This is a genomic window from Acidocella sp. C78 (assembly GCF_907164655.1).
Genome location: NZ_CAJQZK010000001.1, coordinates 228,779 through 286,449, shown reverse-complemented (window position 1 = coordinate 286,449; position 57,671 = coordinate 228,779). Strand labels below are relative to the sequence as shown.

At 63.9% G+C, this 57,671-nt stretch carries 47 protein-coding genes and 2 pseudogenes (1 of these 49 cut by a window edge); 17 read left to right on the top strand and 32 right to left on the bottom strand.

Annotation, left to right across the window (positions count from 1 at the left end; all coding sequences use genetic code 11):
• Positions 1–7: 7 nt before the first annotated feature.
• A complete protein-coding gene (istA, locus tag ACIDOCELLA78_RS98235) occupies positions 8–1,534 on the bottom strand; it encodes an IS21 family transposase (RefSeq protein WP_201727680.1) in 1,527 nt (508 codons plus the stop codon).
• A 227-nt stretch (positions 1,535–1,761) separates the two neighbouring features.
• Between istA and ACIDOCELLA78_RS98230 the strand changes: the two are divergent.
• A pseudogene (locus tag ACIDOCELLA78_RS98230) lies at positions 1,762–1,887 on the top strand (ATP-binding protein); the annotation flags it as partial.
• Between the two features lie 72 nt (positions 1,888–1,959).
• Here ACIDOCELLA78_RS98230 and ACIDOCELLA78_RS98225 read toward each other — a convergent pair.
• The 6 genes and pseudogenes from ACIDOCELLA78_RS98225 to ACIDOCELLA78_RS98200 all read right to left on the bottom strand — a co-directional run.
• A pseudogene (locus ACIDOCELLA78_RS98225) lies at positions 1,960–2,070 on the bottom strand (transposase); the annotation flags it as partial.
• A 285-nt stretch (positions 2,071–2,355) separates the two neighbouring features.
• Positions 2,356–3,318, bottom strand: coding sequence for a glycosyltransferase (locus ACIDOCELLA78_RS98220; RefSeq protein WP_201727587.1), 963 nt, complete (start codon positions 3,316–3,318; stop codon positions 2,356–2,358).
• Positions 3,319–3,425: 107 nt separating this feature from the next.
• Positions 3,426–4,889 (bottom strand): oligosaccharide flippase family protein, encoded by a 1,464-nt coding sequence (locus ACIDOCELLA78_RS98215; protein ID WP_201727586.1) that lies wholly within the window; start codon positions 4,887–4,889, stop codon positions 3,426–3,428.
• A gap of 29 nt (positions 4,890–4,918) precedes the next feature.
• Complete coding sequence (locus tag ACIDOCELLA78_RS98210) at positions 4,919–5,452, bottom strand: DapH/DapD/GlmU-related protein (RefSeq protein WP_201727585.1); 534 nt, start codon at positions 5,450–5,452, stop codon at positions 4,919–4,921.
• A 31-nt stretch (positions 5,453–5,483) separates the two neighbouring features.
• Positions 5,484–7,952, bottom strand: coding sequence for a polysaccharide biosynthesis tyrosine autokinase (locus ACIDOCELLA78_RS98205; protein ID WP_214006263.1), 2,469 nt, complete (start codon positions 7,950–7,952; stop codon positions 5,484–5,486).
• 2 nt (positions 7,953–7,954) lie between these two features.
• On the bottom strand, positions 7,955–9,109 hold the full coding sequence (locus ACIDOCELLA78_RS98200) for a polysaccharide biosynthesis/export family protein (protein ID WP_201727583.1): 1,155 nt from the start codon (positions 9,107–9,109) through the stop codon (positions 7,955–7,957).
• A gap of 257 nt (positions 9,110–9,366) precedes the next feature.
• Between ACIDOCELLA78_RS98200 and ACIDOCELLA78_RS98195 the strand changes: the two genes are divergently transcribed.
• The 5 genes from ACIDOCELLA78_RS98195 (at position 9,367) to ACIDOCELLA78_RS98175 (ending at position 14,064) form a co-directional block, all read left to right on the top strand.
• Entirely contained in the window at positions 9,367–10,518 is a 1,152-nt protein-coding gene (locus ACIDOCELLA78_RS98195; protein WP_201727582.1) for a hypothetical protein, read from the top strand.
• Between the two features lie 41 nt (positions 10,519–10,559).
• Positions 10,560–10,790 (top strand): hypothetical protein, encoded by a 231-nt coding sequence (locus tag ACIDOCELLA78_RS98190; RefSeq protein ID WP_201727581.1) that lies wholly within the window; start codon positions 10,560–10,562, stop codon positions 10,788–10,790.
• An 86-nt stretch (positions 10,791–10,876) separates the two neighbouring features.
• Entirely contained in the window at positions 10,877–11,848 is a 972-nt protein-coding gene (locus ACIDOCELLA78_RS98185) for a glycosyltransferase family 1 protein (protein ID WP_249674932.1), read from the top strand.
• Entirely contained in the window at positions 11,845–13,011 is a 1,167-nt protein-coding gene (locus ACIDOCELLA78_RS98180) for a glycosyltransferase (protein WP_201727579.1), read from the top strand. The genes ACIDOCELLA78_RS98185 and ACIDOCELLA78_RS98180 overlap by 4 nt, the downstream gene beginning before the upstream one ends.
• Before the next feature lie 6 nt (positions 13,012–13,017).
• Entirely contained in the window at positions 13,018–14,064 is a 1,047-nt protein-coding gene (locus ACIDOCELLA78_RS98175) for a glycosyltransferase family 4 protein (RefSeq protein ID WP_201727578.1), read from the top strand.
• 169 nt (positions 14,065–14,233) lie between these two features.
• On the opposite strand, the gene tldD is transcribed toward ACIDOCELLA78_RS98175, so the two are convergent.
• The 3 genes from tldD to ACIDOCELLA78_RS98160 are packed head-to-tail and all read right to left on the bottom strand — an operon-like array spanning position 14,234 to position 17,855.
• Positions 14,234–15,682: a metalloprotease TldD gene (tldD, locus tag ACIDOCELLA78_RS98170; protein ID WP_201727577.1), complete on the bottom strand. Its 1,449-nt coding sequence runs from the start codon at positions 15,680–15,682 to the stop codon at positions 14,234–14,236.
• Positions 15,679–16,755, bottom strand: a complete 1,077-nt coding sequence (locus ACIDOCELLA78_RS98165) for a COX15/CtaA family protein (protein ID WP_201727576.1) — start codon at positions 16,753–16,755, stop codon at positions 15,679–15,681. Before ACIDOCELLA78_RS98165 ends, tldD begins: the two co-directional genes overlap by 4 nt.
• Positions 16,752–17,855 carry a COX15/CtaA family protein gene (locus tag ACIDOCELLA78_RS98160; protein WP_201727575.1) on the bottom strand — a complete coding sequence of 368 codons (1,104 nt, stop codon included), beginning with the start codon at positions 17,853–17,855 and terminating at the stop codon, positions 16,752–16,754. The genes ACIDOCELLA78_RS98165 and ACIDOCELLA78_RS98160 overlap by 4 nt, the downstream gene beginning before the upstream one ends.
• A 247-nt stretch (positions 17,856–18,102) precedes the next feature.
• On the opposite strand from ACIDOCELLA78_RS98160, the gene rho reads away from it, so the two are divergent.
• The 4 genes from rho (at position 18,103) to ACIDOCELLA78_RS98140 (ending at position 21,794) form a co-directional block, all read left to right on the top strand.
• A complete protein-coding gene (gene rho / locus ACIDOCELLA78_RS98155; protein ID WP_201727574.1) occupies positions 18,103–19,377 on the top strand; it encodes a transcription termination factor Rho in 1,275 nt (424 codons plus the stop codon).
• A gap of 2 nt (positions 19,378–19,379) precedes the next feature.
• Positions 19,380–20,003 (top strand): LysE family translocator, encoded by a 624-nt coding sequence (locus ACIDOCELLA78_RS98150; protein ID WP_201727573.1) that lies wholly within the window; start codon positions 19,380–19,382, stop codon positions 20,001–20,003.
• 74 nt (positions 20,004–20,077) lie between these two features.
• The gene (gene ahcY, locus ACIDOCELLA78_RS98145) at positions 20,078–21,385 is read left to right on the top strand and encodes an adenosylhomocysteinase (RefSeq protein ID WP_201727572.1); all 1,308 of its coding nucleotides are present in this window, start codon (positions 20,078–20,080) and stop codon (positions 21,383–21,385) included.
• 10 nt (positions 21,386–21,395) lie between these two features.
• On the top strand, positions 21,396–21,794 hold the full coding sequence (locus ACIDOCELLA78_RS98140; protein ID WP_201727571.1) for a DUF4149 domain-containing protein: 399 nt from the start codon (positions 21,396–21,398) through the stop codon (positions 21,792–21,794).
• A gap of 57 nt (positions 21,795–21,851) precedes the next feature.
• Here the strand turns inward: ACIDOCELLA78_RS98140 and glp are convergent, their stop codons facing one another.
• Genes glp through ACIDOCELLA78_RS98110 form a run of 6 tightly spaced genes read right to left on the bottom strand, consistent with a single transcriptional unit; the run spans position 21,852 to position 29,390 of the window.
• A complete protein-coding gene (gene glp / locus ACIDOCELLA78_RS98135) occupies positions 21,852–23,057 on the bottom strand; it encodes a gephyrin-like molybdotransferase Glp (RefSeq protein WP_201727570.1) in 1,206 nt (401 codons plus the stop codon).
• Between the two features lie 3 nt (positions 23,058–23,060).
• The gene (gene moaC / locus ACIDOCELLA78_RS98130; protein ID WP_201727569.1) at positions 23,061–23,534 is read right to left on the bottom strand and encodes a cyclic pyranopterin monophosphate synthase MoaC; all 474 of its coding nucleotides are present in this window, start codon (positions 23,532–23,534) and stop codon (positions 23,061–23,063) included.
• Entirely contained in the window at positions 23,531–24,343 is an 813-nt protein-coding gene (gene trpC / locus ACIDOCELLA78_RS98125; RefSeq protein WP_201727568.1) for an indole-3-glycerol phosphate synthase TrpC, read from the bottom strand. The genes moaC and trpC overlap by 4 nt, the downstream gene beginning before the upstream one ends.
• Positions 24,344–24,347: 4 nt before the next feature.
• Positions 24,348–25,982 carry a bifunctional anthranilate synthase component II/anthranilate phosphoribosyltransferase gene (locus ACIDOCELLA78_RS98120; protein ID WP_201727567.1) on the bottom strand — a complete coding sequence of 545 codons (1,635 nt, stop codon included), beginning with the start codon at positions 25,980–25,982 and terminating at the stop codon, positions 24,348–24,350.
• Complete coding sequence (trpE, locus tag ACIDOCELLA78_RS98115) at positions 25,979–27,493, bottom strand: anthranilate synthase component I (protein WP_201727566.1); 1,515 nt, start codon at positions 27,491–27,493, stop codon at positions 25,979–25,981. The genes ACIDOCELLA78_RS98120 and trpE overlap by 4 nt, the downstream gene beginning before the upstream one ends.
• A 10-nt stretch (positions 27,494–27,503) precedes the next feature.
• Positions 27,504–29,390 (bottom strand): peptidylprolyl isomerase, encoded by a 1,887-nt coding sequence (locus tag ACIDOCELLA78_RS98110; protein ID WP_201727565.1) that lies wholly within the window; start codon positions 29,388–29,390, stop codon positions 27,504–27,506.
• Between the two features lie 111 nt (positions 29,391–29,501).
• Between ACIDOCELLA78_RS98110 and tpiA the strand changes: the two genes are divergently transcribed.
• The 4 genes from tpiA (at position 29,502) to kdsA (ending at position 33,326) form a co-directional block, all read left to right on the top strand.
• A complete protein-coding gene (gene tpiA / locus ACIDOCELLA78_RS98105) occupies positions 29,502–30,263 on the top strand; it encodes a triose-phosphate isomerase (RefSeq protein ID WP_201727564.1) in 762 nt (253 codons plus the stop codon).
• A gap of 105 nt (positions 30,264–30,368) precedes the next feature.
• On the top strand, positions 30,369–30,803 hold the full coding sequence (gene secG, locus ACIDOCELLA78_RS98100) for a preprotein translocase subunit SecG (RefSeq protein WP_201727563.1): 435 nt from the start codon (positions 30,369–30,371) through the stop codon (positions 30,801–30,803).
• A gap of 67 nt (positions 30,804–30,870) precedes the next feature.
• Complete coding sequence (locus ACIDOCELLA78_RS98095) at positions 30,871–32,502, top strand: CTP synthase (RefSeq protein WP_201727562.1); 1,632 nt, start codon at positions 30,871–30,873, stop codon at positions 32,500–32,502.
• Entirely contained in the window at positions 32,499–33,326 is an 828-nt protein-coding gene (gene kdsA, locus ACIDOCELLA78_RS98090; RefSeq protein WP_201727561.1) for a 3-deoxy-8-phosphooctulonate synthase, read from the top strand. The genes ACIDOCELLA78_RS98095 and kdsA overlap by 4 nt, the downstream gene beginning before the upstream one ends.
• Before the next feature lie 40 nt (positions 33,327–33,366).
• On the opposite strand, the gene ACIDOCELLA78_RS98085 is transcribed toward kdsA, so the two are convergent.
• Entirely contained in the window at positions 33,367–34,140 is a 774-nt protein-coding gene (locus tag ACIDOCELLA78_RS98085; RefSeq protein ID WP_201727560.1) for a ferredoxin--NADP reductase, read from the bottom strand.
• A gap of 196 nt (positions 34,141–34,336) precedes the next feature.
• Here ACIDOCELLA78_RS98085 and ACIDOCELLA78_RS98080 point away from each other — a divergent pair, with 196 nt between their 5' ends.
• Positions 34,337–36,505, top strand: coding sequence for a malate synthase G (locus tag ACIDOCELLA78_RS98080; RefSeq protein WP_201727559.1), 2,169 nt, complete (start codon positions 34,337–34,339; stop codon positions 36,503–36,505).
• A gap of 110 nt (positions 36,506–36,615) precedes the next feature.
• On the opposite strand, the gene ACIDOCELLA78_RS98075 is transcribed toward ACIDOCELLA78_RS98080, so the two are convergent.
• Together ACIDOCELLA78_RS98075 and ACIDOCELLA78_RS98070 are read right to left on the bottom strand one after the other, a co-directional pair.
• Positions 36,616–36,819 (bottom strand): DUF6726 family protein, encoded by a 204-nt coding sequence (locus ACIDOCELLA78_RS98075; protein WP_201727558.1) that lies wholly within the window; start codon positions 36,817–36,819, stop codon positions 36,616–36,618.
• A gap of 157 nt (positions 36,820–36,976) precedes the next feature.
• Positions 36,977–37,731, bottom strand: a protein-coding gene (locus ACIDOCELLA78_RS98070; RefSeq protein WP_374223207.1) for an IS5 family transposase whose coding sequence is annotated in 2 segments (ribosomal slippage) — positions 36,977–37,408 and positions 37,411–37,731 — 753 coding nt in all. Because the reading frame shifts where the segments join, the coding sequence is not laid out codon by codon here.
• A gap of 190 nt (positions 37,732–37,921) precedes the next feature.
• Here ACIDOCELLA78_RS98070 and ACIDOCELLA78_RS98065 point away from each other — a divergent pair.
• Positions 37,922–38,113, top strand: a complete 192-nt coding sequence (locus ACIDOCELLA78_RS98065; RefSeq protein WP_201727556.1) for a hypothetical protein — start codon at positions 37,922–37,924, stop codon at positions 38,111–38,113.
• Between the two features lie 476 nt (positions 38,114–38,589).
• Positions 38,590–39,903, top strand: coding sequence for a site-specific integrase (locus ACIDOCELLA78_RS98060; RefSeq protein ID WP_201727555.1), 1,314 nt, complete (start codon positions 38,590–38,592; stop codon positions 39,901–39,903).
• Between the two features lie 26 nt (positions 39,904–39,929).
• Here ACIDOCELLA78_RS98060 and brxL read toward each other — a convergent pair whose 3' ends face one another.
• The 13 genes from brxL to brxC all read right to left on the bottom strand — a co-directional run.
• Positions 39,930–42,008, bottom strand: coding sequence for a BREX system Lon protease-like protein BrxL (gene brxL / locus ACIDOCELLA78_RS98055; RefSeq protein ID WP_201727554.1), 2,079 nt, complete (start codon positions 42,006–42,008; stop codon positions 39,930–39,932).
• Between the two features lie 7 nt (positions 42,009–42,015).
• The gene (locus tag ACIDOCELLA78_RS98050; protein ID WP_201727553.1) at positions 42,016–44,544 is read right to left on the bottom strand and encodes a PglZ domain-containing protein; all 2,529 of its coding nucleotides are present in this window, start codon (positions 44,542–44,544) and stop codon (positions 42,016–42,018) included.
• Positions 44,541–45,569: an HNH endonuclease family protein gene (locus ACIDOCELLA78_RS98045; protein ID WP_201727552.1), complete on the bottom strand. Its 1,029-nt coding sequence runs from the start codon at positions 45,567–45,569 to the stop codon at positions 44,541–44,543. The genes ACIDOCELLA78_RS98050 and ACIDOCELLA78_RS98045 overlap by 4 nt, the downstream gene beginning before the upstream one ends.
• 104 nt (positions 45,570–45,673) lie before the next feature.
• A complete protein-coding gene (locus tag ACIDOCELLA78_RS98040) occupies positions 45,674–46,708 on the bottom strand; it encodes an IS630 family transposase (protein WP_201727480.1) in 1,035 nt (344 codons plus the stop codon).
• 32 nt (positions 46,709–46,740) lie between these two features.
• A complete protein-coding gene (locus tag ACIDOCELLA78_RS98035; protein ID WP_201727551.1) occupies positions 46,741–47,454 on the bottom strand; it encodes a DUF262 domain-containing protein in 714 nt (237 codons plus the stop codon).
• Positions 47,451–48,599, bottom strand: a complete 1,149-nt coding sequence (locus tag ACIDOCELLA78_RS98030) for a hypothetical protein (RefSeq protein WP_201727550.1) — start codon at positions 48,597–48,599, stop codon at positions 47,451–47,453. Before ACIDOCELLA78_RS98030 ends, ACIDOCELLA78_RS98035 begins: the two co-directional genes overlap by 4 nt.
• Positions 48,600–49,384: 785 nt before the next feature.
• On the bottom strand, positions 49,385–51,286 hold the full coding sequence (locus ACIDOCELLA78_RS98025) for an Eco57I restriction-modification methylase domain-containing protein (protein ID WP_201727549.1): 1,902 nt from the start codon (positions 51,284–51,286) through the stop codon (positions 49,385–49,387).
• A 4-nt stretch (positions 51,287–51,290) separates the two neighbouring features.
• Positions 51,291–52,778, bottom strand: coding sequence for a hypothetical protein (locus ACIDOCELLA78_RS98020; protein ID WP_201727548.1), 1,488 nt, complete (start codon positions 52,776–52,778; stop codon positions 51,291–51,293).
• Between the two features lie 288 nt (positions 52,779–53,066).
• Positions 53,067–53,330 (bottom strand): hypothetical protein, encoded by a 264-nt coding sequence (locus ACIDOCELLA78_RS98015; RefSeq protein WP_249674923.1) that lies wholly within the window; start codon positions 53,328–53,330, stop codon positions 53,067–53,069.
• Complete coding sequence (tnpC, locus tag ACIDOCELLA78_RS98010; RefSeq protein WP_201727518.1) at positions 53,291–54,898, bottom strand: IS66 family transposase; 1,608 nt, start codon at positions 54,896–54,898, stop codon at positions 53,291–53,293. The genes ACIDOCELLA78_RS98015 and tnpC overlap by 40 nt, the downstream gene beginning before the upstream one ends.
• A gap of 81 nt (positions 54,899–54,979) precedes the next feature.
• On the bottom strand, positions 54,980–55,327 hold the full coding sequence (gene tnpB, locus ACIDOCELLA78_RS98005; protein ID WP_201727519.1) for an IS66 family insertion sequence element accessory protein TnpB: 348 nt from the start codon (positions 55,325–55,327) through the stop codon (positions 54,980–54,982).
• Positions 55,324–55,749, bottom strand: a complete 426-nt coding sequence (gene tnpA, locus ACIDOCELLA78_RS98000; protein WP_201727520.1) for an IS66-like element accessory protein TnpA — start codon at positions 55,747–55,749, stop codon at positions 55,324–55,326. Before tnpA ends, tnpB begins: the two co-directional genes overlap by 4 nt.
• 24 nt (positions 55,750–55,773) lie before the next feature.
• Positions 55,774–57,671, bottom strand: the 3' portion of a protein-coding gene (gene brxC / locus ACIDOCELLA78_RS97995; protein ID WP_201727547.1) for a BREX system P-loop protein BrxC. 55 nt of this gene lie beyond the right edge of the window; only the last 1,898 of its 1,953 coding nucleotides appear in the window; its start codon lies beyond the right edge, outside the window; it ends in the stop codon at positions 55,774–55,776.

Here is a 57,671-nt window from a genome sequence, read left to right as displayed (position 1 = left end):
CTTGTCATCAGTGGAAATATCCGCCGCCCCGGATGTTGGGGTGGCGGATCGGGGTGGGATCGGGACTGGCGGTGCCGGCGGCTCGCTCCAGCCGGTTATCGAGGATGGATTTGACCGAGCCGTAGGTCAGGGTGCCGATGGTGAGCGCGCGCTCGGCCGCGGCATCGAGCCGGTCGGCGCCAACACTGCGGGCCAGGCGAAGGATGCCGATGCAGGCGCGGAACCCCTGCTCCGGATGAGGCCGGCGTTCGAGGATCAGGGTGCAGAGTGTCGCGACCGAGGGACCAAGCCGTGCGGCTTCCTGATGGATCCGTGCGATGGTCCAGTCGCCATAACGCCGGTGGCTCGAGGGCATGTGCTCGGCGATCGTCGTGTGTTTGCCGTTACCCGGCCTGCGTGCGTGCACGGCGATCCGTTCGCCACGGAGAAAGATCTCGACCGTGCGCACGGTGAACCGGGCCTCGACCTCGGCGCGGGCGTGCCGGTAGGGGACGGAGTAAAAATGCTTCTCGATCTCGACGTGATAATCGATGCCGACCCGCCGGCGCCGCCATTGCGCCAGCACATAGGGTTCGGCCGGCAGTTCCTTCAGCGCGGGACGATCGAGTGTTTCCAGCAGATGCCGTCTTGTCGCCCCCAGGCGACGGACGACCCGCTCCTCGTTCAGCCAGCGGCAGAATTCAGCGATCGCGGCATTCAGTTCGGCGAGGCCGTAAAATGCCCGGTTGCGCAGCTTGCCCAGCAGCCACCGCTCCGCCAGCAAAACCGCCACCTCGACCTTCGCCTTGTCACGCGGCCGCCGCGGCCGCGCCGGGAGAATGGCCGTGCCGTAATGGCGCGCCATATCGGTGTAGGTCCGGTTGACCTGTGGATCGTAGAGGCAGGCGCGGATGATCGCGACCCTGGCGTTGTCGGGCACCAGCAGCGCCGGCACGCCGCCAATTGCTGCCAGAGTGCGATTATGCGCCTCGATCCAGTCCGGCAGGGTCTGGGTCCAGGTCGCCTCAGCATAGGTGAAGCTCGATGCGCCGAGAACGGCGACGAAGATCTGGGCCGCACGCGTCTCGCCGGTGAGCCGGTCGATCACCACCGGCACCGTGTCGCCGGCATAATCGACGAACAGCTTCTCGCCCGATGCGTGGGTCTGGCGCATCGTCACCGGTAGCCGGGCTTCCCAGCTCCGGTAGAGCTCGCAGAACCGGCTGTAGCGATACCCATCCGGGTGCTCGGCAATATACTCGTCCCACAGGATCGACAGCGTCACGTGCTTGCGCTGCAACTCGCGGCGGATACGCCCCCAGTCCGGCTCATCCACACGTCGATGCCCCGGCCGCTTGCCCACCGCGCCGTCGAACAAGCGCCTTTCCAATGCCGCTTCGGACAGCGCCAGAGCCCCTGGCCCATCGAGCCCGGCCGCCTCCAGTCGCCGCAGCGTCAAGCGCACCGTCGATGCCGCAACCCCGACCCGGATCCCCACCTGGCGGGTCGAAAGCCCCGCCATCCTCAATCTGACAATCTCGCGCACATCGCGCATCGCAATCCGCTCCACTGGCATTCATCCGCTCCCTCGATCAGCCAAAGGGAGGGAACCTGAACCAGCCAGCAGAGACCTCAAGCCAACCCGGCCAACCCCGCCCGCCTGGGCGAATAAAAGTCGGAACAGGTGGGCGAATTAATCTCGGAATAGGTGGGCGAATAATTCCCGGAATCCCGGGCGAGTTAATCTCGGAATCCCGGGCGAATTGAGCCCGGAATCAGCACCTCGATCGCCTCACCCACCACTGCCATATCCTCGAGACCGGAAATGACAGCTTCAGGTTCAAAAATAGCTCCGTGCAGAAATCCCAAAAACGAAAGGAGAAAAATCCAGCCTTGACCCCATCATGAAACTCAAATCATAAACTATGGGCGGGTCAAATCTCGATGGAATTCCCGGGTCAGATCTCAGCGGAAATCAACAGGCAAGGGCATGAACGGTTCGATCAAGGCCCATTCGGCGTCGGTGAGGTCGCTTGCGTAGCGCAATCCGGCGCGGCAATATCGTTACCGGGCGATTTCAGTCCAGGCCATCGTGTCTCCGTTCGTCTTCGCAAACGAACTGAATCACAACCCGCTGAAATCGCTCAACTATCTTTTGCGGTCAGGCTCTTAGGTTCTGGACTCAACTGATCCATGAGGTGACGGCGAGGACGAGGCAGATACCTGCGAGGCGACACCATCACCCCCACCGAAGCCAAAAACCACTTCAGCGCCGCTGGATATGATCCAGCCTGATCGGAAAATGCTCTAGCTTGTCGTTATTGGTCTGCTGATAAGATTACGCGCCCGATGGAACGTCCGGGCAGTTCCGTGGTGTCAGCCGGCTGACACCACATCACGCCCGACGCGATTCTCATAATTCAGGATCTCGTGATGGCGAGATCCTTTTCCCCAAGCTGAGACCTCGTGAATACGCTTGTAATGCTGTTGCAGGATATAGCGGCAACGCCTGTAGAAGGGCATCCGAGTCAGAAACTGCTCCAGGTCGGGATACCGCGAAACGGCCTCCACATAAGGGAGGTATTCCGTCCCACCCCAGGGCAGGAACGCGCCATGCCAGGGTTTCGGGCTGCCCATATAATGAACAACGCGTGGATCGATCGCCTGCTCAAGCCTCGCATTGCGCAGGAAAATCGGGAAATTCCAGCTCAGCGACATCGGTATGCGTCGATCCATGGCAACAAGGTTGAGGGCATCCTGGTCCGGGTATCTCGTCTTGCCTTTCAGGTTCTGAAACAGTTTCCATGACTCCCAACCGATCCGGTCCCACCCGTCTCGGTTGATCCGCAACACCCCGCTGTTGAAATAGTTGCGCTGCCGGTTGTTCTCCAAACCGATGGAGGCGAAGTAGCTTACCAGGCTCCGATCGTGGCCTCTTCCCCCATCGAGGGAAAACGTCATTGGATCATTGGCGGCGCAAAATTGTCCTGAAGGAACCTCGGTGCGCACGAGCGGTTCCAACGACCCCATGATCTGCGTGTCGCCATCGATATAGAGCAGATGTCCGTAGTGCGCCGGCGCGATACGATCCAGAAACAGGCGGGCCAGCATGGCACCGACACGCTCGATCGCTGTTTCCGGAACGGAAAAGAAGAGAATTCCCTCAGATTCGCAAGCGCGGCGAAATACCCGGTCACACTCGGCGACGCCTTTCACACTGAAAATGGCGACATCCGCAAGATCTGCCGGCGTATGCCGCCGTGCCTGCATGGCGCTCACGAAGCTTGGAAACAGGTAACCAGGATCGGTTGTATACGAAATACAGCAATCTGCCGTCATGACCACACTCTCTGGCCACGAGGATCATGTCCGCAGACATCCGGACCCGGTGCCGGAGAGGCCAGGCAACCAGCGGTTTCGCGGATATTGGAATGCCTCGCCATCAGTCACACCGGCTGCTGATTTGAAACGCTCCGGCGACGCCGGCCAACAACATCACTGAGGAGGCGCAGCGCCGACTGCTCGATGCCACAAGGGCGTCCGAGAAGATGCCAGATAACCATGAGGCTGCCCGCATAAACCGCCACTCCACACATGACCAGCAACGCAAGACGGGTGAGTTGTCCCGTCAGGTTGGCTGGCAGATGCAGCAGCGAATCAAGAGCCAGAACCGCGGCCAGCATCAGCAGACTGGCGGCAATGCTGCGCAGGCTGACCAGGATCTGTTTGCGGATGGAAATGCCGGCAAGTTGGCGGATGCTGGCCATGCAGAAGATTGCCGTGACGGTTTCCGAGATCAGCCGGGCGGCGATCACCCCGGCGAAACCCCAATAAAGTGCACCGCCAACCAGAAGAGGCAGTTTGACAAGGACCTGAACGGTGTTCCGGGATGCGATTTCACGCGTGCGGCCGAGCGACATGCCGAGAGGCGAGAGCAGCATGCCGAACATATAGGGGATCAGGCTGATAGAGAGCCAGCGCGTCATCAAAATGGCACTAACCCATTTCGGCCCCAGAAGTACCTGAACCAATGGCCCGGCTACCGCGGCCTGGCCAACCAGAAGCGGCAGCCCGACCGCAATCACCGCACTCGCCGCAAGCTGATAACTCTCACGCAACCGCGCCAGATCGTCGCGAACAACGGTGAAAGCCGACAGCAATGGTCGGATGATCGGCGAAAACAGAGCGGCCATCGGGATGATGCTGAGATTATTCGCCGTGCTAAACAGACCAAGACGCGCTGCCGGCATGATTTTGCCGAGTAGAAGCTGTTCTGACTGTATATTGATCGACATCAGTATCTGCGAAACGCTGACCCAGCCCAGAAAGCCGCTGAACAAGCGCCAGTCGCGCAGCGAAAGCCGCGGCCGGTATGGGAGAACGACGTAGCCGAGCAGGGTATTCACCACTGGTCCCGCAATCGTGCAGAGGCCGATCGACCAGAACGAATGGGTTGTGAAGGCGAGGATCGCGGCGGTTGCGAAGGCGGCGGCTTTCCCGGCCAGTTCGAACCAGAACTCGTAAACGAAATTCAGCACCTTGGCATATTCGGCAAGCTGCGGTGTCTGCATGCCACGGGCAGCGGGGGCAAGGCTGAGGGCCTGGATCAGCGGTATCAGTTCAGGGTGCCCGTACCAATGCGCGAACGGGATCGCGATACCGCTCACCAGGAGACACAGTGACGCTCCGCGGATCAGGCTGAGGGTGAATGCCGTATGAAGATGATGCGGCATGATGTCTGGCAACTGGACCAACGCCTGGCTCAGCGGCATTTCCAGGGCGGCTTCCAGAATGGTCACCAAGGTCATGGCAATCGCCACCAGGCCGAAATCGGCCGGCGAAAGCAGGCGGGCCAGGATCAACATGGTGAACAGGTCGATCACCCGGCTGACCAACCGGCCAAACACCATGAGCGACCCGCTCAGCACTGTCTTGTGACCTAGCATGTGAGCAGAGGATCGTCCGCAGTCCCGGCGGAGGCATCGCTGGCGAGCGCCCGCACAAGGCGCGCTGGAATTCCGGCATACAAGCCATTCGGCTCGGTCGACCTGGTAACCAGCGACCCGGCCGCGATGACGCACCCCTCGGCAATCGTTACCCCGGGCAAAATCGTGACACCGCTACCGATCCAGCAGCCGCGACCGATGACCACCGGACCGCCCACCGCTTCCACGACACAGCGCTGCGTTGGCGGTCCGATCTCATGCGAACCGGTAATGATTCGGACAAACTGGCCGATCCGCACATTGGGCCCGATTTCCAGCGGCATGAAGCCGTCATAGAAAAACCCCACATTGATAAAGACTTCAGAGCCGATCTTCACAGTCCGGGAGCGGAAGCTGGCCCGCGCCCAGATGCAGGAAGACCGGTCGACATCGTAGCCAAGCCTGCGCATCAGCGGCATCCGTATCGATACCGGCAGGAACTCGCTGGCGAGCGCGGCATCGACGATCCGATGGATGTAATTTCCCATTTCCTGGCCCCCTCTCCTCCCAGAGCCCGCCTTAAATCCTGAACCAGCCCGTGAATTTCGGCTTGCGCCGCGTTCCCCCGAGGAAATAGGCATCCTCGCCGCCATACGTCATGGCATCTGTGCCGTTGATGATGAGCCCGTGCGGCTTGTCCAATGTCTCGATCAGTTCGTTGTGCAGATCGAACGCCCGACGCATCGTGTTGGACACGCCCACAACAGACAGGATCAGGTCGGAAACGCTGCCGAGCACCAAGCCATCGGAGACGATCGGCAGAGGGGGACTGTCGAGGATGATGTAGTCGAATTCCTCGCCCAGGGTTCTGACGATCCCGCGCAAAGCAACCTCATCAAGGCGGGCGCCGCGTTCAGCCGCAGCACTGCCCGAGGGCAGAACCCAGAAATTTCCGTTCGGCCATCGCTGCAACTTGGGCCGCGAGCCAGTCCGCAGCCAGTCGGTCAGCCCGGGCAAGCCTTCGAAATCGACCAGCAGGTTGAGCCGGCTCAGATAAAAATCGCAATCGAGCAGCACCACTCGTTTGCCGTCTTCCGCCAAGGTCCGGCACAGGTTGGCCGCGATCGTTGTCTTGCCGTCCTGCTTGCTCGCGGAAATCAACAAAATCGCCGAAGCGCGCGCTTCATCGGTATTTCGGTAAATATTACGCTTTATAAGCTGGAATGCCTCGGAAAACGGGTTGAAACTGTCGGGGCCGAATGTGTTGGCGCCGATGAGTCGTTGCCCTTGCTGAGGCACGGCACCGTAGACCGGCAATCGCACGGCGCGGCGGATCTGCTCTTCACTCTCATATCGGCCGGAGAAGGCCCGCCGGCCGAACACCAGCGCCATGCCCGCAAAGAAACCAACCATCGCTCCGGCGATGACCGTGATGACCGCGCGCGGAGAAGTGGCCCGCAACGGCAGACGCGACGAGGTGACGACGCGCGTGTCGATGATGGTCGCCGCCTTCGATATCTGCGCCTGTTCGGCCTTCTGGGTCAGCACTTCATAAAGCTGAGCCAGTTGCTTGGATTTCCGGGTCAACGCCCTGACCTTGAGCGACTCGGCAGGCTGGTCCCTGAGTTTCGACTTGTCGCTCGAGATCAGCCTGTCGATACTTGCCAGACTCTGGGATGCGGATTGCAGGTCGTTGTCGATGAGCTCGCGGATCGAGGCGCGAAGCTGATCGACCTGCGCCTGCTGGATCTGCACGTTCTGGGCACGATCGGTGAACTCGGCGTGCAGCTGGCTCAACTTCACCTCGGCCTCGGAGAGCGAGGTGGTCAGCGAAGTGAGCACAGGGTCGCTGGTTTCGCTGATGAGATAAGGGTTCACGCGCGACCTGCGGCCCATCATCGCGCGGTGCAACTGCCGCAGGGCCTGAAGTTGCAGCAACTGCTGACCGCGGCGCTGCTCCAGCTGGCTCATCTGCTCAACCGCAGCCTGTGCGGCCTGCTGTGGATCGATGATGCCGGTCTTGGCCTGATAGGCGGATAATTGCTGGTCGGCGCGCGCCAGCCTGCGCGCAACATTCACAAGCTGGCCGGTGACAAAAGATTCCGTCACCGCGGCGGCCTCCGCCTTCCATTGGAGCTGGGTCGCGATGTAATCGCGCATCAGGTGGTTGACGAAAATCTGCGCGAGAAAGGGATTCGACCAGCGCAACGAGATCCTGGCCAACTTGGTCGGCCTTGTTGGCGACCCTCCGGCGGTCACGCGCAGCGGGCCACCGGCAAGGCCATTGGCCAGCGCATCGGGCGCAACGACGCTCAGGTCGAAAATCCGGCCAGGCGCGATATTTGTGCGTACAGCGCTGTGCGCCGCAGACTCTGCCGGGGTTGCGGTGGACCTGTCAGCCTCTCCGGCGCGGACGAAACGCACCAGCAGGGCGCCCGCCGCGGTGTGCGCCACTGTGCCGATCGTGCCTCTGAGAACAGGCTTCTCACGACCGAAAATGCCTCCGGCCTTGTACAGCTTGTAGGTATTTCCGGCACCGGTAACGAGGCGAAATTTCCCGACCAGCGTCGCGTCCACCACCCTCAACGCCTCCGCTGCCGGCAGGAAAGCCTTGGTCGAACCCCCGTCGAGCCATTTCCACCGCCAATATCTGAGGGTCGGAGCGCCAGCAGGATGGATCGTCGCGTTCAGACCGGTTTCCAGCACGGCGCGCTGGATCAGGGTGCCGGTTGTCAGCAGCTCGATCTGTGTTTCCACGTCGCTCTGCTGGGCATAGGCAGAAAGATTGACCGTATTGCTGGACCCGCCGCCGCCGCCCGCGCCCTGCTGTGTTTCACCGAGATAAAGCGCGCCGGATGCCGTAAATTGCGGCACCGCCAGCAGAACATGCAGCAGGGCCGCCGCCGCCGCGATGCAGGTGAACAGCAGAATCGTCCAGGCTTGCTGGCGCAGCGTGCGCAGAAACAGTCCGAAATCGACGATGTCATGCGGCTCATGCGGCGCATGGAAACCGATTGCCGGAAGTTGTGTCGCCACTTTTTGCTTCATTGTCACTTGGAGAGATATTTGATGGAGACAAACGGGTTGAGCACGCCGGAAATCGTATTCAGCGATGGGAGCAACTTGTTCAGAACATCGTTCCATGTCGCGATGCCTGTCGGCGGCACGAAAACGATATCGCCCGGCTGCAAGGCAAAGGGCATTGCATGTCCGTCCATGATCTTTCGGGCGTTCACGACGATGAAGTCGGCCGAAGCGCCATGGGAACGGATGATCCGTATCTGCGAGAGCTGGGCATCGGTGTAGTTGGACAGGGTCATCCCGGCCTCGCTCATGGCTTGCAGCAGAGACAGCGAACCGCCCTGAAAGCCAATGGCACCCGGCTTGCCCACGGCGCCGAACACGAAGGCTTTTTCTTCAGATGCCGGCGGAATCACGATCGTGGCGCCCGGCGGCAATACGATGTTCTGCGACAGATTGCCGTCGAGCAGGAGTTCGCGAAGATCGACCGGTTCTTTTCGCGCCCCGACCGCAACATAGGCCTGATAGAGGTCGGCATTGGCAACATTGAGGCTGCCGCCCAGGGACAGAGCCTCCAGAAGCGTCAGCTCACGCCCCGGATATTTTATGCCCGGGCTCGAAAAATCGCCGAGCAGATAATACCGCAGACTATGCGGCGTCACCAGTTGCACCGAGATATTCGCATTGTTGACATAGGCGGAATACGCCGCCTGAAGCTTGGCCTGGGCCTGGCTGACCGTCAGTCCGGCCAGCTTGACGGTGCCGATCAACGGCAGCCCCACGGTGCCATCACTGGTGATCAGGGCCCCGGCGGGCCCCGATGTCACGCCATATTGGGGCGTGGACAGCTCGGGATGCAGATAGACCGAAACCGCGATGACGTCATTGGGCCCCAACCGGTATGGGGTCAGCGGCAACCTCGCATCCGGCGGCAGGCTTTGCCGCTTCATGGACACGACCGGCGAGGGCATCGTGGCGGCAACGGCGCCGGCCGGCACAATGTGCGACATCGGCGGCTTTGCGGCACAGCCCGCAAGTCCACCCATGCCCAGCAGCACGGCCATGACCATTGGCAGCGAGGTCGCCCGGTTCGATCCTGGCATGGACTTGCCGCGAAAGATCGTCTTATTTTTTATACGACCCAATGATGCTGAAAGGTGCAACCCTGAAATTTGCGCCGTCACGCCTTGCCCCCAGAATTCTGAAAACCGTCTGACCCCGAACGAACGGGAAGGATGGAAAAAAATTTAACCGCTCGTAACATGTTGACGTTTTACCGTCAAAAATTAGATAATTAAAGATAAATCCGCATAAATATGTCCATTAAGATTTGATGATGTAAATATCTTGTAAATTCGCGTGATTTGCATTATCGCGACGGCGTCTGAGTAGGGACGATGACACAGGCTGCCGCCCGCCAATTCTGGGAGAGATTGAATCGATGATCACCGCGATCGGCGCCGTGCTGTTGCCGTTCTGCCTGTGGTTCTGGCGTCGTCCAGCAAATATTCTTGTTCTTGTCATTGTTTTTTCAGTATTTTCTGCCAGTGCGATCATTGTCATCGGCGGTCTGGGGGTCACACCTGCCTTGCTGCCAACAGCAATGTTTGTATCATTATTTGCAATTAATCTCTTTAATAACGTCCATTATCCTGCTGAGCGGCAAACATTCACAATTCTGTTACCTTTTATCCTCGTCACGATCGGCGCGGTCGCGAGTTCAGTCATCATGCCGCGTCTGTTCATGGGGCAGGTCATGGTGTGGCCGCAGAAAATCAGCGCGTTTTTCGTTCGATCGCCGTTGGCGCCAAATGCAGGCAACTTCACCCAGGATATGTATCTCATCGCCAACGCGCTGCTCGCCGTCACAGCCGCCGCCTATCTGACCCGTCCCGGCAGGATATTACCGCGGCTGCTCGATGCCTATTTCGCGAGTGGCCTGCTGGTGATCCTGATCGCTCTGTGGCAGTTCGCCAGCACGATTCTGCATATCCCCTTTCCGGCAAGCTTTTTCCTCTCAAATCCCGGATGGTCGCAACTTGACAACCAGACGATCGGCACCCTGACCCGTCTCAATGGGCCTTTCAGCGAGCCATCGTCGCTGTCCGCCTATATGTGCGCATCGCTGAGCGCGGCCGGATGGTCAGTACTGAATGGCGACCGCCGTTGGCTGCCGCGCGCAACGTTTGTGGGCGGCATTGTCGTTGTGCTGCTCAGCACGGCAACCACCGGCTATGTCACAATGGCGGCGATGGCCACTCTGCTGCTGGCCCGCATTGCGATACGGGCAACGCCGCAAATGCGGCGGCGTGTCGCACTCACCCTTGCAGGCCTTGGACTGGCAGGCGGAATTTCAGCCGTGGCGCTCCCGCTCGCAACGCCCGAGGCCGGGCGGGAAGCGACGATCATCCTGAATTCGGTGCTGGACAAGACGCAATCCGCATCCTACCGGGCCAGATCGGAAGCCGACTACGACAGCGTGCAGGAGATGATAAAAACCTACGGGCTGGGCGTCGGCTGGGGCAGCAATCGTTCGTCGAGCCTGCTGCCCGGCCTGCTGGCGGCAGTCGGCATCTGGGGGTGGCTGGCCTGATCTGGTTCGGATGCGCCCTCGCAATGCGGGCGCGACAGGCCATGCGCATCACCCGCGCCCCCGATCTGCGCTACGTCATCCGCGGCACATCCGCTTCACTTCTCTCGTCGTTGATCTCCGCGCTGCTATCCGGCCCGACCATCTCCTCGCCAGATTTTTACCTGTTGCTCGCCATGCTGGTCGCGGCGACCGCCCGCGCGCAGTTCGAGGCCAAGGCGGTCTGGCAGCCGGCGCCCATCAATCACCCCCTCTCCGAACCGGTGCCGGTATGACCCCTGCCCTGCTGATCAACGGCCGGTTCGTTACCCAGTCGCTCTCTGGCGTTCAAAGATTTGCAATCGAAACCACTCGAGCCCTGATGGCACGGAACGCCCGCGTCGCGTTGCTGACGCCGCCGGGCGGCAGCCTCGCCTGGCCCGGCGCCAGCGAGATCGGAAAACGCCAGGGGCAGATCTGGGAACAGCTCGAACTGCCCCTGCATGCGCAGGACCGGCTACTGATCAACCTTGGCAATACCGGGCCGCTTCTGGCGGGGCGGCAGATCGTGGTGATCCACGATGCCGGGGTGTTCAGCACGCCCGACGCCTATTCACGGACGTTCCGGCTCTGGTACAAATTCGTCCAGAAAGCGCTGATCCGCCGGCAGGCGACGATCGTGACAGTCTCCTCGTTTTCACGCAGCGAGATCGCGCGCCATCTCTCCCTGCCCGAACCCCTGATCCGCGTCATGCCCGAAGGCGCCGACCATATGCGGCGTATTGCCAGCGAGCCGGGCGTTCTTGGGGCGAACGGGCTGTTGCCCGGAAGGTTTGTACTGGGTGTCGGCACTTTGTCTGCACACAAGAATCTCGCGGCGCTGGGCAAGCTTGCCGGGCAATTGCACGCGCGCGGCACGCCGCTGGTGATCGCCGGCGGCATGGGGGGAGCCGCCTTCAACACGGCCGATGAGAGCAGACTGCCGCAGCCCGCCCGCTATATCGGCCGCGTGAGCGATGCTGAACTGAAAGCGCTCTACGAAGCGGCAGGATGTTTTGTCTTTCCGTCCCGATATGAGGGATTTGGACTACCCCCCGTCGAGGCCCTCGCCTGCGGCTGCCCGGTCGCCTGCGCGGATATCCCCGCCTTGCGGGAATCCTGCGCCGAGGCCGCGCTCTATTTCGATCCGAATGATCCGGCGCAGATCGCCGAGAGCGTCTCGTCCATCCTGGATACGCCGTCGCAACAGGATCGCCTTCGCGCCGCCGGCAGGGCGCGGGCCGCCCAACTCACCTGGGCCAGTGCCGCGGCAATCCTCGAATCCATCGCCATGGAGGTTCTGGAACGCCGATGAAGATCGCGATCGTTCATGAGTGGCTTGAACACTACGCAGGCTCCGAGCGCGTGCTTGAGGAATTGCTGAACTGCTATCCGCAGGCCGATATATTTGCGGTCGTCGATTTCCTTGCGGACGACGACCGCAATTTCCTGGGCGGGCGCCCGGTTACGACGAGCTTCATCCAGAAACTGCCCCTGGCCCGGAAACATTTCCGCAATTACCTGCAATTGATGCCACTTGCGATCGAACAGTTCGATCTGACCGGCTATGACCTGGTGATATCGAGTAACCACGCTGTGGCGAAAGGGGCGCTGACCGGTCCGAAACAGGTTCATGTCTGTTACATGCATTCGCCCATACGCTATGCGTGGGATCTGCAATCCCAATATCTGCGTGAGAGCGGGCTGACGCGGGGCGTCAAGAGCCTTTACATACGCTGGCTTCTGCACAGGATCAGACTCTGGGATGCGATGGCCGCCAACGGCGTCGATCATTTTCTGGCCAATTCGAGCTATATCGCCCGGCGCATACAGAAGACGTATCGCCGGGACGCCGAAGTTGTTCCGCCACCAGTTGCCGTCGAACGCTTTGTTCCGGGGCATGGAGCACGGAGCGGCTATCTGGTGGCCTCCCGCTTCGTGCCCTACAAACGGATCGAACTGATCGCCGAGGCGTTCCGCGAATTGCCCGAATGCCCTCTCACCATCGTCGGCACGGGAACCAATGAACCGCAGGTGCGCAGAGCCGCAGCCGGGGCACCGAACATAACCTTGCGGCCCCCGGTTCCGCATGCCGAGCTGGTGTCGCTGATGCAGTCGGCCAAGGCGATGGTGTTTGCCGCGGAAGAGGATTTCGGCATCACGATGGTGGAAGCCCAGGCCTGCGGCACACCGGTGATCGCCTTCGCCGAGGGAGGGGCAAGAGACATTTTTCCCGCCCACTCCGTGGCGCCGACAGGCGTTCTGTTCGAGACCCAGACCAAGGATGCCATCGTCTCCGCCGTGCGCAGCTTTGAAGCCCGGAGCGCCACGATGGTGCCCGCGCTCTGCCGTGAGAACGCGCTGCGCTTTTCCGCCTCCCTGTTCCGCACCCGTATCCATGCCGCCGTGGAAACCGCCATGGCGCAGTTCCGGCCTCGCGGCACCGTCTCGGCACGCGCCGTTCACGAAAACGGATAAGCCCCCATGCGCATCATGCACTTGCTCAATCACTGCGGAAAGGCGAACGGGCACGTCAATGTCTCGGTTGATCTCGCGATCACGCAGCGTTCGATGGGGTATGACGTCGGCTATACCTGCGCCTCCGGCGACTTCATCCCGCTTCTGGAATCGGCCGGCGTCAAGGTTTACCGCGTGGAGCAGCCGCATCGCGGGATCGGCAAGTTTTTCCGCGCCAATGTGCAACTGAACCGGGCAATACGCGACTTCGCGCCGGATGTCCTGCATGTGCACATGGCCGCTCAGAGCGTTCTTGTTCAACCGTACCGGCTTCTCGGCTACAAGGTCGTGACAACATTGCATAATGAATTCGATCGCTCGGCGTGGTTGATGGGGCGCGCATCGAGGGTCGTTACGGTCGGCCAGACCGGATTTGAAATCATGCGGAAATCCCGTGTTCCGACCCGCAAGCTGCGGCAGGTACAGAACGGGTCCGTCGGCTCGCCGCGGCTGCCCGCGGCGTTCACCCCGGCCGATCTCGCCCATCCCGCCATCCTCACCGTATGCGGCATGCATCCGCGGAAGGGCGTTGGTGACCTGCTCAACGCCTTTGCCCTGTTACGGAGCACCAATCCGGATGCCCATCTGTATCTTGCGGGCGAAGGGCCGACGCTTCAGGACTACAAGGCTCAGGCCGAAAAGCTCGGAATTGCCGAACATACCCATTTCCTTGGTTTCTGTAACGACCCGCGCCGTTATCTTTTCGCGGCCGACATCTTCGTGCTTGCCTCGCACGCTGACCCCGGACCGCTCGTGATCGCCGAGGCCCGGCATGCCGGGATTGCCATCGTCGCCAGCGATGTTGATGGTATTCCCGCGATGCTCGATCACGGCAATGCCGGACTCCTTATCCCGCCAAAGCAACCAGAGCTCCTGGCGTCGACGCTGCGCGATCTGCTCGACGATCCGCCGAAGCTCGCGGAATATCGCGCGCGGTCGAAACGCGGCGCGGAACGGTTCACGATCGAACGCGTCTGTCTCGATATGGAAAAAATCTATCGGGAATTGATCTGAGCAATGCAACAGGCCCGACAGTCAGGATAAAAAGCGGCCTTGGAGCCCCGGAGCACTTTCCGATCCATCCGGATCGGATGTTGTGCTCTACCGTGAAAATGCCCCGAACTATCCCAGACAGCCGGCATTCCCTGCGTGATCGGTATCCGACGAATCGGAGGCCGCTCTATCACGCAGTGCCGCCCACCGTCAGCCCGCCCATCAGGATGCTCGGCTGCCCCACGCCCACCGGCACGCCCTGCCCGTTCTTGCCGCAGGTGCCGATGCCGGGATCGAGTTCGAGGTCATTGCCGATCATCTCCACCCGGGTCAGCGCGTCCGGCCCGTTGCCGATCAGCGTCGCCCCCTTCACCGGCGCGCCAACCTTGCCATCCTCGATCAGATAGGCTTCCGAGGCGGTGAACACGAACTTGCCCGAGGTGATGTCCACCTGCCCGCCACCGAAATTCGCCGCATAGATGCCGCGCTTGACCGAGCGGATCATGTCCTCCCGGCTCGCCTCGCCCTCCAGCATGATGGTGTTGGTCATCCGCGGCATCGGCAGATGCGCGTAGGACTGCCGCCGCCCGTTGCCGGTGGGCGCCATGCCCATCAGCCGCGCGTTCTGCCGGTCCTGCATATAGCCGGTCAGGATGCCGTCCTCGATCAGCACGGTGCGCCCGCTCGGCGTTCCCTCGTCATCCACGCTGAGCGAGCCGCGCCGGTCGGGGATGGTGCCGTCATCGACCACGGTCACCCCCTTCGAGCCGACTCGCTTGCCCATCAGCCCGGCGAAGGCCGAGGTCTTCTTGCGGTTGAAATCACCCTCCAGCCCATGCCCGATCGCCTCGTGGAGCAGAATGCCCGGCCAGCCCGCGCCCAGCACCACCGGCATCTCGCCCGCCGGCGCCGGCACGCTCTCGAGATTCAGCGCCGCCTTGCGGATCGATTCGTCCACCGCCGCCCGCCAGAAGGCCGGCGCCGTCACGCCCTCATAGGTCGCGCGCCCGCCGGCCCCATGGCCGCCCGATTCGCGCCGCCCGTCCTGCTCCATCACCACGGAGACATGCAGCACCACCAGCGGCCGCACATCGGCGACCCGCACCCCGTCCGCCCGCACGATCTCGACCACCTGCCACTCGCCGGCCAGGCTCGCCATCACCTGCACCACGCGCGGGTCGGCGCCGCGGGCATAGGCGTCGATCTCGCCGAGCAGCGCCGCCCGCGCCGCGAAGGGCATCTCCGCCAGCGGATTGTGGCCGGTATAGAGCCGGCGCGTCGCCGCCGCTGGGGCCACCGCCACCGTCCCGGCATCGCCCTGCCGCGCCGCGCGCAGCGTCTCCACCGCGCGCGCCAGGGCGGCGTCGGAAATCTCCCCGGCATGGGCATAGACCGCCGCCTCGCCGGTCACCGCGCGCAGGCCGAAGCCACGCCGGCTGTCGAAATTCGCGTTGCGGATCCGCCCGTCATCCAGGCTGACCACCTCGGATTCGCGATATTCCAGGAACAGCTCGCCATCATCGGCGGCCTCCAGCACGGGGGCGATGGCCCGCCGCGCCTCGATCACGTCGAGCCCGTCATTGCCATGGAACAGCCGGTCGGCGGTGGCGAGCATGTCTTGCATCGTGTCGGACATCATTCAGCGGCCTTCATTTCATAGGCGGGAAGCGGCACCGCCGCCGTCGCACCGCGCAGCGCGTGGCGGCAGGCGATGCAGGCGGCGAGCAGCAGCACGGCGTTCAGCTCGTGCACATAGCCGAGTTCGGCCATGCCCGAGACCAGCGTGCTCATGCCGAGAATATATTGGAGCGAAACCAGCCCGGCCAAGAGCAGGAACAGGTCGCGCGCCTTCGCCCCTACCGGCGCGCGCAGCCCCATCGCCGCGGCAATCACGACGACGATCGCCGTCACCGTCGCCATCACCCGGTGATCGAACTGCACCGTCGCCTTGTTGGCGAGGAAATTGAGCCACAGCGGATGCAGCGCCAGCGCGTGCGGCGGCAGCGCGTGCCCGTCCATCAGCGGGAACGTGTTATACACCTTGAGCGCCCCGCTCGCCGCCACCAGCGCGCCGAGCCCGATCGTGGCGATGATCAGCCCGATCGAGACGCTCAGCAGCCCGCGCAACCGCGCGAGGCCCGGCAACGGCGCCGGCTCGGGGTTGCGCAGCGTCAGCGCGGTCCACAGCATGGCGGTAAAGATCAGCATCGCCAGCACGAAATGCGGCCCGAGATAGAGCGGCGAAGGCTGGAGAACACTGCCCGTCACGCCCTGATAGGTCATGTACCAGCCCATCGTCGCCTCGCCGGCGCCGAGCCCGAACAGCACCAGCAGCCAGGCTGTCAGCCGGTTCGAGATCCGCCCCCCCAGCCGGAAGACCGCCAGCGGCACCAGAAACACCACCGCCATCAGCCGCCCCCAGTCGCGGTCGAAAAACATCGGCAGATAGAGCGACTGGAACTGAACCAGCGTCATTTTCGGCTGCATCGCCCGATACTGCGCCGTCGCCTTGTAGAGGCCGAAGGCGCGCTCCCAGGCGGCATGGGTCAGCGGCGGGATGATGCCGGTGAAGGGCTGCCAGGTCTGGATCACGAACCCCGCGCCGATCGTCCGCGCATGGCCGCCGCCCACCACCATGCCGAAGATCATGAAGCAGATGACGAGCAGCCAGGTGCCGACCAGCCGGTCCCCCCGCGCCGCCGCCCCGCTCATGCCGGCCGCCCGCGCAGCTCGAACCAGGCCCACACCGCGGCCGCCAGCAGCAGCACCGCGTTGAGCTGGTGCACGATGCCGATATCCAGAATCTTGGAAACGAGCGTGGTCACGCCGAGAATATACTGCACGATCAGCAGCGCGCCCATCACCAGGAACGCATCGCGCGCCCGCGCTGGCAGATCGGCGCGAATCGCCGCCACCACCGCCGCCAGCACGCCCACCGCCGCCACCGTGCCGAGCAGCCGGTGGTTGAACTGCGTCGCCGCCTTGTTAAGGAAGAAATTCGTCCAGAACGGGTGCAGCGCCGCGTAATCCGGCGGCACCCAGCGCCCCTGCATCAGCGGGAAGGTGTTGTCGATCGTGTAGGCATGGGTGCCCGAAAGGAACGTCCCCGCCACGATGGCGATCGAGATCAGCACGATCGAGCCCATCGCCATCCGCCGCGCCCCCGCATACCGCGCCGCCTCCGCCGGCGGCAGCCGCGCCTCGGCGGGCTTCAGCACGGTCAGCGCCGTGGCGAACACGGCGATCGCGAGCAGGGTCGCGAAACAGTAATGCACCGAGAGGCGGAACACCGAAACCTCGGTCAGCCCCGGCTGGAAGCCGGAGGCGACCATCCACCAGCCGATCAGCCCCTGCACCCCGCCGAGGACGAACAGCGTCACCAGCCAGGGCCGCAGCCGCCGCTCGATCCGCCCGGTCCAGAGGAACCAGGCCAGCGGCACGCCGAAGTCGAAACCCAGCAGCCGCCCCCACATCCGGTGGATCCATTCCGGCCAGAAGATCGCCTTGAACCCGGCGAGGTCCATGCCGCGATTGAGGTCCTTGTATTGCGGGATCGTCTTGTAAAGGGCGAACATCCGCTCCCATGCCGCATGGGTCAGCGGCGGGATCACGCCGGAGACCGGCTGCCACGTCATGATCGACAGGCCGGCATTCATGTTCTGCACATAGGCGCCGATCCCGAACATCTCGACGATCAGCGCGAAGCTGACGAACAGCCAGATCGCCACCATCCGCCGGCTTTCCGGGCTTGCCGCCCGCGCCGCGCGTATGACCGACCGACCGGCAAAACCCGCCACCGATTGCGATGCCATCAGACCATTTCCCGCATCTGTCCGTTACCAGACGCGGATTTGCACCTGAAAACCGGCTTGTAAACCCGCATCTCGCGGTGATCTGCCCTTTCGTTCAATCTTGACCTCGCGCCGCGGTTGCGCCATGTCTGCCCTGTAGCGGGACAGACACGCCCGCCGCCTCAGGCTCGTCACCGAGCATTTTCCATCATACTCCGAATCGGCCCGTCCCTTTTTCGCCACGGGCTCCTCACCTCGCGGAATTTCCATGAAGCTCGCCGAACTCAAGGCCAAATCCCCGACCGACCTGCTCAGCCTCGCCGAAGAGCTGCAGGTCGAGAACGCGTCGTCGCTGCGCAAGCAGGACATGATGTTCGCCATTCTCAAGGCCTATGCCGAGAACGACCAGGCGATTCATGGCGACGGCACGCTGGAAACCCTGCCCGACGGGTTCGGCTTCCTGCGCAGCCCGCAGAGCAACTACCTCCCCGGCCCGGATGACATCTACGTCTCTCCCGCGCAGATCCGCCGCTTTGGCCTGCGCACCGGCGACACCGTCGCCGGCGAAATCCGCGCGCCCAAGGAAGGCGAGCGCTATTTCTCGCTGCAGAAGGTCGACACGATCAATTTCGAGGCGCCGGACGCGGTGCGCCATCGCATCAATTTCGACAACCTCACCCCGCTCTACCCCAACAAGCGGCTGCAAATGGAGATCGAGGACGCGCCACCGCCGCCCAAGGGCCAACAGAAGGACTACACCGCCCGGGTGATGGATCTCATTGCCCCGATCGGCAAGGGCCAGCGCGCCCTCATCGTCGCCCCGCCGCGCACCGGCAAGACGGTGATGCTGCAGAGCATCGCCACCTCGATCTCGGCCAACCACCCCGAGGCCTTCCTCATCGTGCTGCTGATCGACGAGCGCCCCGAGGAAGTGACCGACATGGCCCGTACCGTGAAGGGCGAGGTCGTCGCCTCCACCTTCGACGAACCGGCCACCCGCCACGTCCAGGTCACCGAGATGGTGCTGGAAAAGGCCAAACGCCTCGTCGAGCACAAGCGCGACGTCATCATTCTTCTCGACTCGATCACTCGCCTCGCCCGCGCCTACAACGCCGTCGTTCCCTCCTCGGGCAAGGTGCTGACCGGCGGTGTCGACGCCAACGCGCTGCAGAAGCCGAAGCGCTTCTTCGGCGCCGCGCGCAATATCGAGGAAGGCGGCTCACTGACCATCATCGCCACCGCGCTGATCGACACCGGCAGCCGCATGGACGAGGTGATCTTCGAGGAGTTCAAGGGCACCGGCAATTCCGAACTCATCCTCGACCGCAAGCTTTCCGACAAGCGCACTTTCCCGGCCATCGACATCACCAAGTCGGGCACCCGCAAGGAGGAATTGCTGGTCGAGCGCGCCACCCTGTCGAAAATGTGGGTCCTGCGCCGCATCCTCAACCCGATGGGTCCGGGCGAGGCGATGGACTTCCTGCTCGACAAGCTCAAATACAGCAAGACCAACAACGACTTCTTCGAGGCGATGAACACCTGACCATGTCGTCCTACGCGCTGCCGCTGGCCGAACTCGCACTCGCCAATTTCATCGGCATCATCAGCCCCGGCCCGGCCTTCCTGCTGGTCAGCCGGGCGGCGGCGGGGCGCGGCAGGGCGGTCGGTTTCGGTCTCAGCCTTGGCGTCGCCATCGCCGCCACCACCTGGGCCGCCGCCGCCTGCTTCGGCGTTTCCATCATCATGGCCCGCTTCGCCACGCTCTACGAGGCGATCCAGATCGCGGGCGGCGTCTATCTGGTCTGGATCGGTGTCAGCGCCTGGCGCGCCAGGCCGCATGAAATCGACGTCGCCGGACCCGCTGGCAGCGTCGGCTTCCTGCGCGCCGTAGCCTCCGGCGCCGCGCTCAATCTCGGCAACCCGAAGATCGTGATCTTCTTCACCAGCATCTTCGTGGCCCTGCTCCCCGCCCATATCCCGCTCTGGCTGACCTTCGCCGCCATCGCGGTCGTCGGCCTGCAGGAAGCCGCCTGGTATTGCCTCGTCACCCTGCTGTTTTCGCGTGCGCGCATCCAGCGCGCCTATCGCCGCGCCGGCCTCTGGATCGAGCGGACCGTCGGCACGCTGCTGATCGCGATCGGCGCCCGCATCCTCGGCGCGGCGGTGTAATCCGCGCGCCGAAACGTTTTGCAATCAGCCGACCGCCCCTATATCCCGACCAATATCCAGACGGAGACATTCATATGCCCGACGCCAGCCAGCCCACGGATTACAAGGTCCGCGACATCACCCTCGCCGACTGGGGCCGCAAGGAAATCTCGATGGCCGAAACCGAGATGCCGGGCCTGATGGCGCTGCGCGCGGAATTCGGCGCCTCCAAGCCGCTGAAGGGTGCGCGCATCGCCGGCTGCCTGCACATGACGATCCAGACCGCGGTGCTGATCGAGACGCTGATCGAGCTCGGCGCCACAATCCGCTGGTCGTCCTGCAACATCTTCTCGACCCAGGACCACGCCGCCGCCGGTGTCGCTGCGGCCGGCGTGCCGGTCTTCGCCTGGAAGGGCATGAACGAGGACGAGTTCTGGTGGTGCATCGAGCAGACGGTGCGCGGCCCGGACGGCTGGACGCCGAACATGATCCTCGATGACGGCGGCGACCTCACCAAGCTGATGCACGACAAATACCCCGAAATGCTCGCCGACATCCGCGGCATTTCCGAGGAAACCACCACCGGCGTGCACCGCCTGCGCGAAATGGCGCGCGACGGCTCGCTGCTCTGCCCCGCCATCAACGTGAACGACAGCGTCACCAAGTCGAAATTCGACAATCTCTATGGCTGCCGCGAAAGCTTGGTCGACGGCATCCGCCGCGGGACCGACGTGATGATGGCCGGCAAGGTCGCCGTCGTCGCCGGCTTCGGCGATGTGGGCAAGGGCTCGGCCGCCAGCCTGCGCAACGCCGGCTGCCGCGTGATGGTCACCGAAATCGACCCGATCTGCGCGCTCCAGGCGGCGATGGAAGGCTACGAGGTCGTCACCATGGACGACGCCGCCCCGAAGGGCGACATCTTCGTCACCGCCACCGGCAATATCGACGTCATCACCGCCGACCACATGCGGGCGATGAAGCATCGCGCCATCATCTGCAACATCGGCCATTTCGACTCCGAAATCCAGATCGAGAGCCTGCGCAACTACAAGTGGGAAAACGTGAAACCGCAGGTCGACGAGGTCGTCTTTCCCGACGGCAAGCGCCTGATCGTCCTCTCCGAGGGCCGCCTGGTCAATCTCGGCAACGCCACGGGTCACCCCTCCTTCGTCATGTCGGCGAGCTTCACCAACCAGGTCCTCGCCCAGATCGAGCTGTGGAACGCGCCTTCCGGCCGCTACGAGCGGAAGGTCTATGTCCTGCCCAAGCATCTCGACGAGAAGGTCGCCGCCCTGCATCTCGCCAAGGTCGGCGCCAGGCTGACGAAGCTGAGCAAGGCCCAGGCGGAGTATATCGGCGTCGAGACCGCCGGTCCCTTCAAGCACGACGACTACCGCTACTGAGGAGGCGACGATGGGCAGCTTCCTCGCGGTCATGGCGCTCGCCGCCCTGTTCGGCGGCATGCTGTTCTTCGGCGCGGTGATGACGCCGCTGGTCTTCTCGAAACTGCCGCCGGACGTGGCCGGCCCGTTCATCCGGGCCGCCTTTCCGCGCTACTACCTGTTCATGACGGTCACCTCGGCGCTCGCCGCCATGGGCCTGCTGATCCGCGGCAATCCGTGGTACGCGCTGCTCGCGGTGATCGTCACCGGCGTCACCCTCTGGCTTTGGCTCGAATGGATGCCGCATCTCAACGCCGTGCGCGACGCCGGCAACCAGGTGGATTTCCAGCGCGGCCACCGGCTCTCGGTCTGGGTCAACGCTGTCCAGTTCTTGATCGTCTTCGTTTTGCTGGCCAGCCTTGCTGTCTGATTTTATTAAATAGCAAAGACTTGTGAGCGGTTTCTGATCACCCGTATCAGCAACCGCTCACATCCCGCATGAGTCGAGCCTGATCACCCGCACCATCGCGCCTTCCGGCTCGGCCGGCGCATCCGGCGCGCGCAGCAGCAGCGCATCGGCCTTTGCCAGCCGGCCCAGCATCGCCGAATCCTGCACCGGGAACGGCGTCACGCTCCAGCCCCCCGCCGCATCCCGCGCCAGCGTCGCCCGCAGATGATCGGCCCGGTGATCATTCGCCGCCAGCGCCACGGTGCAGCGCGCGGCTTCGGTCGGTGGCGCCTCGTCCGCCCGCCCGGTCAGCCGCGCGATCGCCGGGCCGAGGAACAGCACCGCGCAGACCAGTGCCGAGACCGGATTGCCCGGCAGCCCCACCACCGGCACGCTGCCCAGCATCCCCGCCATCAGCGGCTTGCCCGGCCGCATCGCGATCTTCCAGAAATCGACGTCGAGCCCAAGCTCGGCCAGCCCCGCCTGCACCAGGTCATGCGCGCCGACGCTCGCCCCCCCGGTCGTCACCAGCAGGTCGGCCCGCGCCGCCGCCGCCGCCGCCGCGCCGATCGCGGCGCGGTCGTCCGGCGCCACCGGCAAAATCACCGCCTCGCCGCCCACCGCGCGGATATAGGCCGCGAGCGCGTGCGAATTGGAACTGACGAACCCGCCCGGCGGAATCGGCTCCCCCGGCATGGCGATCTCGTCGCCGGTCGCCAGCACCGCGACCACCGGCCGCCGCCGCACCGCGAGCCAGGGATGGTTCGCCGCCGCCGCCAGCCCGATATCCCGCGCGCCCAGCACCCGCCCCGCCGCCAGCAGCATCTCGCCGGCGGCGAAATCCTGCCCTGCCCGGCGAATATGCCGCCCCGGCCGCGCCGCCTCGTGCAGCGTCACCGAGGCGTCGTCATGCGCGGTATCTTCCTGGATGACGATCGCGTCCGCTCCCGCCGGCACCACGCTGCCGGTGAACAGCCGCACCGCCTCGCCCGGCCCCACCGTGCCCGCGAACGGGTGCCCCGCCGGCGCCGCGCCAATCACCCGCAGCCGCGCCCCGGCCTGGCCGTCGGCGGCGCGCAGCGCGAACCCGTCCATCGCCGAAACGTCATGCGGCGGCTGGGTCAGCCGTGCGACCACCGGCTCGGCCAGCACCCGCCCCGCGGCCGCCGCCAGCGGCACGATTTCCGCGCCGGTCGGCGCCATCAGCGCCAGTATCCGCGCCCGTGCAGCCTCGACGCTGATCATCGCTCACTCCTGCCAGAAAACGCCCGATTTCCCGCCGGACTTGCGGATCACCCGCAACCCTTCGACCCGCATCTCCCGCTCCGCCGCCTTCAGCATGTCATACACCGTCAGCGCCGCGACCGAGGCGGCGGTCAGCGCCTCCATCTCCACCCCGGTCGGCCCGGTGGTCTTCACCGTCGCCGCGATGCGGATGCCCGGCAGCGCCTCATCCGGCTCCAACTCCACCGTTACCCCGGCAATCGCCAGCGGGTGGCAGAGCGGGATCAGATCGGAGGTCCGCTTCGCCGCCATGATCCCGGCAATCCGCGCCGTCGCCAGCACATCGCCCTTCTTCGCCGTGCCCCCGGTCACCAGCGCCAGCGTCTCCGCCCGCATCGTGACATGGCAGGCGGCGGTGGCTTCCCGCGCCGTCTCGGCCTTGCCCGAAACATCGACCATCCGCGCCGCCCCCCGCTCGTCGATATGGGTGAGGCTCATGCCCCGAGCCCGAGCAGCCGGCGGGTCGCGGCGACGATGTCGTCCTGCCGCATCAGGCTCTCGCCGACCAGGATGCCCTGCACCCCCACCGCCTTCAGCCTGGTGATGTCGGCATAGTCGCGGATGCCGCTTTCCGCGACCACGAACCGCTCCGGCGGAATCTGCCCCGCCAGCCGCTCCGAGACCGCAATATCGGTCTGCATCGTCTTGAGGTTGCGGTTGTTTATGCCGATCAGCCGGGCCTGTAGCCCCAGCGCGCGATCAAGCTCCGCCTCGTCATGCACCTCGACCAGCACGCTCATGTCGAGCGCGCTCGCCAGCTCCTCGAAGGCGCGCGCCTGCTCGTCGCCCAGCGCCGCCATGATCAGCAGGATGCAGTCCGCCCCCATCGCGCGGCTTTCATAGATCTGCCACTCGTCGAGGATGAAATCCTTGCGCAGCACCGGCAGGTCCACCGCCTCGCGCGCCGCCTGCAGATGCGCCGTCTCGCCCTGGAAATATTTCCGGTCGGTCAGCACCGAAAGACACACCGCCCCGCCCTCCTGATAGGCGCGGGCGATCGCCGCCGGGTCGAAATCGGCGCGGATCAGCCCGGCCGAGGGCGACGCCTTCTTGATCTCGGCGATCAGCCCGGTCCGCCCCGAGGCGGCGGCATCCATCAGCGCCCGGGCGAAGCCGCGCGGCGGCGGCGTGTCCTTCGCCCGCGCCCGCATCTCCTCAAGCCCGGTCTCCGCCTTCGCCGCCTCGACCTCGGCCCGCTTGTCGGCGCAGATCGTCTTCAGCACATCCTGTTCGATCGCATCGTTCATTGGATCACGCCATTTCCCGGGTTGTTGCCACGGCCGCGGCGGCACTGGCCCGTCGCAGCCGCTCCAGCGCCGCCGCCGCGGCACCGTCATCGATCGCGCGGGCCGCCAGCGCCGCGCCCTCGCGCAGGGTTTCCGCCCGTCCCGCCACCATCAGCGCCGCCGCCGCGTTCAGCAGCACGGCGTCGCGATAGGCGCCGGGCGCGCCGGCGAGCAGGTCGCGCAGCGCCGCGGCGTTGTGCGCGGCATCCCCCCCGATGATCGCCTCCAGCGGCGCGCGGGCAAGCCCGGCATCCTCCGGGCTCACATTCATCTCGACGATCCGCCCGCCCTCGAGCGAGACGACATGGCTCTCCCCGGCGATGGTCAGCTCGTCCAGGCCCTGGCCATGCACCACCATCGCCCGCTCGGTGCCGAGCCCGGCCAGCGTCTCCGCCATCGGCCGCGCCCAGGCAGGATCGAACACACCCACCAATTGCCGCTTCACCGAGGCCGGGTTGGCGAGCGGCCCGAGCAGGTTGAAGATCGTGCGGGTGCCGAGCGCGATCCGCGCCGCCGCGGCATGACGCAGCCCCGCATGGTGGCGCGGCGCGTAGAGGAACACGCAGCCCGCCTCGCGCAGAATCGCCGCCAGCCGCTCGAATTCAGGCTCCACGGGCACGCCGAGCGCGGTCAGCACATCCGCCGCCCCGGCGCGCGAGGAGAGCGCGCGGTTGCCGTGCTTGGCCACCGGCACGCCGGCACCGGCGAGCACGAAGGTCACCGCGGTCGAGATGTTGAGCGTGCCCGCGCCGTCGCCGCCGGTGCCGCAGACATCGATCGCTCCCGGCGGTGCGGCGATCGGCCGCATCCGCGCGCGCATCGCCCGCACCGCGCCGGTCAGCTCCGCCACCGTCTCGCGCCGCACCCGCATCGCCATCAGCATCCCGGCGATCTGCGCGTCATTCGCCTTGCCGTCGATCACGGCGCCGAACGCCGCCTCGGCCAGTTCCTCGGACATCGTCTCCCCCCGCCCCAGCCGGTCGAGCACCGGCTTGAGATCGGCGAGGATCTCGCCCGCCCCCTGGTTCCGCCCGCGGGCGATGCCGAGGAAGTTGCGCAGCAGCGTGTGCCCGTGGGCGGTCGCGATGCTCTCCGGGTGGAACTGCACGCCAAAAATCGGCAAGTCGCGGTGCCGCAACCCCATGATCAGCCCGTCCTCGGTGAAGGCGGTGGGGATCAGCGTCTCCGGCAGGCTCTCGCGCTCGACGATCAGCGAGTGGTAACGCGTCGCCTCGAACGGGTCGGGCAGCGTCTCGAACACGTCCGACCCCTGATGCCGGATCGGCGAGATCTTGCCATGCATCGGCACCGGCGCGCGCATCACCCGCCCGCCGAAGGCCTGGCCGATCGCCTGATGCCCGAGGCAGACGCCGAGAATCGGCACCTTGCCCGCCGCCGCCGCGATCAGGTCGAGGCAGATCCCCGCCTCGTTCGGCGTGCACGGCCCGGGCGAGAGCACGATCGCCTCCGGCCGCATCGCCATCGCCTCATCGACGCTGATCCGGTCGTTGCGGTGCACCGCGCATTCCGCCCCGAGATCGCCGAAGAACTGGACGAGGTTGAAGGTGAAACTGTCGTAATTGTCGATCAGCAGGATCATCGCGCCGGCGCCTCGTTGGGGGTGACGTACTGGCCGGCATCCTCTGCGGCGCGAAACAGCGCGCGCGCCTTGGCGTGGCTCTCGGCAAGCTCGGCATCGGGGTCGGAATCGGCGACGATGCCGACCCCGGCCTGGACATAAAGCCGCCCGTCCTTGATCAGCGCGGTACGCAGCGCGATGCAGGTATCCATCGTGCCATTGGCGGCGAAATAGCCGATGCACCCGCCATAGAGCCCGCGCCGGCTCGGCTCGAACTCCTCGATGATCTCCATCGCCCGCACCTTCGGCGCGCCCGAGAGCGTGCCCGCCGGGAAGCCGGCGATCAGCGCGTCCAGCGCGTCCGCCTCGGGCCGGATGCGGCCCTCGACATTCGAGGAGATGTGCATCACGTGCGAGAACCGCTCGATCACGAAGCTCTCGGTCACGTTGACCGAGCCGATCTCGGCGACGCGACCGACATCGTTGCGCGCGAGGTCGAGCAGCATCAGGTGCTCGGCGCGCTCCTTCGGGTCCTCCAGCAGCTCGGTCTCCAGCGCCTCGTCCTCGGCGCGCGTCGCCCCGCGCCGGCGCGTGCCGGCGAGCGGGCGGATCGTCACCGTGCCGTCGCGCAGCCGCACCAGGATCTCAGGGCTGGAGCCGACCGCCTGATAGGCGCCGAAATCGAGGAAGAACAGGAAGGGTGCGGGGTTGATCCGTCGCAGCGAGCGATAGAGCGCGAAGGGCGGGAGCGTGAATTCCTGCTCGAAGCGCTGGCTCGCCACCACCTGGAACACGTCGCCGGCGGCGATGTAGTCCTTGCCCCGCAGCACCATCGCGCGGAACGCGTCCTCGCTCATGTTCGAGGTCGCCGGCCCGGCCGGCGCGGCATGGCCCGGCAGCGCCGGCGTCGGCCGGTCAAGGGCCGCCATCGCCGCCTCGATCCGCCCGGTCGCCATGCTCCAGGCATCCGCCGCCGAACCCCCCGCGCGCGGCCAGACCGGTGCGGCCAGCGTGATCTCGTCGCGCACCGAATCGAAAATCGCGAACACCCCGGGCCGCATCAGCACGGCATCGGGAATCCCGAGCACGTCCGGCTTGTCCGCCGGCAGCGCCTCCATCAGCCGCACCATGTCATAGCCGAGATAGCCGACCAGTCCGCCGGTCATTGGCGGCAGGTGGTCCGGCAGGTCGAGCGTCGTCGCCGCGATCAGGTCGCGCAAGCTCTCGAAGGCCGGGCGCGGATCGGCGGTGTAGCCCTCGGCGTCCGCCGCCGGGTCGCGGTTCACGCTCACCTGGCCGCGGTCGCACCGCCAGATCAGGTCGGGGGCGAAGCCGATCACCGAATAGCGCCCGCGCGCCGCCCCGCCCTCGACGCTTTCCAGCAGGAAGGAATGCGCCGTGCCATGGGCGAGCTTGAGGAAGGCGGCGACCGGCGTGATCAGGTCGGCGGCGAGCAGTCGCCAGGCCAGCGCGCCCCGCCCGGCATCGTAGGCGGCGCGGAAACGGGCGTGCTGGTCGGTCTCGGATGTCATCTCGCGGGCCTCAATTGCTGATCTGGTTCAGCAGCTTCGTGTTGATCGTCACATGGTCGCGCTGGCGCAGCGCCGCGGCATAGGTCTGCAGCACGTCGTTCTGCATCGACTGGCCGAGCGACTCGGCCACCCGCTGGCGGAACGCCTCGTTGCTGCCCGGCTTCGGCTCGGCGATGTCGCTCACCACGCCGACGACGAAGCCCGCCTGCGTCTGCACCATCGTGGGCTCGCCCTTCTTCAGGCTGAACGCCACCTGGGCGAGAGGCGGCGGCACGCCCTTGGCGGGCTTGGCGCGCGTCATCGGCGCCGAGGTCGTCACCGTCAGCCCGGCCGCCGAGGCCGCTGCCGTCAGGGTCTTGCCCCCCTTCACCGCGGTCAGCAGCTTCGCTGCCGCGACCTCTTCCTGCCGCTCCACCTGCGCGCCGGTCCAGTCGGCCAGCACGTCGGCCTTCACCTTGTCATAGGGCTTGAGCGCCGGCTTGATGATCCGGTGCACGGCGATGGCATAGTAGCTGTCGCCCGGCCCGCTCACCGCCCGCGGCGAATTGCCGGGGGCGGTGGCGAAAATCGCCTTGTCGATCGCCTGGCGCAGCGGCGCCGGCCCGGGAATGCTCGCCGGCTTGCCGTCCACCGTCATCCCCTCGCGGTCCACGCTCACCCGCGCCTTGGCCAGATGCAGGCTCGCCGGCAGCTTGCCGAGCGCCGTGCTGCCCGCCAGCGCGTCCTGCAGGTGGTTCAGCGTATTGTCCACCACGTTGCGCGCCTTGCGCAGCTGGATCTCGGCGCGGATCTGGTCCGCCACCGCCGAGAGCGGCTTGTCGCCGCCGGCCACCGCCTTGGTCACCCTGAACACATAGATGCCGAGCGAGCCCTTCACCGGTGCGGAAACCTCATCCGGCGTTGCCGCGAACACCGCCTTGGCCAGCGCCGCCGAGGGCAGGTCGGAGGGTTTCGCATCGGTCATCACGACAGCGGTCGCACTCGCCGCCGCCGCCGCCTTCTGCACCGCCGCCCAGTCAGCCCCTTGTTTCCAGGTCTTCGCCAGCGCCGCGGCGCTCTTCGCGTCCTCGGCGGTGACGATCTCGACGGTCCGCTGCGGCGCCTGCGCGAATTTCGCCTTCTCCTGCTGATACTGCGCCGCGATCTCGGCCGGCGTCACCGTCTCGCCCTTGGCGATCAGCGCGGGCGAGAGCACCACCACGTCGGCATCGCGCAAGGCGGGTGTCGAAAACCGCCCCGGATGATCCCGCCAGTAGCGGCGCAGCACGGTCTCGGCCGGCGGCGGCGGCGGGGTCGCGGCGGCGAAGGGCAGTTGCGCGAACTGCACCGTCCGCTCCTGCGCGGCATAAGCAAAGATCTGGTCGACCAGCGGCGCCGGCGCGCTCACCCCGGCGGTCACCGCATCGATGATCTGCGACGATTTCAGCCCGCTGGCGATCTCCGCCATGAATGTCGCCGGCGTCAGGCTGTGATTGGCGAGCACGGCGTTGAACGTCGCCTTGTCGAACTTGCCGTCCGGACCGTGGAACGCCGGGATCGCGAATACCTGCTGTCGGATCGCCGAGGGCGGCGCCACCACCCCCATCCGCCGCGCATCGAGCTGCATCGCCGCGCGGTCGATCGCCGAACCCAGCGCCTGCTCGGCGAACAGCCGCCGCTCGCCCTTGCTCGGCTCGCGGCCACTGTTCTGCGTCGCGTAAGCGTTCAGCGTCCGCTGGTAGTCGGCATTCACCGCCTCGATCTTGATCGGCCGCCCGCCCACCGTCGCGATCGCGTTGGACGCGCCAACGCCCATCACCACGCTGGAGACGCCCCAGAACACGAACACGCCGATCAGCACGACGAAAAAGGCGCGCACGATCCAGTTGTCGAGCAGTTGGCGAATCATCGAAAGCATGCGGCAGCAACCTCATCCAGCGGGAAAGCCGCGTCTTACCACGGGCGCGCCCGATTGCCACCCGGCCCCGCCTCGTCTACCTCCGTCGCGCCATTGGGAAGGGAGACGCGCATGCCCCAGCTGATCGCCGGAAACTGGAAGATGAACGGCACGCTCGCCGGCATCGCCGCCTATGCGGCGGGGCTGCGTGCCGCCGCAGCATACGCCGATCTGCTGATCTGTCCGCCGGCGCCGCTGATCGCCCCGCTGCGCGCCGCCCTCGACGGCGCCCCGGTCGCCCTCGGCGCGCAGGACTGCGCGGTGCAGCGCTCCGGCGCGCATACCGGCGACCTATCGGCCGATCTGCTGGCCGAGCTTGGCGCCACCCATGTCATTCTCGGCCATTCCGAGCGCCGCGCCGATCACGGCGAATCCTCCGCGATCGTGCGCGAGAAGGCGCGCACCGCGATCGCCGCCGGCCTGATCCCGATCATCTGCGTCGGCGAAACCGAGGCCGAGCGCGATTCCGGCGAGGCCGAAACCGTGGTCCGCGCCCAGCTCGCCGGCAGCCTGCCGGAGGAGCTGGCCGGCCAGACCGTGCCCGGCGTCTTCGCCCCCGGCGTCATCGCCTACGAGCCGGTCTGGGCGATCGGCACCGGCCGCACGCCCACCGAGGAGGATGTCGCCGCGATGCACGCCTCGATCCGTGCCGCGCTGCGCCGCCAGCTCGGCGCCGCCGGCGCGACGATGCCGATTCTCTACGGTGGCTCGGTCAAGCCCTCCAACGCCGCGTCCCTGCTCGCCTTGCCCGAGGTCGGCGGCGCGCTGGTCGGCGGCGCCAGCCTCAAGCCAGAGGACTTCCTCGCGATTGCCTCCGCCGCCCCGCGGGACTAGAGCACGGCATCGACCCGACAGTCGGGCATCAGGCCGCCGGACGGTTCCATCCGGCGGGCTGATGCTCTAGAACCGCGCGTCACTCCGAAAGGCCGCCACGCTCCCATGATTACCGTTCTGCTCGTCCTCCAGGCATTCATCACCATTGCCCTGATCGGCGTCGTGCTGATCCAGCGCAGCGAGGGCGGCGGCCTCGGCCTCGGCACCAGCCAGGGCATGGGCAGCTTCATGACCGGGCGCGGCACCGCCAACCTGCTCACCCGGGTCACCGCGATCCTCGCCACGCTGTTCATGGTGCTCTCGCTGGTTCTCGCCCTGCTCTACCGGCACAGCGGCGGCGGCTCGGCCGAGGCGATCCTGAACGCGCCGCCGCCGGCGAGTCCGGCGAAGAAGGCCGCCCCCGCCTCGCCGCTCGCCCCGCTGCCGCCCGTCCCTGGCGAATCGGCTCCCACGGCGCCGGCTGCTGCCAAGCCGGCGACATCCCAGCCCGCGGCTCCGGCGAAACCCGCGCAGAGCGCCCCGGCGCCGGCAAAGCAGTAATGCGCGCCCCCTCATTCGCCCGGCGCGGGGTTTTGCACCGCGCCGCCCTCTGCTATGGCGAAAGCCCATGACCCGGTATGTCTTCATCACCGGCGGCGTGGTTTCCTCGCTCGGCAAGGGTATCGCCTCCGCCTCCCTCGGCGCGCTGCTTCAGGCCCGCGGCTATTCGGTCCGCCTGCGCAAGCTCGACCCCTATCTCAACGTCGATCCGGGCACGATGAGCCCCTATCAGCACGGCGAGGTCTTCGTCACCGACGACGGCGCCGAGACCGATCTCGATCTCGGCCATTACGAGCGCTTCACCGGTGTGCACGCCACCAAGTCGGACAACGCGACCACCGGCCGCATCTATTCCGAGGTCATCGCCCGCGAGCGCCGGGGCGACTATCTCGGCGCCACCGTGCAGGTCATCCCGCACATCACCGACGCCATCAAGCAGGCCATCCTGCGCGACACCGCCGGGCTTGATTTCGTCCTCGTCGAGATCGGCGGCACGGTGGGCGACATCGAGAGCCTGCCCTTCCTCGAAGCCATCCGCCAGCTCGGCAACGAGCTTGGCCCGCACGACGCGATGTTCGTCCACCTCACTTTGGTGCCCTACATCCCGAGCGCCGGCGAGCTGAAAACCAAGCCGACCCAGCATTCCGTCAAGGAACTGCTGAATGTCGGCATCCAGCCGCACATGCTGATCTGCCGCTGCGACCGCCCGATCCCCGAGGGCGAGCGCCGCAAGATCGCGCTGTTCTGCAATGTCCGGCCCGAGGCGGTGGTCCCGGCACTCGACGTGAGCACGATCTACGAGGTGCCGATCTCCTATCACGAGGCCGGGCTCGACCGCGAGGTGCTCCGCCATTTCGGCCTGCCGCACGATGCCGAGCCCGATCTCGGCCGCTGGCGCCGCATCGTCGAGACGGTGCGCAATCCCGAGGGTGAGGTCACCATCGCCGTCGTCGGCAAATACACCAACCTGCTCGACTCCTATAAGTCGCTCGGCGAGGCGCTGACCCATGGCGGCATCGCCAACCGGGTGCGGGTCCGGCTCGACTGGGTCGATTCCGAAATCTTCGAGCAGCCCGGCGCCGTCGCCCGGCTCGACGGGGTGCACGGCATCCTCGTCCCCGGCGGCTTCGGCGAGCGCGGCACCGGCGGCAAGATCGAGGCCGTGCGCTTCGCCCGCGAGCGCGATGTCCCCTTCCTCGGCATCTGCTTCGGCATGCAGATGGCGGTGATCGAGGCGGCGCGGAACCTCGCCGGCCTGCCCCAGGCCTCCTCCACCGAATTCGGCCCCTGCGAGGTGCCGGTGGTCGGCCTGCTCACCGAATGGGCCCGCGGCAACGAGATCGAACGCCGCGCCGCCGAGGGCGATCTCGGTGGCACCATGCGCCTCGGCGCCTATGCCGCCACCCTGGTCGAGGGTAGCCTGGTCCGCGCCGTCTATGGCGACGCCGCGACGATCGAGGAACGCCACCGCCACCGCTACGAGGTCAACATCCACTACCGCGAGCGGCTGGAATCCGCCGGCCTGCGCTTCTCCGGCCTCTCGCCGGACGGGCTGCTGCCGGAAATCGTCGAATACCCCGACCATCCCTGGTTCATCGGCGTGCAGTACCACCCCGAGCTGAAATCGAAACCCTTCGACCCGCATCCGCTCTTCGCCGGCTTCATCGAGGCGGCGGTCAAGCAGATGAGGCTGGTATGATCATGAAGACGGTCGAGATCGGCGATCTGCGCGTCGGCAACGACCTGCCCTTCACCCTCATCGCCGGCCCCTGCCAGATCGAGAGCGCCGAGCATGCGACCGAGGTCGCCGGCGCGCTCGCGGACATGACGCGCGAGCTTGGCATCGGCCTGATCTTCAAGTCGAGCTACGACAAGGCCAACCGCACCTCGCTTTCCGCCGGCCGCGGCGTCGGCATGGCGCAGGGGTTGCAGATCCTCGCCGATATCCGGGCGAAATTCGGCATCCCCGTGCTGACCGACGTGCACGACGCCGCCCAGTGCGCCCCCGCCGCCGAGGCGGTGGACGTGCTGCAGATCCCCGCCTTCCTCTGCCGCCAGACCGACCTGCTGCTCGCCGCCGGCCATACCGGGCGGGCGATCAACGTCAAGAAGGGCCAGTTCCTCGCGCCGTGGGACATGCGCAACGTCGCCGCCAAGATCGCCAGCACCGGCAACGAGCGCATCCTGCTCACCGAGCGCGGCGCCTCCTTCGGCTACAACACCCTGGTCTCCGACCTGCGCGCCCTGCCGATCATGGCGCAGACCGGCTACCCGGTGGTGTTCGACGCGACCCATTCAGTCCAGCAGCCCGGCGGCCAGGGCACCGCCTCGGGCGGCCAGCGCGAATTCGCCCCGGTGCTCGCCCGCGCCGCTCTCGCGGTCGGCTGCGCCGCGGTCTTCATCGAGTGCCATCCGGACCCCGACCACGCGCCCTCCGACGGGCCGAACATGATTCCATTGGACCAGATGCCCGCCCTGCTGGCCCGGCTGCAACAGTTCGACCGTATCGCCAAATCGGCCTGAACCGCGCCACTCCGGACGCGGCGCGGCCGTCAGCGCGGCCTCATTTCTCGACGAAGGCCTTCTCGATCACGTAATCGCCGGGGCGGGACGAGCTGCCTTCGGTGAAGCCGCGCCGCTCGAGCAGCTGCACCATGTCGTCGAGGAAGGCAGGGCTGCCGCACAGCATCACCCGGTCATCCTTCGGCGCGAGCGGCGGCAGGTCGATCCCCGGGCCGAAATTTCCGGTTTCGAGAATCTGCGTGATCCGCCCGTTATGCCGGAACGGCTCGCGCGTCACCGTCGGGTAGTAGATCAGCTGCCGCGAGACCTGCGCGCCGATGAACTCGTCCGCCGGCAGGGTCTTGGTAATGTAGTCCTCATAGGCGAGGTCGCTGATGTGCCGGCAGCCATGGATCAGCACCACCTGACGGAACCGCTCATAGATGTCCGGCTCGCGGATGATGCTCATGAACGGCGCGAGCCCGGTGCCGGTGCCCAGAAGATAGAGCCGCTCGCCGGGGTGCATGTTGTCGGCCAGCAGCGTGCCGGTCGGCTTGCGCCCCACCAGCACCGGATCGCCTGGCTTGACGTGCTGCAACCGCGAGGTCAGCGGCCCGTCCGGCACCTTGATGCTGAAGAATTCCAGATGATCGTCATAGCTGGCGCTGGCCATCGAATAGGCCCTCAGCAGCTTCTTTCCCTCGACCTCGAGCCCGATCATGGTGAACTGCCCGGCGATGAAGCGGAATGCGGGGTCGCGCGTCACGGTGAAGCTGAACAGCCGGTCGGTCCAGTGATGGACCTGGGTGACGGTTTCGGTGTTGAAGGCGCTCATCTGTCGGGAAAACTCCGTCGCTCGTCCGTCCGGGGGCACCGGAAGTTCATGATCGGCCCTGTTAATTGCGGAGCGAGGCGGCGATATCAAGCCCGACTGCGGCAGATCTGCCCATGGCAGCACTGCAAGCGCGCTCCACCCCTCGACAAGACTGGCCGGTTTGGCCAAAAACCGCGCAGATCAAGGAGACGAACCAATGACTCAAACCTATGTGGACGCGGCGGGCCTGCGCGTCGCCGCCGAGCTTCACGCCTTCATCGAGACCGAGGCGCTGCCCGGCACCGGGATCGAGCCCGCTTCCTTCTGGCAGGGCTTCGCCAATCTCGTCGCCCGCCACGCCCCCCGCAACGCCGAGCTGCTCGCCGAGCGCGACCGTCTCCAGGCCGCGATCGATGACTGGCACCGCACCCGCCGCGGCCAGAAGATCGATCCCGCCGCCTACGAGGCCTTCCTGCGCGAGATCGGCTATCTCAAGCCCGAGCCAGGCGATGTGAAGGTCACCTCCGAACGCGTCGATGCCGAAATCGCCGCCATCGCCGGTCCGCAGCTCGTCGTGCCGGTGATGAACGCCCGCTACGCGCTGAACGCCGCCAACGCCCGCTGGGGTAGCCTCTACGACGCGCTCTACGGCACCGACGCCATTCCCGAATCCGGCGGCCTCGAACGCGGCAAGGCCTATAATCCGCAGCGCGGCGCCGCCGTCGTCGCCCGCGGCCGCGCCTTCCTCGACGATCATTTCCCGCTCGCCACCGGTAGCCACGTCGATATCCGCGCCTTGCGCGTGCACAACGGCCATCTCGCCGCCGTGCTCGAAAGCGGCGAGACCGGCCTGAAGCACGCCGCCCAGTTCGCCGGCTATCGCGGCGACGCCGCCGCCCCCACGGCCGTCCTGCTCCGCCACCACAACCTGCATGTCGAGATCGCGATCGACCCGACCAGCCCGATCGGGCGGACCGACAAGGCCGGCATCGCCGACCTCATCGTCGAATCCGCGATCAGCTCGATCATGGACGCCGAGGACAGCGTCGCCGCCGTCGATGCCGAGGACAAGGTGCTGGTCTACCGCAACTGGCTCGGCCTGATGGCCGGCACGCTGGAGGAACAGGTCGAGAAGGGCGGCAAGACCTTCACCCGCAAGCTCAACCCCGACCGCGCCTACATCGCGCCGGACGGCTCGACCCTCACCCTCCCCGGCCGCGTGCTGATGCTGGTCCGTAATGTCGGCCACCACATCTACACCGACACCGTGCTCGATGCCGCCGGCAAGCCGATCCCCGAGACGATCCTCGACCTCGTGGTCACCTCCCTCTGCGGCCTGCATGACATCCGCCGCACCGGCGGGCTGCGCAACTCCCGCGCCGGCTCGATCTACATCGTCAAGCCGAAGATGCACGGCGCCGACGAGGTCGCCTATGCCAACGGCCTTTTCGCCGCCACCGAATCCCTGCTCGGCCTCGCGCCGGACACGCTGAAAATGGGCATCATGGACGAGGAGCGCCGTACCTCGGCCAATCTCAAGGCCTGCATCGCCGCCGCCGCCAGCCGCATCTTCTTCATCAACACCGGCTTCCTCGACCGCACCGGCGACGAGATCCACACCTCGATCGAGGCCGGCCCGATGATCCGCAAGAACGAGATCAAGAACACGCCCTGGATCAAGGCGTATGAAGACCGCAACGTCGATATCGGCATCGTCTGCGGCCTGCCCGGCCACGCCCAGATCGGCAAGGGGATGTGGGCCGCGCCCGACGCGATGGCGGCGATGCTCGAACAGAAGGTCGGCCACCCCCGCGCCGGTGCGAACACCGCCTGGGTCCCCTCGCCCACCGCGGCAACGCTGCACGCCCTGCACTACCACATGGTCGATGTCGCCGCCCGCCAGGCCGAGCTTGCCTCCCGCCCGATGGGCTCGCTCACCGACCTGCTGACCATCCCGCTGGCCGACCGCCCGAACTGGCAGCCGGAGGACATCCAGCAGGAGCTCGACAACAACGCCCAGGGCATCCTCGGCTACGTCGTCCGCTGGATCGACCAGGGCATCGGCTGCTCCAAGGTGCCGGACATCCACAACGTCGCCCTCATGGAAGACCGCGCCACCCTGCGCATCTCCGCCCAGCACATCGCCAACTGGCTGCATCATGGCATCGTCTCCGAGGCGCAGGTGATGGAGACGATGAAGCGCATGGCCGCGGTGGTCGATGGCCAGAACGCGGGCGACCCGGCCTATCGCAACATGGCGCCGGGCTTCGACGGCGTCGCCTTCCAGGCGGCGTGCGACCTCGTCTTCAAGGGCCGCACCCAGCCGAACGGCTACACCGAGTTCATCCTGCACGACCGCCGGCGCGAGGCCAAAGCCTCCGCCTGATCTTTTGCTCCTCCTCCTCCTCCACCGCCGCGTCCGCACCGGGCGCGGCGGCCCGCGATCCCCGCACCCTCACGGGCCGCGGAGGGTATCAGGCGGAGCGGAGCAAAAACTCAGCTCCGAGTCGGCGTCGGGTCGATCGCGTTGGCGCAGGCATCGCTCGGCGCAGCCGCCACCGGCCCGATCAACGGGATGATCTTCAGCCCCGCCGACGTCACCCGGCACGGCGCCGCTGCCAGCCCACAGCCCGAAAGCCCCCCGGCGAGGCTGGCGAACAACGCCACCTGGCCGGCCCAACGCAAAATTCTCGTGCTCATGATTCCATCGAACCAAACCCAGGCGGCCCGCGTCAATGCGCTAGAGCACTTTCCGATCCATCCGGATCGGATGTAGTGCTCTATGGTATTGATATTCAGAGCATCTTTATCCGATCAGATGACTCTATCTGATCGGATGATGCTCTAGGTTCTGGACTCAACTGATCCAAGATGTGACGGCGAGGACGAGGCAGATACCTGCGAGGAAATTTCGTGCGGTTTTGTCGTAGCGTGTGGCGATGGCGCGCCAGTCCTTGAGCCTGCAGAAGGCGCGTTCGATGAGATTGCGCTTTCTGTAGGCGACGGGGTCGAAGGGCGGAATGGCGCGGCGGTTGGGCATGGGCGAGATCACGGGCCTGGTGCCTTGGCGGGTGAGGAAGGCGCGCAGGTCATCGGCGTCGTAGGCTTTGTCGGCGATCAGCTCTTCTGGTGGCGGTATTGTGGGCAGAAGCGCCCTGGCGCCGCTGATGTCGGAGGCCTGTCCCGGCGTCAGGAGGAGTGCGGCGATGCGCCCCTGCTCATCCGCGACGGCGTGGATCTTGGTCGTCCGTCCACCCCTCGACCGGCCGATAGCCTGGCTTTGCGCCCCCCTTTACCGCCCGCGGCCGCGCGATGTGCCCGAACCGAGGTGCTGTCCACCATGGCGATGCGCGGCGGATACGCGCAGGCGACCAGGGCCGCAAAGATCTCCTGCCAGAGGCCACGCTGGCTCCAGCGGTTGAACCGGTTGAACACCGTGGTTCGTGGCCCATAGGCCTCAGGAAGCGCTCGCCATCGCAAGCCCTCGCGAAAGCGATGCAGGATGCCGCTCAGCACCCGGCGGTCATCAACCCGAGGCTTGCCGCCAAGCTTCGGCAGCAATGGTTCGATCGCAGCCCATTGCGTGTCGTTCAGCCAGAAAAGTTCCGCCATGTTCCAAGTCCTCCAAACAGACTTGAATCAGACGCTCCGTAGTCATGGCAATAGGTACAGAACCTAGGCCCCGGTCATGCGCGCGAGGCATGAGTATTAGCCGTTGGCGGCATGTTCCGTCCCCGCCCGCGCCCACCCATCTCCGCGTGAAGCGGGAGTTGTCCCGCATCACCGAACACGGAGTTTTTCCATGCGTACAAGAACGATAGCCATGACCGCCCTCGCCGTCATGGTCGGCATAGCGCCGGTCGCAGCACAGGCCACGCCGGCCAGCAGCGCCCAGCGGCAGGGCGCGACAGTCCAGCACCTCTCCCACGCCGGCGGCCGGTCGGCTTTCACGCATCAGCTGAAATCGATCCAGCGCCTCGAATCGCGCAACTGATTCATCGCGGCGCCATCAGGCTACACAATCCTTGCCAGATAGATGAGTTGAGAATTGTTCATCCGGCCAGATGACCCGATCTGACCGGATGAGGCTCACACTCGGGTGTGCGGTCATGGGGCCGAAGGTGAGAAACTCACAGACGGCCCTGGATCGTACCCCGAAGGCGCCTTGAAAGCGAAAAAGGTCTTGGAGGGCCGCTTGGAAGCCCTAAATTTTCCTGAGGAAATCTGGAGCGGGCGAAGGGATTCGAACCCTCGACCCCAACCTTGGCAAGGTCCCTGAAGGGTCTGCGACGGGGTAGCCGGGGCTACGCAATAATGCGCTAATACACTGTGTCATATACATTCCTGAGGTTCCATGCGCCGCCATGGACGGCCTCCTCTACGCGCCCACTTGCCGCCAAATGCTTGGAAATTGGTTTGTGAGGGGCTATGATCCCCGTGTTCTAAGCAATCTGGCGCTAAGGCATTGATATGGCGGAAACAAGGCTCACAAAGCGCGTTGTCGACGCGCTCAAAGTTCCGAACCGTGCGAAGGTTGGAGTCAAGGTTCGAGAAAGTTTTGCGTGGGATCGCGAGCTCCGTGGCTTCGGCGTGCAGGTGATGCCGTCGGGACTGAAGAGCTTCGTGGTTCAGTATCGCACCCCGGAAGGTAGGACCCGCCGTCTGGTCATCGGCCGCTATGGACTGATGACCGTCGAGGAGGCCCGGGTGATCGCCCACGAAAAGCTGGTCGCGGTCTCCAAGGGGGTCGACCCAGCGGCGCCGGTCGAGCCCGACGGCAGCACCACGACGGTCGGCGAGATCTGCGACTGGTATCTCCTGGAAGCCAACGCAGGGCGCATTCTCGGCCGGCGCCGGCGGCCGATAAAGGCGTCCACCCTGACGATGGACAAGAGTCGCATCGAAACGCATATCCGGCCACTTTTGGGTGAGCGGCGGGTTTCTAGCCTGAAGCTTGGCGATATCGAGGCGATGCAGGCCGACATTGCCGCCGGCAAGACGGCGAAGGGCCGAGCGGGGCCACGGGGCGGCACGCCGATCGGTGGCGAGGGAGCCGCGGCCCGCACGGTCTCGTCTTTGCACTCGATCTTTGAGCACGCCGTGCGTTGGGGGAAAATCGAGAGCAACCCGGCACGGGGCGTGCGCAAGCTGGCCAGCACGCCGCGAGAGCGACGCTTAAGCAGGGCCGAGATCGCGCGTCTGGGTACAGCCATGCGTACGCTCGCCGCCGAGGGTGAGCACCCAACGGGCCTGGCCGCAATCCGGCTTCTGCTGCTCACGGGATTCCGGCGCATGGAGTGCCTTGCCCTCCAGCGCGCCTGGGTGGATGCGGAACAGCGGGCCATTCAGCTTCCAGAAACCAAGACCGGCCCGCAGATGCGCGTCGTGGGTCAAGCCGTCATCGATCTCATTCTCGCGCAGCCGGTCACCGACGGCTCGCCATATGTATTCCCGGCAGACTGGGGAAACGGGCATTTCATCGGCGTCGTGCGGGTGCTCGAACGGGTGTGTGGCGCCGCACGACTGGAGGACGTAACGCCACACACGCTGCGTCATACCTTCGCCAGCGTGGCCGGCGATCTCGGCTTCTCGGAACTGACGATCGCTGCCCTGCTTGGACACGCCGCGCGCGGTGTGACCCAGCGCTACATTCATATCGACGAGGCACTCCGGGTAGCCGCGGACAAGGTTTCGTCTGAGATAGCGGCGCTGTTGGACGGGCAGAAATCCGATTTGGGACGTAAACAGAATAACGAGCAATTCCAGTCACCCGAACAGAACTGACATCGTGTGCGGATGACGGCCGATACTCAATTCTTTCCGTCCGTTGATGGGATGCGAAACACGTCGACCTTCGTCTCCAGGCAGCGCCGAAGGCTGAGGTCAGTTGCACCCACCGCGAACCAGCCATCAGGCTTCTGGTAGAAATCTAGACCGCGGCCGATCTTGATGGTCCACCCATTATCGAGACGCACCTCGCGGTCGTGCATCTTGTCGTTCAGGCGCACATCGAGGGCGACGTCGTACTCCACCAGGCTCTGCTTGAGCTCGTCTAGCTTCTCTTGAAGGCCAGCCAGGTCTGTTTGCTGATCGTATGAGGTGAAGAGGGTGATGCTTCTGACCGTTTCCGCCTTCACGGCCGTCTCGCAGAACCGGACGAAGTTCGCGATCTGATGCGGCATGCGGATGTAGGGGTCTTCGACAACCACACTCTTCGCCCCCGGCAGATAGGGGCCAAAGATGGTGTCATATGAGTGACCGGTGTCCCCGTAAGCGATCGTGTAGTGTTGCTCAGTCGGTTCCTCGGTTTCGGGGGGGAGCGCCGCCATAGCCGGTGGCGCGGCTTGGGGCGCGGACGGAGAGGAGGGTTCGTTGGCTGGTTTGGCTTCCACGATCTTCGGCCGGAGACGGCGGCGGACGGGCTCCAATGTCGCGGAGGCGCCAATGCTTTCAAGACAGGAGACGACGATCTCTTTTCCGACTTTGTTGAAGAAAGACAAGTCTATCTTGGCGAACTCGTCGTCCGGCTTGCGCTTGTTCATCTGTTCTTTGACGCGGCGACGGCATTCGATCGCGTAGGCGACGTACTCGTCGAAGTCCTCGTCGGTCGGAGAGTCTACCGGGTGCAGGATCTTGAGCATCGCGCACAGGGTCTTCTTGATGCCCTTCTCATCACGCCCCTCGACGGCGGCGCCGAGCGTCAGCCTCTTGCTAACCTCTTCATAGCGGTTGCCGTGCTTGAGCTGGTAGTGGAATGCCTCAGCTAGGTAATCGGTGATGAGGCCAAACCGGTCGGTTAGGAAGGCGCTACTGTTTTTGGGCATTTCCCAGCCTGGCAGGTAACAGGCGAAGCGATCCATCACTGCCAGGTCGAACTGGTCGGGCAGAGGCTGGAACAGATCGTATTCCGTCGAATGGACGATTTGCTCGACCGACATGTCAATGTTGCCGACGAACGCCATGCTGGCATCGGCGATGACCTCCACGCCGCGCGAAAACCGGCCATTGGCCATGTAGTCCTTCATAATCTGGATGGTGTCGGGATCCTTGACCTTGATCCCGCCAACTTCGTCGAATGCGACGGTATCCCAGAACCCTACCAGACCAATCTTGCGGCGCGCGTTATTATAAAATAGCACCGACTTGGTCGCCTGCCCGCCACTGATGAGGGTTGAATAGGGGGAAAATTCCGAGAAGAAGTATGACTTGCCTGTGCCGCGGGGCCCAAGCTCGATAAAGTTGAAATTCGGCTCGACCAGCGGCGCCAATCTGGCGATGAAATGCAGCTTCACGCGCCGGGACAACTTAGCGGGCTCAAGCCCGACCGAGCGGAGGACGACATCCATCCACTCATCGCGGGTAAAGGCTTTCTTGGCTTCGCCATAGGAGGCGAAGTCGAATCGGCTGAGCTGGATTGGCCGCAGGTCCTCTACGTAGAAAGCGTAGGCGTCGGCATCGACGTCGTTGTGGGCGATAACGACCTCGGCCCAGATTCCACCCTCAAGCAGGCGGTCGTTGTCACGGTAGAACTTCTCGCCAATCGCGATGCGCTGAGAGGCAAAGTTTTCGAGGGATGCCCAGTGTCGCTTTTCCTTCTCGACGTAGCGGACATGAACCTTGTCGATGAACTTGTGCTTCCCCTTAATCGCTACGCGGGACTGAGCTGCGTTGGCATCGTCGGGACGGACATAGTTCTCCTGCAGGGTCGAAAGGACTGCCTCTAGGCCCTCCTGGATCTCCGCCGGGTCGTTGCTGGCACAGTATCTGGCAAGCAGGAACTCCAGAACAAAAGTGGGGATGTTGGTGCCCTTCTTGATCCGGTGAAGAAGATCCTTGCGGACCACCTTGCCGTCGAAGGCGTCGTTGAGCTTGGCGTCGATGGCGTCCATGACGTATTCAGACTGCATAGTCGGTCTCCAGATCCAGCGACGCATACTGTGCCATCGTCACGGGATTCAGTGCCCTCAACGTGAACTTGCCCTCAAATTCGAGGGCCATCTTGACGGTCACCTGAACCTTGCCGCCGGGTTTCACCGTGATGGTGCCGGTCGCGACGTCAACGGGTCCGCCGCGCTTCGCCTCGCCGACGATATTCCCCTTCTTGTCGTATGCCTCAAGGAGGATCTCGAAGGTTTCGCCCAGCGAGAACATGTTCTCGCCTTCCACTGCCAAGTCCACCACGGGCAGGCGGGTGGTTATCCGCTTGGCGCCGTTCTTGTAGGCAAGAGCGACTTTCGCCGCTGCCAAGAGAGGCTGCTTTGTTTGCTTTAGCCTGACCGTGATGACTGGGACAACTGCCTCCTGGAGAGACGCGCCGCCGTGGAAATACAGTAGCCCCTTGCGGTAAGGGGCCAGGCTGCGCGGACCGCCCAGCTTGGCGAAATCGCCTCTTACCCCAGCCTTCTCGGCTGGCAGGACGAAATTGCTCGCATCCGCCTCCCCTTCTCCGAGCAGTGCGCGGTCATGTACCGTAACCCAAGCTCCTGCCGGTTTGGCGCAGACGCTCCCTGCCTCGGCATGGGCGTTGAGCACGAAGCCGTGATCGGTGGCGATGACCACGTCGGCGAAGCCGGCATGCTTCAATTTGTGGACGGCCACGCGTATCGCCTTCAGCGATTGGTGGATCAGGGCCAACGTCGTGAGCGTTCCCGATGGGGTGTTCTCCAGATGAGCATCGATGTCGGTGCTCCGCAGGATCAGCAGCTCGACGGTTTCCGCGACCTTATCCTTCTGCCGCACAAAAGCGTCGAGCGGCGCCTCCGCAAACCTGTCGCCAAAGCGCGCTCGCACGACATCCATGCGGTTGGCGACCGTGGCCATCTTTGTTCCGTCAAGCATTACGACGAACCCGTCGCCGTCTCTCGTCAGCCGAAGCCCCGTGCCGGCTCCCGGCAGCAGGGAGGCCATCCCGACGGGAGTGACGGTGGGCAGTTGGGCGCATGCAGCGCGAATCTCGGCTTGCTCCGTCTCAGCGAGTTGCCTGTGGAGAGTTACACCCAGCTCGTAGCGGAGCGCGTCCACCATGATGATGGCCACCCGGCGCCCGCTCTCCTTGAGCATCGGTGCCACCACACTGTCCAACACGTCAGCGTTCGACAACCGACCCTGAGGCGGCCAGCCGCCGCTTTCCAAGTGCCGGGTGAAGACGGATTGGACCTTCTCCGCCAACCTCGCGTATCGCTTCCGACAGTGCTCGACCGCGTCAGACAGCGACCCGTCAGTCGGGATGTAGTCGCCAACCGCCTGCTCGAATTCGCGCTGAAGCCTGTCTGCCTCGCGCAGAGACGCCGCATAATGCTCGATGAGGGCGTCGAGGCTGCGGGCGTTCTCGGCGAGTTGGCGGTCAGCGTCCTCGCAGGCCTCGATGAGGCGCAATCCGGCTTCGACCAGACCCCATTGGGCCTGGCTTTCGCCTTTGCCGGTCCAGACTGATCCTCCATGGGCAGCGAGGAGCGATTTGGCGGCGTCTGTGTCGTCGCCGACGAGTGCCTTCACCGCCGATGATAGAAACGTCCGTTCCTCAAAGGGGAACGTGCTCCTCACGCCAAGGTCGACGATCCCCGAGCAGGCCTCGCGCAGCTTGAGTTCTTCTTCGACGGCTTCCGCGCGGGCGATGTACTCGCTGCGGGTCATCATGCCGCTCCTGATTGTGTCGCACAGGTCTTCCACGAGTACGCGGGCCGCTTCCGGTGCTCTCGGGACGTTGGACAGACTCGCGGGCAACGACGCGGGGAGGTCGAAGGCAAATTCGCTGAAGAGCAGAAAGCGCCATGCCTCGTCCGCGATCGACGACAGTGTCTTGCCCCGCGTCATCAGCTTGAGGCCGAGGGATTTCTCCAGCAGCGCCTTTGCCTCTGGAACCCAGCCTTCGTTGGCCTTCAGCGCCTCGGTCTGCTTCGTGGTCGGGACGAGGAGAGCGAGCATGATCTCACGCGCAGATTCAGCCCCCAGGCACGTGCGCAGGGTGGGCCAGGACAGGCCGCCACCCACATTATCGATCAGCGCAAAGGGCGGTGATGGATTCTCGGCGAATAGCCGGCGGATCTCAGTGGCGTGATCGGGCTTCGCCTTCAGGCAGAGGCTCTCGTAGCGATCTCCGTCCCCATCCGGGAAGATCGCGCCGCAGGCCGCGTAAATGGCGAACGGGTCAGCTTGGCGTTCCTCATCCGTGACGGGCGGCTTGGCTGGAACGTACACCAGCAGCTCCTTGGGATGGTCCGGGCGCCCCAGAGAGGCAAGTGCCAGCATCGCGGCCTCGCGGGCTTTGATGCTGCTGTCGCTGGCGTCTACTACCTGGGTGGCGTCATCCGCCATCGATAGGCACAGGTCGCGATAGCGCCGGTCCGGGTCATAGACTGCCATGACCGCGGCCTGCTTCAGGCGCCGCCGCAGTACACTCTCGCGGATAAACCCGGCAATGGTCATGAGTCCTCCCGCAGGCCCAGGATTGACTTCACCTCCCTGCGCATCTTTTCCGTTCGGGCTGCGATGGCAGGTTCGTTCCAATCATTCCGGCTAGCTAAGTCTGCGTTTAGATAGAGGCCATTCCGATAACCGATGAAATCCCCCTTGTCGTTCTGCCGATCACGCTTCCTCAGAAATTCCATCGTCCCAAGCTTAGAGTTGTATCCACTCAATGTGAGATTGCCGAGCTGGTGCGCGCAGCGCTGACGAATTGCATCAGCCGTGACAGACCCATCGCCTTCCAGCATCGCTACCCAGCCTGGGCCGAGGTTTTCAGTCTTCGGAAGGATGTGCTCCACGGTAAACACGGGCCGTTCATTCGCGTCATGCGCCCACAAGTCCCGCCTCGACTCGAGGGTTTGATGTGCCTCTTCAAGCTTGCACAGCATAAATCGGGTAACCTCATAATTTTCGAGGTATACGTCGCCCTTTAGGCGAGAATCACAGTCGTCTTCGGGGGCTGCCCGTTGCAATAACCACACACTGGTCCGCTGGACGAAGGCGTCCAAGTCGCGGACCTCTCTGCTGCGGATCAATTTTAGCAGGTCGCCTACCAGCTCCATAAACATCGGGTCGAGTTCACGAGTTGGCGGCATGTCGGTCAGATTGCGCCAGAAGAACCATTTGGTGAGCAAGGTCGCCAAGCGGCGCAGCGTGTCACCTTCATCCCACGCTTGGCTTTGCGCGACTTGGCTAGCCCATAGTAGAAATGCGTAGGCTGGTGCAGCGCCCAAACGTTGCAGGTCTTGGAGGGCAGACGCGCACAACTCTCCCCATTGCACCTTTGCAGCGGTGGTATCCATTAGCGTTGCATAGATCTTGCCTTTGGCTTGCAAGGAACCAAAGAGCCAGACCGGGCGCTTGCGTAGCAGTGTGTCGTAAATGGTGATCAGGTTCGAGCGGGTAGCGCGTGGACAGCCTTTTACCTCTACCTGCTTGAGGTACTTGAACATGTTGTACAGCTGACGCAGGAAGCGCTCCTGCACGGCCGGGTCGGGCAGCAGATCAATTAAGTCTTTCCATTCGTCAAACGCGCGATCAATGCCATAGTCCGGTCGTTTGTCGAGCTCCGCCAGCAGGTTGTTCTTACTCAGCAGTCGGTAATATAGGCGACAGTTGGTGCTTTGAAGAATGATTGCACGAGACGTGGTTTGCGCTTGATGGCGGCGAGTTGGGCTTCGATTTTGTCCTGAAGCTTTTCGCCTTGGCGTAGCGGAGTCCGGGCGACGCCCGTCCGCTTCATGTGGCTCCAGACCAGTTCATCTGGGTTCAGGTCAGGGGCGTAGCCTGGCAGAAAATGCAACGTCAGCATTCCATTGGTCGACGCCACGTAGGCTTTCACCAGCGCTGTTTTGTGGGCAGGCAGCCCGTCGAGGACCAGGTGCACCGGCCTCGTGCGGTGCCGCATCATCCGGCGTAGCAGCGCTACGAACAACTCAGCATTCAGGCCGCCTTCATAAGTGCAATACCAGAACCCGCCGCGGGCTGTCACCGCCGAGGCGGCGCTGATCGATTGCCGTTGGCCCGGACGCTCGACGATCGGCGTCTGTCCCTTCACGCCCCAGGTCTTGCCATGCACGGCGTCGGCCCGAAAGCCGGACTCGTCCCAGAAAAAGACCTCGCCGCCACAGGACTTGGCCTGCCTGGCGATTTCAGGAAACCGCTCACGTCGCCATGCCTCGATCGCCTCCGGATCGCGCTGATAGGCACGCTGCAACGGCTTTTGCGGCGTCAGGCCCAGTTTCGACAGCAGTTCGCCCACAGCCGTCACACCGAGTTTGATACCAAACTTGCGCTCGATCAGTTCGGCCACAACGTGCCGGGTCCACAGCCCGAAATCCAGGCCGTATTGGCGCGGATCGCGGCCATTGATCCAACGCAACACCTGCTGCTCCTGGCGCGGCGTCAGACGCCGCGGCCGGCCGGTTGCCGGCCGTGACCGCAAGGCTTTCACCCCGACCCCAGGCTTCGATGCCGCGCTGAGCCATTTATAGATTGTTGTGCGGCTGAACCCGTATGAGGCAATCACCAAAGAGGCCGCTTCGCCCTCGCGCACCCGCTCTACAGCCATCAGCCGGATGGTTTCCAGGGTGCGATGATCAAATCTGCGACCGTCCCGTTTCATGCCAGAATTATATCATCCCCGCAAACATACGACTAGCAAAATGTCGTCTTAATTACCGACTGGTGAGTAATGATGTCGATCGCTGACAAAGGGATGCCACGGTTATTGATTGACTCAAACAACATGAAGGCATCGGAGTGGCTTCGTACTTCGATCTTGACCAGCATTGCTGTCTTGAGTTTGTCCAGCAACGCCAGGGTATCGTCCAAACTCAGCCCACTGAGCCTATCGCAGAAATAGCCATAGGCACGGCCAATACGTCGATTTCCAAAATACGCTAGATCTTTCGGCGCCTTCACCTTTTTAGGGAAAAGATCGCTTAGCACTTTCTGGAAATCGACCTTGTTTTTTGCCTGCTCACTGGGCTCCAAACGCCATTGCCCCGCTGACCGAACAAAGATTCTATTTTCCAGGTTGTCCAGTTCGACTATCAGCTTGCGGTCTGGGTTCGTAACTGCATTGAGCTTCTTGTAGAACGCGCAGAACAGGAGGCTAATGGTGGTGAAGCGCTGCTGGCCGTCGATGAGTTCCAACCGGCCGCCCGCTAAGCCGTCATGCTGAGTGTTCACACAAATGATCGAGCCAAGAAAGTGCCCGCTGGGAGATTCTTCAAGATCGTTGAATAATGCATCCCAATTCTTCCAGCCCCATACGTACTCACGTTGATATTTCGGAATAAAAAACGAGGTCATCCCATCGGGGCTGAAATAAAAACTAACCGGTAGCGCTTTGACGTCTTGAATCATAACGTGCCCCCAGTGCTTTTCCTGCCACGTGCTTTCTTTGGCGTGGCGGCCGGTTCCACATACAGGTCTTCCAAACCATGGGCGATGGCCAGCGACTTGTCGGTTTTGCACTTCTCGCGGACGCGGTCGGGCCAATACGCCATGGCGAGGTGCGCCCAGTCGTACTCGCCCTTCTCCAGCTTGGCCCAGGTGTCCTTCAACAGCTTCTGCCACGGTTTGTGGCGGAATAGCGGCCAGAGCGGCGCGGCGGTGATCTGCACGCCGTCGTCATGGTTGGGGCGATAGGTCGGCGCGATCTGCAACAACGTGTCACGCACCGCCATCAATTCCTGTTCCAGGGACCGAACGGCTTCCAGCGCCCGATCCTCATCACGGCTGCGGGCACTACCTTTGGTGCGCAGAGCGCTGGCATCGTGGCCCACCTGCTTCAGCCTCGGCTCGATGAAGTCGTTGACGGCGGTGTAGAGCGTCTGGCTGGTCAGGCTTGGGTAGTAAACCCAGAGCGTGTAGCTGCCGGAGGCAGTGGATAGCGGCCAATAGATCGGCGCTTTGCGGCGGCTCTTGGAATAGCCCTGCAAGTGAACGGGGAAGAATTCCCGTTGCAGCCACCGGCGTACATCGGGCGGCACCAGCGCATCGACGCGGGCAAGGATTTCTTCGACCAGTCGCTGCAGGTCATGCGGATGCCCGGGATCATCCACCAGAATGCCAGCGTGCGTATGGAACGGCTCTGCGCCGTCCGGTAGCATGCCAGGGCTTTTCGCAGGCAACGGGTCGAAGGGTTCGGGCTGTGGTGGCATAGAGCGCTCGCCGGTGGCGAGGCGCAGGTCAAAACGGCCGAAGGCAACGCCGACTGCCCAGTTTAGAAGGCCGCTTGTCTGATCGATGGGATTGGCGCCTTCGTCTTCATCTCCATCGTCGTCGGAAGCTTGAGCCCCAGCTTCGTTCATCATCCTCAAGTTGCTGGCATGCGCATCTGCACGGCCGGGTTTGGAAAAGCCGTAGAGGTCGAGGGCAATCAAGTCGATCTCCGATCGAATGCGCTCCAGCTCCGCCTCAATGGACTGTAAATCGTAACCACCTACACGGCATCGCAATGCCACTGGCAGCACGAAAGCATGTGAGATTTCTTCAGTTGTGTCCAACGTATGTTTGAGCTGCCAAGCCCGGTACGCTAGTTTCGAGAGTTTGGATCGGTGGGGGGCGCTCAGCTTGGGGATGGGAGTCTCTTGGATAACGCCAACCTCAAATGAGTGTGCCGCCCCGCCGGGTCGTGCATCCGCGGCGGCGAGTTGAACCTCAATTAGCCTGTGAAAGGCGTCGCTCGAGCAGATCGCCAAAAGACAAAATAATTCTTCTGGTTGGTCGCCGCTTGCTATAATTGCTGGTCCCTTATCCCCAAAAATACAGCCTTTAGGCATAATTCGCATTGATAAGCGGCTCTTGGTGCGACGGGACCACGTCAACCCAGGCCGAAAGTACAATTCTTTACTCGGGACAATGGCGTAAGCATAAACACGATCTGTGACGCGCTCAGCCTGCAGGTATGCGCCGTCACGGTTCCAATCGACAACCAAGTCTACGTCTGAATAGAACGGCCTGTATTTCCCGCCTTTTGGATGAAGAACCCAACGCGGAGACGCCGACAACACCTCAATCCAGGATCGTAGGAAGCGGAAATCATCATTCGTGTTTACGCCGCGGCGTGCAACGAGTCCGGTCTCAGCACATTCTAGGGCATTGTAAGTCTTGAACGCGCGTCGCACCGAATCGTCGACCCAATACGCAAAAGACGTGCCGGGAAAGTCTTGAAACTGACTCGTGCTAACTTCGTAGATTCGGCTGTCATAAATGCTGCTCCGGAACGCGTACGAAAGTTCGCTTAGACACTGACTTTTGTTCGTCGACTCCAGGAGTCGCAGAAAAACAGTCATGAGTGCTTCTCCAGGACGTATGCAGCGGCTTCAACCAGCGCGTCGTCCATGACACCAAGTCCGAGGTCCGCCATGGTTTCTGGACGCGCCATGCCCAATACGACGTGCTCACGCCATTTCTGGAAACTCGATAGGAAGAAGCACGTGCGCGACGTGATGGCGCCAAGCCGCCCGTTGCCGCGCAAGAGACCTAGGCCACGCTCGACAAAAATGGCCAACAAGTCATTCTTGCTTTTCGGATAGACCTTCGACAGCTCGTCCTTGGTATCAGCTGCCAGGGCGCCAAATGGCGGATTCATGACCACGACATCGAACCTGGCCTGGGTGAGGTCGATTAGCCGCAAGCCCTGTAAGGCATCGATCGAGAACAGCCTTCCCTGATACGTCGCGCGGGCGGCTCGGGCGAAGCCGCCAAGCGCTTCCCGTAAATCCGTCTCGATCTGGGCCCAGCTTTTTCGCCGCCCGCGTTCGCGCAACAGGTCGAAGACCTTGCCGTAAACATGCTCGGTCAGCCGTGGCAGCTCCTTCTCCACCTGCAGCAAAATGCCAAGTTCGGGCAGCCCCTTGAGCATGAACAGTGCTTTCTCGAACAGCTCGGCATCCAGCGGGTCGAGCTCCTGCATGAAGCTGCGTCGCAAGTCTGGCTCGGCTGGGGGCGCCACTGCCGCAACGACATGGCCCCGCCCGACAAGCGGCCGGTCGTCGGCCCGCACGCCGGCCTCATGCCACGCGCGTTGGACACGCAACCACAGTGCCAGCGAGGCAATCTGGGCAGCGCGCGGATCGATATCGACCCCGTGGATGTTGTGCTCGATGATCAGCCGCGGCACATCGCGCAGGAAGGCGTCCTCGTTGGCGTAGGTGTGGCAAAGCGGCTTGAAGCCCGCCTGCGTCTGGGTCGAGACGTCCAGCACGCCGGGGCCGTGCTGCTGCTCCCATGCCCAGGCTTCCCGGTAAATCTCCAGAAACAGGTCAAACGCATACAGCCCGAAATGCATCGATCCACAGGCCGGATCGAGCAGCTTGATCGTGCGCGGATCACGCAGCCGCCTGGCGGGTTCCGGGTTTTCGTCCGGCTTCACCAGTAGATATTGGCAGCGATCGCGCAGCCCGGTCAGCCCACCGGTCCAGTTGAACCACAGTCGGCCTAACGTGTTGTCCACCAGGAATTCGACCACATAGCGCGGCGTGAAGAACTGGTTGCGAACCGCCAGCTCCCGGCTGTTGCGCGGCGCCTGGCTGGCATCGCGCATGGCTCTCCGCTCATCCTTGCTGTTAAAATACTGGTAGACCCAGCCGATGGTCTCGTCCTCGCCCCAGAGCGGTTCGATATCGGCGGCGTTAATCAGGTCCAGCAGCGGCAGCAGGGCTGGTTCTCGCGGAAACAGGCGGCCGTTAGGATAATGGCGATCAAACAGCGCAGGCAGGTCGTCGCTGTAGAGGCCGCACAGGCTGAGCAGGAACACACGATAGGCATCCCCGGTCTCACCGAGGGCCGATCCAGTGACGCGCTGGTAAAGCTGGAACGCCTTGGATTGATAGCCCTTGGCCACGCATTCCATAACCAGCCCGCGCGCCTCCATCATACGCAGCGCAGCCAAGCGATTAAGCGTGGTGAAGGCCTGCTCCCGCACCATCCGATCCAGGACCGCCTTCTTCGCTTCGGCGCCCTGGCCGATGGACGATGCAAGGTAATGGCCCAGGATTTCGCGCAGGATGCGCGCGGTCTCCAGGCGCTGGTCGTCCAGCTCCAGGCTCTCCAACGCCGCCACGCTGCCGGATTCCGGGTCCAGCCCGTAGTCCTGCTGGAATTGCTTGGCGAACTCTTTGGTCAGAACCGCTCTAGCATCGGTGACGAAGCGCTGCAGACGACCTCGTGTTGCATCATCGAAGGCCATAAGTTCAGTCCCCCTTCACCACCAGGTCGATGGTGTTGCTCATGAGGTCCCGGCGCAACGCGGAGAGGGTTCGGATCAGTGCATCCAGCTCATCCAGATTGCCGATTTGGGAGGGCAGTGAGACCGTCTTTCGTCCTCTGTCGTGCATCCCTGACGAAGGCGTGGGTTGGGGTGTGGGATAGGGTGGCGGTTGGCGCCGAGCCTTACCGATCTGGGCCACTTTCGCTTTCATCTCGGTGATGGTGGCTTCGATATCGAATTGGCATGAGACCAATCGCTTGAGACCGGCCATATCGGTGCTGACCTTGCTCGCGAGCGCCTGAATTTCGGCTAGGGTCCCCGCCTGCTCTTCGGCGGTGAGTTCGGACCATTCGGACAGCAGCGACAGCTCGCCCTCAGCGGCCAGAATCCTCTCCGCCTGCGCGGACCGCATATGCTCGACTGCGTTGGCGACTTGCGTCTCGATGGCGGTTCGGCGGGTGCTGAGGTCGGCTTTGCGTTTGAAAAAATCCTCTTGGGCCAGCATATCGGCCACGGCTTCCAGATCGTCGCGGGTCGCATCCCGAAGGTCTTTTGGGACGCCGGTGCCGGGAAGCTCATCAATGCCGCGCTGAAGGTCACGCAGTGTCTTGATCGTCTCGGCAATGCCCTGATCGAACGAGAGCTTGGCCGCGCTGGCCCATTTTAACCCGTCATAAAGCGGGGACTGTTCTGCCCCGAACCGTTGCGGCGCGTCCGATGCGTCGGAAAGCAGCATGTCAGCGATTTGCTGGTTTACCGAGCGAACCGTCTCCACGCCTGGGAGACCCAGAGCCTGAAGCTGTTCCGCCAGAGGGGCAAGTTGATACTGCAGCGATGGCAGCAATTTTTGGGCCGCCTTTCCGATATCCTCCTCTAATGGGACGATCGGCTCACCGCAAAGGTCGGTCAGCCGTGCTGCGGCCCGGGCAAGCACGTCCATGGAGGGCCTGTCGTCACGCAAGGCGACACCGACGGGCTTGAAGGTGTTGTTGGTCTTGAGAGCCTCGATGGCCTGCTGGCCGTTGACCGTGACTTCTCGCCCGGAGACCTTCAGCTTCACCTCGCCCGCGACGAGCAGGGCGGCGACCATGTAGCGAACAGTATCCGGCGACCAGCCGAAAGGCGGACCCGAGAAGACGTCCAACAGCTTCTTGCCTTCCACCGTACCGTTCCGCTCGACATAATCCTTGATGCTGACGAGGCCCTTGTGGTCGGTCTTGATGGTTGGGGTGCCGCCCGAGATCTGAACGAAGCCGAGTGGGTCAGTCTGGGAGGTGATCGCCCTCAGGTTGGGCGCGCGGAGGAACCTCTCCGCGAGGTCAGTTCCCACACGCTCTGGCGCTTCCTGGTAACGGTCAAACACGCGTTCGGCTGCTTCCGCCAGGTGCTTCCTGCATGCCGCGAGCAGGGATGCGTCGAGGCTATCGACCGCCGTTACCTTGCCGCGGAAAACGAACGATCCATGAGTCAAGCCGCGGACGATCTTTTGGGCAAGTTCGGAGGTGAGACGAGAGGCCCGGTCGATCTGGCTCTGGCAATATTCTTTGACCTCTTGGTCGGGGTCATGCCTGTGCAGCTCGGCGATGCGTTGGCATCGGCAAATCTCAGCGACAAGGTCGTCGGCCTCGGGAGATCGTCTGGCAAGCAGGTAAATGGCGTTTTCGGACGACTTGTGGCGAGACTCGTCGGTGAGGCGTCCCTTTTCTGCCTCATAGTCTCCCGGATCAGCGTACCCATCCGGTCAGAGCCGCGGACGAGTCTATTTGGCTCTATCTCGGTGGATCAGGATGAGCTCGCGCAGATTTTCGATACCAAAGTCGGTGAAGGCTATGACGCCGCCGTCGCTGAGGTTGTAAACCCAGATCAGGCCGTCTTCGGGTTCCATCTCATTGGCGATGTCCGCGAGCCACTCCTCATCCTCGCCGAGGTCCCTGGCGACACGGTCAATCGTGAAGACGTGGTGGATTTTATTGGTCTGCACGATCAGGCGGCCAGGGCCCAGGATTGCGGTGTCCAGTTCCATGGCATCAATTTCTCGATGCTGGCGACTGGATGACTGGCGATGCGCGCGAGGATGTCGGCGAGCCATGCCTGTGGGTCGACGTTGTTCATCTTTGCCGTCGTGATCAGGCTGTACAACATGGCGGCCCTTTGACCACCGCGATCGGAGCCGGCGAATAGCCAGGATTTTCTGCCCAGAGCAAGGGTGCGTAGGGCACGTTCGGCCGCGTTATTGCTGAGACAAATCCGCCCGTCGGTCAGGAACCGGGTAAATGATGACCAACGGTTCAGCATATAGTCGATCGCCTTCGCCACATCGTTGTGGCGTGAGAGTTTGGCGCGCTCGGCGCGCATCCAGATCTCGAGTTCAGCGACGAGCGGGGCGCCGAGTTGCTGGCGCACCGCCAGGCGTTCAGCGGGTGACTGACCGTTGATCTCCCGCTCGATCTCGAACAGCGCGTCGATGCGCTGCACCGCGGCCAAGGCCATCGGCGCCACGAAGGCGGGGGTCTTACCCTGGGCCTTGCGCTTCGCGTTCCGCGCGATATCGGCCAGCTCGAAGAATTTTCGTCGGGCGTGCGACCAGCACGCCGCCTCGATGATCGGTCCAGGAGATCGGTTCAACTCGTAGAGCTTGTTGTAGCCGCCATAGGCATCGGCCTGGAATATGCCGCGGTATCCGGCGAGATGGGTTTGCGGATGAACGCCGGCGCGGTCACGTGAATAGTAGAACACCGCGCTGGGGGAACCCGATCCGCCGAACGGCCGATCATCACGCACATAAACCCACACGCGCGCCGTATCGGTCTGCCCTCGTGCCATCACCGGCACGGTGGTGTCGTCGCCATGCAGGCGCGCACCCGCGAACACCATCGTCTCGATGTGCTTGAACACCGGCTCCAGCGCCACGCAGGTAGCACCAATCAGATCGGCCAGGGTCGAGACGCTGAGGTGGATGCCTTCCAGTGCGAACCGTTCAGATTGACGGTTCAGCGGCTGATGCTGGCCGAATTTATCGTAGGCGATCATCGCGAGCAGGCCGGGACCGGCAAAAGCGCGTGGAATGGTGTGGAAGGGTGCTGGTTCCTGGCTGATCTTCTCACAATCGCGGCAGGTGAATTTCTCCCGCACATGCTGGATCACCTTGTATTGGCGGGGGATGGATTCCAGTGTCTCGGTCACCGTCTCCCCGAGCTTGGCGAGCCGCGATCCACCGCAGCAGGCGCACTGGGTCGGACCTGGCAGCACAACCCGCTCGCGTGGCAGGTGTTCGGGGAAGGGTTGGCGTGATGGGCGGTTGCGAGTGAAGCCGGCGACAGTCGTGGTTTTGGCCTTCGCGGCCACCTGCTCGGCGCGGAGTTCGTCCTCGGTCGCGGTGGTCTCGAGATCTTCGAGTTCCAGTTCCATCTGATCAAGCAGCCGCGCCGTGCGTTCCGCCTTGGGGCCGTAGAGCGCACGCTTGAGCTTCTCGATCTGCAGCTTCAGATGCGCGATATACGCTGCGGTATCGGACCGCCGAGCACGGTCGCCCAGAATGATCGCCTTCAGCGCAGCGATATCATTCGGCAGGGTCGAAGGATCGAGATCCATGCCCCGTATAGAATCACGAATTTCCAGGGTTTCGCTACAGAAATCCGCTCTGGACCAGGATTTTCCCCAGAATCTTCGCGCCTACCCGGCCGCTTGCGGCCGCCAGGTTTGTTGTGGATTTCGCCAGTCGATCCCCTCCAGAAGATAACCGATCTGACCAGCGGTGAGGGACACAACGCCGTCCGCAGTCTGCGGCCAGATAAACCGCCCTCGATCAAGGCGTTTCGAATACAGCGACATCCCCACGCCGTCGTGCCAGATCGCCTTGACCAGCGACCCGCCGCGTCCGCGAAAGAAAAAAACATCCCCGCAGAACGGCTCCCGTCCCAGACCTTCTTGCACTTGCAACGCGAGCCCCTTCATCCCGCGGCGCATATCCGTATGCCCCGACGCCAGCCAGACCCGCACACCGGCCGAGACCGGGATCACCGCCGCACCGCCGTCAGCACCCGACGCAAGGCGGCAACCCCAACTCCATCATCAACCCGAACACACGTCCCGTCCGGCAGCACGATCTCGATCCGGCTCGCATCGCATCGCGTGGCTCGCCTCTGCGACATCGGATCAACGCTCGCGTCGTTCACCGAAGCTGACTTGCCTGCCGCCCGCGGCATCGACAGTGCCGCACTCGCCATTACCCGCACCGGAATGAATTCCGGTACCATCGGCACCGGCACCAACTCACCACGCCGAACCTGACCGCGCCACTTCCACAATTGCCCTCTCGAAATCGCGTGCCGCCGCGCAACCAGCGCAAACACCGCACCCGGCGCCTCAGCCTCCGCCACAATCCGAAGCTTGTCCTCATCCCGCCAGCGGCGCCGGCGCTCTACCCCCGTGATAATCTCCATCCGCCCGCCGCCCCTTACCATGAATCAGCTCGTAGCAGCGCTCTTATGCACGCCTCCTTGCCGTACCGGCAGGCGGTTCACACCGGATGGATACGGATCAGCGAACGACACGATGGTTTGGACTGTTTCCCGCTCACCGGCCAAGGACGTCTGCTGGCCACCATGTATGTGCCTCAGCCCTGCCGTCACCGACAGCGTTCCGTGCAGTCTGGTGCCGGGTAGCGGCTCGAAAACCTCCTTCAACGCTTCATTGAAAACCCGCCGGAGGTCTGGCGATCGCGGAACGAGCTGAGCCCGTTCCTGCTCGACGTCGTTCAGCTTTTCACTGAAGAACCGAAACGAGCCGTTCTTCTCACCGAGGGGAACGATGGCGTCCTTTAGGAGTCGGTCAGTGGCCTCCTTGACCTTGTCTGCCAGCGAAGCGGCGGCGATCGTCGGTTGCATCAGAGCGGCGACGTTGTCCGTTGACACCGGCAGGTTGCCGAGGATCTGGAGAACCGCGACTGTCTTGCCGACGCCCTGGCAGAACTCATCGTCGGGAAAGCGAATGAGGACCTTCTCGACGGCTTGGTGGATCGACGGAAAAGCGCGTCGAATGTCCTTGTCCAGGGCGTCGTATAGCGTCACAGTGGTCGCAAGCCATCCGATTTCTCGATCCGCCGCGGGCTTTAGCGAACCCGCCCCTTCCACCAAAATGTCCTGAATCACCTTGATGGCGGACCGGAGGCCAATGCCGCCGGTTGATTTCGCCAGGGCGCCGAGGAGGTGGAGCAGGATGTCAAAATGCGCAGGCAGGAAGGGGTAGAGGTTGGTGAACGCCTCGCGATCAAAGCCGGCGTCATAGAATTTTGCGTCAGTCAGCTTGGTGTGCTGCCGCAAAGCCTGTCCATGCCGGTCGAACAGCGCGCCCAGCTCGACCGCGCCCGCGGACGATTTGCCCAGCAGACGGCGGAAGCAGATTTCCTTGATGTCGCTCGACTCAAGCGCGACTGTAATCGGGAAACGGTCCTTGAGCTTGTAGAGCTCGGGCGAGTTGATGGCCGCTCTGGGGTCATCCTCGGTCAGCGTTTGCTGAGCCGTGCCGACGATCCACACCTTGCCGCCACCTAGGTCCTTCAAGTTCTGGGCAAGGCCCTGGAGATCGAGGATCTTGGTCTGCTGACTGCCGACGTATTGCCCGATTTCGTCGATGACGAAGATGATGTGCTCTTTGCCCGACGCCTCGCGAACGATGTCGATCATTTCCTGGACGCGGTCGTCCATCAGGTAGATGGTATCGCTGCCGGCGGTGTTGAATGCCTGTTCGGTGCGGAACAAGTTGGGGTAGATTTTGTGGGCTAGTCGTGGAACGACGCTGTCCACGACAAGTTCGTCGTTCCTGTAATCTGCCCACTGCTCGCCAGTTTCCTCCTGGAAGGCCCTCTCGAATTCAGGGTACCGGCCTTCCTTGCGAAGCCGGCGTTCAAGCGCGGCGACCTTGAGATTCCGGGAATAGCCGGCGTATTGGAGAACTTTGTAATAGAGGACGGTGGAGACCTCGGCGAGGGACGCGCCGGCTATCTGTTCGCTCGCCAGGTCGAGCAACACCACCGCGGCCGGGAAGCTCGCCGCCAACTTTGACAGCAGTGCCCGGGTGGTCGGCCGGTGGAGCCTATCTTGGAAGTAGCGGAGGAATGGCTTTCCGTCGATGGTGACTCGCTCGTCGAAGGCAAGGCCGAGGTATTTTGTGAAGGAGCTCTTGCCCGAACCGTAAAAGCCAGAGACCCACACGCCGATCTCGTGGCTGGAGCCAGACTCCATCGCCGCCTGCATCTTCTCCAGCAACTGCTCCAGCTGCTGCTCGATGCTCTCGGTGACGATGTATTCAGAGATCTCCGCCTTCAGGCGCTGCTCTTGGGAGGCCTGATAGGTGATGACCTTCT

Excerpts from the sequence above, each read along its gene's own strand:
- istA (WP_201727680.1), bottom strand. The coding sequence starts at position 1,534 with ATGCGCGATGTGCGCGAGATTGTCAGATTGAGGATGGCGGGGCTTTCG.
- ACIDOCELLA78_RS98220 (WP_201727587.1), bottom strand. The coding sequence starts at position 3,318 with ATGACGGCAGATTGCTGTATTTCGTATACAACCGATCCTGGTTACCTG.
- ACIDOCELLA78_RS98215 (WP_201727586.1), bottom strand. The coding sequence starts at position 4,889 with ATGGTGTTTGGCCGGTTGGTCAGCCGGGTGATCGACCTGTTCACCATG.
- ACIDOCELLA78_RS98210 (WP_201727585.1), bottom strand. The coding sequence starts at position 5,452 with ATGGGAAATTACATCCATCGGATCGTCGATGCCGCGCTCGCCAGCGAG.
- ACIDOCELLA78_RS98205 (WP_214006263.1), bottom strand. The coding sequence starts at position 7,952 with ATGAAGCAAAAAGTGGCGACACAACTTCCGGCAATCGGTTTCCATGCG.
- ACIDOCELLA78_RS98195 (WP_201727582.1), top strand. The coding sequence starts at position 9,367 with ATGATCACCGCGATCGGCGCCGTGCTGTTGCCGTTCTGCCTGTGGTTC.
- ACIDOCELLA78_RS98190 (WP_201727581.1), top strand. The coding sequence starts at position 10,560 with ATGCGCATCACCCGCGCCCCCGATCTGCGCTACGTCATCCGCGGCACA.
- ACIDOCELLA78_RS98185 (WP_249674932.1), top strand. The coding sequence starts at position 10,877 with ATGGCACGGAACGCCCGCGTCGCGTTGCTGACGCCGCCGGGCGGCAGC.
- ACIDOCELLA78_RS98180 (WP_201727579.1), top strand. The coding sequence starts at position 11,845 with ATGAAGATCGCGATCGTTCATGAGTGGCTTGAACACTACGCAGGCTCC.
- ACIDOCELLA78_RS98175 (WP_201727578.1), top strand. The coding sequence starts at position 13,018 with ATGCGCATCATGCACTTGCTCAATCACTGCGGAAAGGCGAACGGGCAC.
- tldD (WP_201727577.1), bottom strand. The coding sequence starts at position 15,682 with ATGATGTCCGACACGATGCAAGACATGCTCGCCACCGCCGACCGGCTG.
- ACIDOCELLA78_RS98165 (WP_201727576.1), bottom strand. The coding sequence starts at position 16,755 with ATGAGCGGGGCGGCGGCGCGGGGGGACCGGCTGGTCGGCACCTGGCTG.
- ACIDOCELLA78_RS98160 (WP_201727575.1), bottom strand. The coding sequence starts at position 17,855 with ATGGCATCGCAATCGGTGGCGGGTTTTGCCGGTCGGTCGGTCATACGC.
- rho (WP_201727574.1), top strand. The coding sequence starts at position 18,103 with ATGAAGCTCGCCGAACTCAAGGCCAAATCCCCGACCGACCTGCTCAGC.
- ACIDOCELLA78_RS98150 (WP_201727573.1), top strand. The coding sequence starts at position 19,380 with ATGTCGTCCTACGCGCTGCCGCTGGCCGAACTCGCACTCGCCAATTTC.
- ahcY (WP_201727572.1), top strand. The coding sequence starts at position 20,078 with ATGCCCGACGCCAGCCAGCCCACGGATTACAAGGTCCGCGACATCACC.
- ACIDOCELLA78_RS98140 (WP_201727571.1), top strand. The coding sequence starts at position 21,396 with ATGGGCAGCTTCCTCGCGGTCATGGCGCTCGCCGCCCTGTTCGGCGGC.
- glp (WP_201727570.1), bottom strand. The coding sequence starts at position 23,057 with ATGATCAGCGTCGAGGCTGCACGGGCGCGGATACTGGCGCTGATGGCG.
- moaC (WP_201727569.1), bottom strand. The coding sequence starts at position 23,534 with ATGAGCCTCACCCATATCGACGAGCGGGGGGCGGCGCGGATGGTCGAT.
- trpC (WP_201727568.1), bottom strand. The coding sequence starts at position 24,343 with ATGAACGATGCGATCGAACAGGATGTGCTGAAGACGATCTGCGCCGAC.
- ACIDOCELLA78_RS98120 (WP_201727567.1), bottom strand. The coding sequence starts at position 25,982 with ATGATCCTGCTGATCGACAATTACGACAGTTTCACCTTCAACCTCGTC.
- trpE (WP_201727566.1), bottom strand. The coding sequence starts at position 27,493 with ATGACATCCGAGACCGACCAGCACGCCCGTTTCCGCGCCGCCTACGAT.
- ACIDOCELLA78_RS98110 (WP_201727565.1), bottom strand. The coding sequence starts at position 29,390 with ATGCTTTCGATGATTCGCCAACTGCTCGACAACTGGATCGTGCGCGCC.
- tpiA (WP_201727564.1), top strand. The coding sequence starts at position 29,502 with ATGCCCCAGCTGATCGCCGGAAACTGGAAGATGAACGGCACGCTCGCC.
- secG (WP_201727563.1), top strand. The coding sequence starts at position 30,369 with ATGATTACCGTTCTGCTCGTCCTCCAGGCATTCATCACCATTGCCCTG.
- ACIDOCELLA78_RS98095 (WP_201727562.1), top strand. The coding sequence starts at position 30,871 with ATGACCCGGTATGTCTTCATCACCGGCGGCGTGGTTTCCTCGCTCGGC.
- kdsA (WP_201727561.1), top strand. The coding sequence starts at position 32,499 with ATGATCATGAAGACGGTCGAGATCGGCGATCTGCGCGTCGGCAACGAC.
- ACIDOCELLA78_RS98085 (WP_201727560.1), bottom strand. The coding sequence starts at position 34,140 with ATGAGCGCCTTCAACACCGAAACCGTCACCCAGGTCCATCACTGGACC.
- ACIDOCELLA78_RS98080 (WP_201727559.1), top strand. The coding sequence starts at position 34,337 with ATGACTCAAACCTATGTGGACGCGGCGGGCCTGCGCGTCGCCGCCGAG.
- ACIDOCELLA78_RS98075 (WP_201727558.1), bottom strand. The coding sequence starts at position 36,819 with ATGAGCACGAGAATTTTGCGTTGGGCCGGCCAGGTGGCGTTGTTCGCC.
- ACIDOCELLA78_RS98065 (WP_201727556.1), top strand. The coding sequence starts at position 37,922 with ATGCGTACAAGAACGATAGCCATGACCGCCCTCGCCGTCATGGTCGGC.
- ACIDOCELLA78_RS98060 (WP_201727555.1), top strand. The coding sequence starts at position 38,590 with ATGGCGGAAACAAGGCTCACAAAGCGCGTTGTCGACGCGCTCAAAGTT.
- brxL (WP_201727554.1), bottom strand. The coding sequence starts at position 42,008 with ATGGACGCCATCGACGCCAAGCTCAACGACGCCTTCGACGGCAAGGTG.
- ACIDOCELLA78_RS98050 (WP_201727553.1), bottom strand. The coding sequence starts at position 44,544 with ATGACCATTGCCGGGTTTATCCGCGAGAGTGTACTGCGGCGGCGCCTG.
- ACIDOCELLA78_RS98040 (WP_201727480.1), bottom strand. The coding sequence starts at position 46,708 with ATGAAACGGGACGGTCGCAGATTTGATCATCGCACCCTGGAAACCATC.
- ACIDOCELLA78_RS98035 (WP_201727551.1), bottom strand. The coding sequence starts at position 47,454 with ATGATTCAAGACGTCAAAGCGCTACCGGTTAGTTTTTATTTCAGCCCC.
- ACIDOCELLA78_RS98025 (WP_201727549.1), bottom strand. The coding sequence starts at position 51,286 with ATGGCCTTCGATGATGCAACACGAGGTCGTCTGCAGCGCTTCGTCACC.
- ACIDOCELLA78_RS98015 (WP_249674923.1), bottom strand. The coding sequence starts at position 53,330 with ATGGAACTGGACACCGCAATCCTGGGCCCTGGCCGCCTGATCGTGCAG.
- tnpC (WP_201727518.1), bottom strand. The coding sequence starts at position 54,898 with ATGGATCTCGATCCTTCGACCCTGCCGAATGATATCGCTGCGCTGAAG.
- tnpA (WP_201727520.1), bottom strand. The coding sequence starts at position 55,749 with ATGGAGATTATCACGGGGGTAGAGCGCCGGCGCCGCTGGCGGGATGAG.